General features: G+C 70.2%; 49 protein-coding genes and 2 tRNA genes (1 of these 51 running past the window's edge). 28 read left to right on the top strand and 23 right to left on the bottom strand.

Annotated features, from left to right (window positions below):
- The first annotated feature begins 286 nt into the window (after window positions 1-286).
- The 10 genes from DR046_RS09370 to rpoC all read left to right on the top strand — a co-directional run bounded on the left by DR046_RS09370 (window position 287) and on the right by rpoC (window position 15,278).
- Window positions 287-362 (top strand) — tRNA-Trp (locus DR046_RS09370).
- Between the two features lie 130 nt (window positions 363-492).
- Complete coding sequence (locus DR046_RS09365; protein WP_115382111.1) at window positions 493-2,550, top strand: methyl-accepting chemotaxis protein; 2,058 nt, start codon at window positions 493-495, stop codon at window positions 2,548-2,550.
- 477 nt (window positions 2,551-3,027) lie between these two features.
- Window positions 3,028-3,222, top strand: a complete 195-nt coding sequence (gene secE / locus DR046_RS09360; protein WP_115382110.1) for a preprotein translocase subunit SecE — start codon at window positions 3,028-3,030, stop codon at window positions 3,220-3,222.
- Between the two features lie 163 nt (window positions 3,223-3,385).
- Window positions 3,386-3,919: a transcription termination/antitermination protein NusG gene (gene nusG, locus DR046_RS09355; protein ID WP_115382109.1), complete on the top strand. Its 534-nt coding sequence runs from the start codon at window positions 3,386-3,388 to the stop codon at window positions 3,917-3,919.
- Window positions 3,920-4,043: 124 nt separating this feature from the next.
- On the top strand, window positions 4,044-4,493 hold the full coding sequence (gene rplK / locus DR046_RS09350) for a 50S ribosomal protein L11 (protein ID WP_115382108.1): 450 nt from the start codon (window positions 4,044-4,046) through the stop codon (window positions 4,491-4,493).
- Entirely contained in the window at window positions 4,493-5,203 is a 711-nt protein-coding gene (rplA, locus tag DR046_RS09345) for a 50S ribosomal protein L1 (protein WP_115382107.1), read from the top strand. Before rplK ends, rplA begins: the two co-directional genes overlap by 1 nt.
- 263 nt (window positions 5,204-5,466) lie before the next feature.
- On the top strand, window positions 5,467-5,985 hold the full coding sequence (rplJ, locus tag DR046_RS09340) for a 50S ribosomal protein L10 (RefSeq protein WP_115382106.1): 519 nt from the start codon (window positions 5,467-5,469) through the stop codon (window positions 5,983-5,985).
- 76 nt (window positions 5,986-6,061) lie between these two features.
- A complete protein-coding gene (gene rplL / locus DR046_RS09335) occupies window positions 6,062-6,445 on the top strand; it encodes a 50S ribosomal protein L7/L12 (protein ID WP_115382105.1) in 384 nt (127 codons plus the stop codon).
- Between the two features lie 241 nt (window positions 6,446-6,686).
- The gene (rpoB, locus tag DR046_RS09330; protein ID WP_115382104.1) at window positions 6,687-10,826 is read left to right on the top strand and encodes a DNA-directed RNA polymerase subunit beta; all 4,140 of its coding nucleotides are present in this window, start codon (window positions 6,687-6,689) and stop codon (window positions 10,824-10,826) included.
- A gap of 216 nt (window positions 10,827-11,042) precedes the next feature.
- Window positions 11,043-15,278, top strand: a complete 4,236-nt coding sequence (rpoC, locus tag DR046_RS09320) for a DNA-directed RNA polymerase subunit beta' (protein WP_115382102.1) — start codon at window positions 11,043-11,045, stop codon at window positions 15,276-15,278.
- Between the two features lie 158 nt (window positions 15,279-15,436).
- Here the strand turns inward: rpoC and DR046_RS09315 are convergent, their stop codons facing one another.
- A complete protein-coding gene (locus DR046_RS09315; protein WP_135227279.1) occupies window positions 15,437-15,631 on the bottom strand; it encodes a hypothetical protein in 195 nt (64 codons plus the stop codon).
- Window positions 15,632-15,771: 140 nt separating this feature from the next.
- Here DR046_RS09315 and DR046_RS09310 point away from each other — a divergent pair, with 140 nt between their 5' ends.
- The 3 genes from DR046_RS09310 (at window position 15,772) to selD (ending at window position 19,736) form a co-directional block, all read left to right on the top strand.
- On the top strand, window positions 15,772-16,638 hold the full coding sequence (locus DR046_RS09310) for a glycosyltransferase (RefSeq protein WP_167767024.1): 867 nt from the start codon (window positions 15,772-15,774) through the stop codon (window positions 16,636-16,638).
- On the top strand, window positions 16,635-17,510 hold the full coding sequence (locus tag DR046_RS09305) for a DMT family transporter (protein ID WP_115382099.1): 876 nt from the start codon (window positions 16,635-16,637) through the stop codon (window positions 17,508-17,510). The genes DR046_RS09310 and DR046_RS09305 overlap by 4 nt, the downstream gene beginning before the upstream one ends.
- A gap of 75 nt (window positions 17,511-17,585) precedes the next feature.
- The gene (selD, locus tag DR046_RS09300; protein ID WP_115382098.1) at window positions 17,586-19,736 is read left to right on the top strand and encodes a selenide, water dikinase SelD; all 2,151 of its coding nucleotides are present in this window, start codon (window positions 17,586-17,588) and stop codon (window positions 19,734-19,736) included.
- 117 nt (window positions 19,737-19,853) lie between these two features.
- On the opposite strand, the gene DR046_RS09295 is transcribed toward selD, so the two are convergent.
- A complete protein-coding gene (locus DR046_RS09295) occupies window positions 19,854-20,522 on the bottom strand; it encodes a pyrimidine 5'-nucleotidase (RefSeq protein WP_115382097.1) in 669 nt (222 codons plus the stop codon).
- Window positions 20,523-20,640: 118 nt separating this feature from the next.
- On the opposite strand from DR046_RS09295, the gene DR046_RS09290 reads away from it, so the two are divergent.
- Window positions 20,641-21,273, top strand: coding sequence for a GntR family transcriptional regulator (locus tag DR046_RS09290; protein ID WP_245190884.1), 633 nt, complete (start codon window positions 20,641-20,643; stop codon window positions 21,271-21,273).
- 101 nt (window positions 21,274-21,374) lie between these two features.
- Here DR046_RS09290 and mnmH read toward each other — a convergent pair whose 3' ends face one another.
- From mnmH to DR046_RS09265, 5 genes are all read right to left on the bottom strand, one after another.
- Entirely contained in the window at window positions 21,375-22,418 is a 1,044-nt protein-coding gene (mnmH, locus tag DR046_RS09285; RefSeq protein ID WP_115382123.1) for a tRNA 2-selenouridine(34) synthase MnmH, read from the bottom strand.
- A 31-nt stretch (window positions 22,419-22,449) separates the two neighbouring features.
- A complete protein-coding gene (locus DR046_RS09280) occupies window positions 22,450-23,391 on the bottom strand; it encodes a sensor histidine kinase (RefSeq protein WP_115382095.1) in 942 nt (313 codons plus the stop codon).
- Complete coding sequence (locus tag DR046_RS09275; protein WP_115382094.1) at window positions 23,388-24,065, bottom strand: response regulator transcription factor; 678 nt, start codon at window positions 24,063-24,065, stop codon at window positions 23,388-23,390. The genes DR046_RS09280 and DR046_RS09275 overlap by 4 nt, the downstream gene beginning before the upstream one ends.
- Window positions 24,062-25,390, bottom strand: coding sequence for a DUF4153 domain-containing protein (locus tag DR046_RS09270; protein ID WP_115382093.1), 1,329 nt, complete (start codon window positions 25,388-25,390; stop codon window positions 24,062-24,064). The genes DR046_RS09275 and DR046_RS09270 overlap by 4 nt, the downstream gene beginning before the upstream one ends.
- A 295-nt stretch (window positions 25,391-25,685) precedes the next feature.
- Entirely contained in the window at window positions 25,686-25,961 is a 276-nt protein-coding gene (locus tag DR046_RS09265) for a DUF1289 domain-containing protein (protein ID WP_115382092.1), read from the bottom strand.
- A 149-nt stretch (window positions 25,962-26,110) separates the two neighbouring features.
- On the opposite strand from DR046_RS09265, the gene DR046_RS09260 reads away from it, so the two are divergent.
- Entirely contained in the window at window positions 26,111-27,703 is a 1,593-nt protein-coding gene (locus DR046_RS09260) for an ABC transporter permease (protein WP_115382122.1), read from the top strand.
- Here DR046_RS09260 and aroQ read toward each other — a convergent pair.
- The 4 genes from aroQ to DR046_RS09240 form a co-directional block, all read right to left on the bottom strand.
- Entirely contained in the window at window positions 27,700-28,116 is a 417-nt protein-coding gene (gene aroQ, locus DR046_RS09255; RefSeq protein WP_115382091.1) for a type II 3-dehydroquinate dehydratase, read from the bottom strand. The two genes, DR046_RS09260 and aroQ, sit on opposite strands and share 4 nt — an antisense overlap.
- Window positions 28,117-28,242: 126 nt before the next feature.
- Complete coding sequence (locus DR046_RS09250; RefSeq protein WP_115382090.1) at window positions 28,243-28,731, bottom strand: hypothetical protein; 489 nt, start codon at window positions 28,729-28,731, stop codon at window positions 28,243-28,245.
- Between the two features lie 120 nt (window positions 28,732-28,851).
- On the bottom strand, window positions 28,852-30,258 hold the full coding sequence (glnA, locus tag DR046_RS09245) for a type I glutamate--ammonia ligase (protein ID WP_115382089.1): 1,407 nt from the start codon (window positions 30,256-30,258) through the stop codon (window positions 28,852-28,854).
- A gap of 51 nt (window positions 30,259-30,309) precedes the next feature.
- Window positions 30,310-30,648 carry a P-II family nitrogen regulator gene (locus tag DR046_RS09240; protein WP_115382088.1) on the bottom strand — a complete coding sequence of 113 codons (339 nt, stop codon included), beginning with the start codon at window positions 30,646-30,648 and terminating at the stop codon, window positions 30,310-30,312.
- A 131-nt stretch (window positions 30,649-30,779) separates the two neighbouring features.
- Here DR046_RS09240 and DR046_RS09235 point away from each other — a divergent pair, with 131 nt between their 5' ends.
- On the top strand, window positions 30,780-32,402 hold the full coding sequence (locus tag DR046_RS09235) for an NAD(P)H-hydrate dehydratase (RefSeq protein WP_245190883.1): 1,623 nt from the start codon (window positions 30,780-30,782) through the stop codon (window positions 32,400-32,402).
- A gap of 78 nt (window positions 32,403-32,480) precedes the next feature.
- On the opposite strand, the gene purD is transcribed toward DR046_RS09235, so the two are convergent.
- Window positions 32,481-33,737 (bottom strand): phosphoribosylamine--glycine ligase, encoded by a 1,257-nt coding sequence (gene purD / locus DR046_RS09230; RefSeq protein WP_115382086.1) that lies wholly within the window; start codon window positions 33,735-33,737, stop codon window positions 32,481-32,483.
- Window positions 33,738-33,909: 172 nt separating this feature from the next.
- Between purD and DR046_RS09225 the strand changes: the two genes are divergently transcribed.
- Both DR046_RS09225 and xseA read left to right on the top strand, forming a co-directional pair.
- On the top strand, window positions 33,910-34,545 hold the full coding sequence (locus DR046_RS09225) for a glycine-rich domain-containing protein (protein WP_115382085.1): 636 nt from the start codon (window positions 33,910-33,912) through the stop codon (window positions 34,543-34,545).
- An 86-nt stretch (window positions 34,546-34,631) separates the two neighbouring features.
- Window positions 34,632-36,239 (top strand): exodeoxyribonuclease VII large subunit, encoded by a 1,608-nt coding sequence (xseA, locus tag DR046_RS09220; protein WP_115382084.1) that lies wholly within the window; start codon window positions 34,632-34,634, stop codon window positions 36,237-36,239.
- Window positions 36,240-36,461: 222 nt separating this feature from the next.
- Here xseA and DR046_RS09215 read toward each other — a convergent pair whose 3' ends face one another.
- Both DR046_RS09215 and DR046_RS09210 read right to left on the bottom strand, forming a co-directional pair.
- Entirely contained in the window at window positions 36,462-36,857 is a 396-nt protein-coding gene (locus DR046_RS09215; RefSeq protein WP_115382083.1) for a hypothetical protein, read from the bottom strand.
- Complete coding sequence (locus tag DR046_RS09210) at window positions 36,848-37,936, bottom strand: alkane 1-monooxygenase (protein ID WP_115382082.1); 1,089 nt, start codon at window positions 37,934-37,936, stop codon at window positions 36,848-36,850. The genes DR046_RS09215 and DR046_RS09210 overlap by 10 nt, the downstream gene beginning before the upstream one ends.
- Before the next feature lie 203 nt (window positions 37,937-38,139).
- Here DR046_RS09210 and DR046_RS09205 point away from each other — a divergent pair, with 203 nt between their 5' ends.
- A complete protein-coding gene (locus DR046_RS09205; RefSeq protein ID WP_115382081.1) occupies window positions 38,140-39,840 on the top strand; it encodes an NAD(P)H-dependent oxidoreductase subunit E in 1,701 nt (566 codons plus the stop codon).
- 493 nt (window positions 39,841-40,333) lie between these two features.
- Here the strand turns inward: DR046_RS09205 and DR046_RS09200 are convergent, their stop codons facing one another.
- Window positions 40,334-41,221 carry a lytic transglycosylase domain-containing protein gene (locus DR046_RS09200; RefSeq protein ID WP_167767022.1) on the bottom strand — a complete coding sequence of 296 codons (888 nt, stop codon included), beginning with the start codon at window positions 41,219-41,221 and terminating at the stop codon, window positions 40,334-40,336.
- Window positions 41,222-41,330: 109 nt separating this feature from the next.
- Here DR046_RS09200 and ftsY point away from each other — a divergent pair, with 109 nt between their 5' ends.
- Complete coding sequence (gene ftsY, locus DR046_RS09195; protein ID WP_115382080.1) at window positions 41,331-42,518, top strand: signal recognition particle-docking protein FtsY; 1,188 nt, start codon at window positions 41,331-41,333, stop codon at window positions 42,516-42,518.
- 123 nt (window positions 42,519-42,641) lie between these two features.
- Window positions 42,642-43,073 (top strand): hypothetical protein, encoded by a 432-nt coding sequence (locus tag DR046_RS09190; protein WP_115382079.1) that lies wholly within the window; start codon window positions 42,642-42,644, stop codon window positions 43,071-43,073.
- On the opposite strand, the gene DR046_RS09185 is transcribed toward DR046_RS09190, so the two are convergent.
- Window positions 43,029-43,577: an MgtC/SapB family protein gene (locus DR046_RS09185; RefSeq protein ID WP_115382078.1), complete on the bottom strand. Its 549-nt coding sequence runs from the start codon at window positions 43,575-43,577 to the stop codon at window positions 43,029-43,031. The two genes, DR046_RS09190 and DR046_RS09185, sit on opposite strands and share 45 nt — an antisense overlap.
- Window positions 43,578-43,634: 57 nt before the next feature.
- Between DR046_RS09185 and DR046_RS09180 the strand changes: the two genes are divergently transcribed.
- From DR046_RS09180 to DR046_RS09170, 3 genes are all read left to right on the top strand, one after another.
- Complete coding sequence (locus tag DR046_RS09180) at window positions 43,635-44,528, top strand: EamA family transporter (protein ID WP_115382077.1); 894 nt, start codon at window positions 43,635-43,637, stop codon at window positions 44,526-44,528.
- A 33-nt stretch (window positions 44,529-44,561) separates the two neighbouring features.
- Window positions 44,562-45,164, top strand: coding sequence for an inner membrane-spanning protein YciB (locus tag DR046_RS09175; protein WP_115382076.1), 603 nt, complete (start codon window positions 44,562-44,564; stop codon window positions 45,162-45,164).
- A 143-nt stretch (window positions 45,165-45,307) separates the two neighbouring features.
- The gene (locus DR046_RS09170) at window positions 45,308-45,514 is read left to right on the top strand and encodes a hypothetical protein (protein WP_115382075.1); all 207 of its coding nucleotides are present in this window, start codon (window positions 45,308-45,310) and stop codon (window positions 45,512-45,514) included.
- On the opposite strand, the gene DR046_RS09165 is transcribed toward DR046_RS09170, so the two are convergent.
- Entirely contained in the window at window positions 45,484-47,151 is a 1,668-nt protein-coding gene (locus DR046_RS09165) for a pseudouridine synthase (protein ID WP_115382074.1), read from the bottom strand. The genes DR046_RS09170 and DR046_RS09165 overlap by 31 nt on opposite strands.
- Before the next feature lie 75 nt (window positions 47,152-47,226).
- On the opposite strand from DR046_RS09165, the gene DR046_RS09160 reads away from it, so the two are divergent.
- A complete protein-coding gene (locus DR046_RS09160) occupies window positions 47,227-47,670 on the top strand; it encodes a nucleoside deaminase (protein WP_115382073.1) in 444 nt (147 codons plus the stop codon).
- A 9-nt stretch (window positions 47,671-47,679) separates the two neighbouring features.
- Here the strand turns inward: DR046_RS09160 and DR046_RS09155 are convergent, their stop codons facing one another.
- From DR046_RS09155 to DR046_RS09140, 4 genes are all read right to left on the bottom strand, one after another.
- Window positions 47,680-47,973, bottom strand: coding sequence for a hypothetical protein (locus DR046_RS09155; RefSeq protein ID WP_115382072.1), 294 nt, complete (start codon window positions 47,971-47,973; stop codon window positions 47,680-47,682).
- A 99-nt stretch (window positions 47,974-48,072) separates the two neighbouring features.
- Window positions 48,073-49,047 carry a P1 family peptidase gene (locus DR046_RS09150; protein ID WP_115382071.1) on the bottom strand — a complete coding sequence of 325 codons (975 nt, stop codon included), beginning with the start codon at window positions 49,045-49,047 and terminating at the stop codon, window positions 48,073-48,075.
- Window positions 49,044-49,358, bottom strand: coding sequence for a hypothetical protein (locus DR046_RS09145; RefSeq protein WP_115382070.1), 315 nt, complete (start codon window positions 49,356-49,358; stop codon window positions 49,044-49,046). Before DR046_RS09145 ends, DR046_RS09150 begins: the two co-directional genes overlap by 4 nt.
- Before the next feature lie 79 nt (window positions 49,359-49,437).
- A complete protein-coding gene (locus DR046_RS09140) occupies window positions 49,438-50,178 on the bottom strand; it encodes an SDR family oxidoreductase (RefSeq protein ID WP_115382069.1) in 741 nt (246 codons plus the stop codon).
- Between the two features lie 112 nt (window positions 50,179-50,290).
- On the opposite strand from DR046_RS09140, the gene DR046_RS09135 reads away from it, so the two are divergent.
- Window positions 50,291-50,659, top strand: a complete 369-nt coding sequence (locus DR046_RS09135; RefSeq protein WP_115382068.1) for a nuclear transport factor 2 family protein — start codon at window positions 50,291-50,293, stop codon at window positions 50,657-50,659.
- On the opposite strand, the gene DR046_RS09130 is transcribed toward DR046_RS09135, so the two are convergent.
- Both DR046_RS09130 and DR046_RS09125 read right to left on the bottom strand, forming a co-directional pair.
- The gene (locus tag DR046_RS09130; protein ID WP_167767020.1) at window positions 50,644-51,135 is read right to left on the bottom strand and encodes an acyl-CoA thioesterase; all 492 of its coding nucleotides are present in this window, start codon (window positions 51,133-51,135) and stop codon (window positions 50,644-50,646) included. The genes DR046_RS09135 and DR046_RS09130 overlap by 16 nt on opposite strands.
- Before the next feature lie 45 nt (window positions 51,136-51,180).
- Window positions 51,181-51,254, bottom strand: a tRNA-Gly gene (locus tag DR046_RS09125).
- A gap of 115 nt (window positions 51,255-51,369) precedes the next feature.
- On the opposite strand from DR046_RS09125, the gene DR046_RS09120 reads away from it, so the two are divergent.
- Both DR046_RS09120 and DR046_RS09115 read left to right on the top strand, forming a co-directional pair.
- Window positions 51,370-52,317: a L,D-transpeptidase family protein gene (locus tag DR046_RS09120; RefSeq protein WP_115382066.1), complete on the top strand. Its 948-nt coding sequence runs from the start codon at window positions 51,370-51,372 to the stop codon at window positions 52,315-52,317.
- Window positions 52,314-52,524 carry the beginning of an extensin-like domain-containing protein gene (locus DR046_RS09115; protein WP_115382065.1) on the top strand. Its footprint extends 686 nt past the window's final position, so the window shows 211 of its 897 coding nt (coding positions 1-211); it begins with the start codon at window positions 52,314-52,316; the stop codon falls past the right edge of the window. The genes DR046_RS09120 and DR046_RS09115 overlap by 4 nt, the downstream gene beginning before the upstream one ends.

Raw genomic sequence — 52,524 nt, 5'->3', positions numbered from 1 at the left:
GAGCCTGTCGCAGATCGTCGGATCGGGCAGTCTGCCGCAAGGGCGCCTGCCGCCAGACAGACAGCACAAGGGGCCCCGCGGGGCCCCTTGTCGCGTGAGGCCAAGCCCTTCGCCGGAGGGGGAGGTCTGATGTCCTCAGGCCCCGGAGGGCCGATCGCACCCTTGTGCCGCCGCAAGGCGCCGTCGCGCGTCGTGTACGCCGTCCGACCACATTCGGTTTCCGTCTCCCCGCGATGCGCATCCCGTCTTGTCACGCCGCGCCGGGCGGGCTAGAGCCGCACGCGACAGGGGTATAGCTCAGTTGGTAGAGCAGCGGATTCCAAATCCGCAGGTCGCGGGTTCGAATCCTGCTGCCCCTGCCAATTCCGGACGGACGTGTCCATTCCGTCCTCCGGCCTCTCCCGAAAAGCAGGTCCGTCCATCCCTCGCGGAAAGGATTTGTTCAGGTCTCCGCTCTAAGCGGGACCTCGGACATTCTGCGAGGAGACGATCATGCCGACCGAGAACAACCTTGCCGCGTCAGCGGGTCTTCCGTCGATGCTCGGCGGCCGGGCCCCGATCGGCCGTCTGCTGGCGGTCGGATGGGGCGCCGCCGGTCTGGCGGCGCTGATCGTCGCCTTCGGCGTCCTGCACCTGCTGTCGGCGCAGCGCGACGCGCATCTTCGATCCTGGATCGAGGCGAACAGCCGGGCGGTCGCCGCGGGCCTTGTCGGCGGCCCCGGGACCGACCTCTCCACCCTCGCTTCGGGCGTACTCGACGGTGCGGGTCCGGCGCTCGTCGGGATCCGGATTCGGCCCAGCGGTGGGGAAGCCGTCACGGCGTCGGCGCCCGGCGGTGTCGTCGGCGGGTTCGACGCGGTGCCGGGACTCGCCGGAACCGATCTGCGGCGCGCGGATCTCGTGCGCACGGACGCGGAAATGACCGGACCGGATGGGCGGCGCATCGGGACCATCGAGCTGATCCACGCCCCGGCACAGGCGTCGATCGCGCCGATCTCCTGGCCCCTGACCGTGGGCTTGCTGGCCCTGGCGCCGCTGATGGCCTGGATCGGGACCGCGCTGATCGCCCGGCAGACGCTTGCCGCGCGCCTCCGACCGCTCCGGGATGAGGCGCGCGCGCTTCTAGACCGTTGGGGACGGGACATGGGCGCCGCGGATGGGTTCGCCCTGGCCGCGGGCCTTCTCGGCGAGGCAACGGCACGGGCGGCTAGGGAGGAGGCTGCCGATGCCGAGCGCGGCGCGATGGCGGCCGAGGCCGCACGCCTGCAGGGCGAGGCGACGAGGCTGCAACAGGCGTTCGAGGAAGCACGGGGGTCGCTCGCGGCGGCGGAGCGGGAACCGGCTTCGGTCTTCCCAGCCGCCTTCGCGGCCGAACTGGAGACGGTCATCGACGAGGTTCTCGAGAAGGGCTTCGGCGCCCGCCTCGCCCCGGCGGCGGGCGAGGAGGGGGACGCGCGCGCGACGGTCAACCGCCTGCTCTCGGTTACCGAGCGGGAGATCGGCGACATGATCGTCGTCGCCGATCGGATCGCCAGTGGCGACATGACCGCCCGGCTCGACGGGACCCGACACGGGAGCTTCGCGACCGTGCAGGTCTCCCTCAACCGTGCCGCCGCGGGCATGGAGGAGGCGCTGTCGAGCCTCGTCCGGCACGCGTCGAAGGTCCAGGACGAGACCAGCGACCTGTCGGCCTCGGCCGAGGATCTCTCGAAGCGGACCGAGCGCACCGCCAACTCCCTCGCCGAGACGACGGGCGCGCTGGAGCAGATCACCGGCTCGATCGCGGCCACGGCGCAGCTCGCCAAGGACGCGCTGAGCTCGACCGAGGCGGCGCGCCAGGACGCCAGGCAGAGCGATGTCGTGGTGCAGGAGGCCATCGATTCGATGCGCGAGATCCAGTCCGCGTCGACGGAGATCTCGCGCACCCTGACCGTCATCAACGACATCGCATTCCAGACCAACCTCCTAGCGCTCAACGCTGGGGTCGAGGCGGCCCGCGCGGGCGAGGCGGGGCGCGGTTTCGCCGTCGTCGCCTCGGAGGTCCGGGCTTTGGCGCAAAGGGCATCGGACGCGGCACAGCAGATCGGAACGCTGATCAAGTCGAGCTCCGACCAGATCAATCTCGGTGTCCAGCGCGTGGCCCGGACCGGCGACACGCTGGTCACCCTCGGCGAGCGGGTGCAGAAGATCGGCGACCAGGTCGCGGAGATCTCGCGCGCGGCGGAGGACCAGTCCGGCTCCGTCACCGAAATCAACCGCGCCATGGGCGAGATCGACTCGGCGACGCAGCAAAACACAGCGATGTTCGAGGGAATGTCGACGGCCAACCTGTCGCTCAAGGAGGCGGCGACGCAGATGCTGACCCTGATCGAGCGGTTCGGACGCGCCAACCCTGCGGATCGCCTGGATCAGCCGGTGTCGCCGACACCCCGCCCGCAGGCCGCGGCGCCTTACAATTTCGGCATCCCGACCGCGGATGCCGAAGAGGTGCGTCGATGGGATCTTGCGCTGGATCGCAAGCCATCCGGCCGCGCAGCGATCGGAGCGTGAAGCATCGGCCGGCCCGATGGATGGGCGCCGTTTCGGGGAGCCCGAATCCCGACCGGCGCGGGGGGCCGTTCCTTGGACCGGGATCCCGACAGTTACGGTGCGGGGGCGGGAACCCGATGCTTCCGCGAGGGAGGCAGCGAGGGGGAGCGAAGGGGGGCGGCGTCGCTGATGACCCGAGGAAGCCGTCCCCTGAGACGCCCGATAGGGTGGGATGGGCGGCTTGACGCATCATCGTTCGGGACCGAGCCGCATGGCCCGCCCGCCGCCAACGGGGGAGGTCGGCGTTCCCAAGCGGCCCCGGGCGCCCCGTCCTGGGTCCGGTTCTCTAGAACTCTCCGGGTGACCACGTCCCGACTCGCCTGTCCGCCGGTGGGCTTTCGGCGGGACCCGCGTGTCCGGCAGGAGGGAGGGGGCTCGGGCGCCTTGCGTCCGGGAACCGGAGGGCCTATCTCGGCCGGGCAATACGAGGACAGGTCCGTGGCAAACCCCAATCCGATCCAGTTCGTCCAGCAGACCCGCGCCGAGATCTCCAAGATCACCTGGCCGTCGCGGCGGGAAGTGGCCCTGACCACGGTCATGGTGTTCCTGCTGGCCATCGTCGCGGCGACGTTCTTCTTCTTCGTCGACTTCCTGATCCGCACCGGCCTGACGACGGTTCTCGAGTCGTTCTGAACGCGACCCCCTTGCGCCCGTTCTGTCCCGGCGGTATGGCGGCGCGAGATACGAGGGTGAGGGCGCGTGGCGAGTCGTGGCACGCGCCTCTTTCATCTTCCGAGCCTGGCTTTGCGGCCGGGCGGTGACGGACTGGCAAGACGAAACTGGGCGGGCAAGGCATATGGCGAAGCGGTGGTATTCGGTCAGCGTTCTCTCGAATTTCGAGAAGCGCGTGGCGGAGCAGATCCGCCAGGCCGTCGAGGAGCAGGGCCTCGGCGAGCAGATCGAAGAAGTGCTGGTCCCGACCGAGGAAGTGCTCGAGGTGCGGCGCGGCAAGAAAGTGACGTCCGAGCGGCGCTTCATGCCCGGCTACGTGCTGGTCCGCATGGAGATGTCCGACGAGGGCTATCACCTGATAATGAACATCAACCGCGTCACCGGCTTCCTCGGCCCGCAGGGCCGGCCGATGCCGATGCGCGACGCCGAGGTGAACCAGATCCTCAACCGCGTCCAGGAAGGGGAGGAGGCGCCGCGCAGCCTCATCACCTTCGAGGTGGGCGAGCGGGTGTCGGTCTCCGACGGGCCTTTCGAGGGCTTCGACGGCGAGGTCGAGGAAGTCGACGACGAAGGGCAGTCGCTGAAGGTCAGCGTCTCGATCTTCGGTCGCCCGACGCCGGTGGAACTGAAATTCACGCAGGTCTCCAAGGCCGCGTGACCTGAGGGGCCGCGAGGCCCCCGGACGTGGGAGGCGAGGGTCACGGCCCGGACCGAACCACGGCATGAGCGCGCCGATTGGCGCAATGTAGGGCGGGGTCCCCCGCCGCCGGAAGGAGAAAAGCATGGCGAAGAAACTCGTCGGCAAGATGAAGCTGCAGATCCCTGCAGGCAAGGCCAACCCGTCGCCGCCCGTGGGCCCCGCCCTCGGCCAGCGCGGCATCAACATCATGGAATTCTGCAAGGCGTTCAACGCCAAGACGCAGGAGATGGAAGTCGGCGCCCCGTGCCCCACGGTGATCTCGTATTACCAGGACAAGTCCTTCACCATGGAGATCAAGACGCCGCCCGCGTCCTACTATCTCAAGAAGGCGGCCGGCCTGAAGCCGGTGGGCAAGCGCAACCGCCCGAAGGGCGCCGTCCAGCCGGGCCGCGAGACCATCGCGACGGTGACGGTCAAGCAGGTGCGCGAGATCGCGGAAGCGAAGATGAAGGACCTGTCGGCGACCGATGTCGAGCAGGCCATGAAGATCATCGTGGGCTCGGCGAAGTCCATGGGCATCGAGGTGAAGTGATGGCGAAGCTCGGAAAGCGCGCGAAGGCGGCCCGCGAGGCCTTCGCTGGGAAAGAGAACCTGTCGGTCGACGAGGCCCTGTCCCTCATCAAGTCCAATGCCAAGGTGAAGTTCGACGAGACCGTCGAGATCGCCATGAACCTGGGCGTCGACCCGCGTCATGCCGACCAGATGGTGCGCGGCGTCGTCAGCCTGCCCAACGGCACCGGCAAGACGGTGCGCGTGGCGGTCTTCGCCCGCGGCGCCAAGGCCGACGAGGCCAAGGCGGCGGGCGCGGACATCGTCGGCGCCGAGGACCTGATGGAGACCGTCCAGGGCGGCACGATCGACTTCGACCGCTGCATCGCCACCCCCGACATGATGCCGGTCGTCGGCCGTCTGGGCAAGGTGCTTGGCCCGCGCAACCTGATGCCGAACCCGAAGGTCGGCACGGTGACGATGGACGTGGCCGAGGCGGTGAAGGCCGCGAAGGGCGGTCAGGTGCAGTTCAAGGCCGAGAAGAACGGGGTCGTCCACGCGGGCGTGGGCAAGGTCTCGTTCGACGCCGACAAGCTGCGCGAGAACGTGCTGGCCTTCGTCGACGCCGTGTCCAAGGCCAAGCCGTCGGGCGCCAAGGGGTCATATCTGAAGAAGATCTCGCTCACCTCCACCATGGGGCCGGGCGTCACCGTCAGCGTCGAGAGCGCGACGGGCAACGTGGCGTCGGCCTAGGGCCGACGCGAGAATCCGGGCGCCTTCGGGCGTCCGGGCCGCGGGGCGGCGTCCGTCTGGACGACGCTCCGTTCTGTCCGAGACGGAGGGCAGGGGACCGGTTCGAGGATCGGGGCCCGCTAAGTCCTTCCCGAGATGGGACCCGAAAGATTTCCGGCCGCGCGCCGGGCGATCTGGCAGGGCCCTTCACTGGACCCGATGGGAGGGGCGACCCTCCCGAAACGAGCCGGGAGGGGCAACCCTCCCATACTTGGAGAAGAACCGTGGATAGAGCGCAAAAAGAGAAGGTGGTCGAGGAACTCGGCCAGATCTTCGAAAGCTCTGGCGTCGTGGTGGTCAGCCGCTACGAGGGAATGACGGTCGCCGAGATGCAGGACCTGCGCGCGCGCATGCGCGAAGCGGGCGGGTCCGTTCGTGTCGCCAAGAACAAGCTCGCCAAGATCGCCCTGGAGGGGAAGGCTGCCAGCAGCATTTCCAACTACCTCACGGGCATGACCGTGCTCGCCTATTCCGAGGACCCCGTGGCTGCGGCCAAGGTCATCGACGCGTATGCCAAGGACAACTCCAAGCTGGAGATCCTGGGCGGCGCGATGGGCGAGACGGCTCTGGACGTCGACGGTGTGAAAGCTGTCGCGAAGATGCCCAGCCGCGAGGAGCTCATCGCTTCCATCGTCGGCTGCATCGGCGCGCCCGCCTCGAACATCGCCGGTGCCATTGGCGCGCCTGCTTCGAACATCGCGAGCATCCTGTCGACGATCGAGGAACGGGGCGAAGCCGCCTGATCCTCGATGTCCGTCCCTCGTCGCGACTTGAAACCGCGACATCGGAACACAACTTAAACGAACTGGAAATCTGACAATGGCCGATCTGAAAGCCCTCGCCGAGCAAATCGTGGGTCTGACCCTGCTGGAAGCTCAAGAACTGAAAACCATCCTCAAGGACGAGTACGGCATCGAGCCCGCCGCCGGTGGCGCGGTCATGATGGCCGGCCCGGCCGACGCCGGTGGCGCCGCCGCCGCTGCCGAGGAGCAGACCGAGTTCGACGTCATCCTGAAGGCCGCCGGTGCCTCCAAGATCAACGTCATCAAGGAAGTCCGCGCCATCACGGGCCTCGGTCTGAAGGAAGCGAAAGAGCTGGTCGAAGCCGGCGGCAAGGCCGTCAAGGAAGGCGTCGACAAGGCCGAAGCCGAATCGATCAAGAGCAAGCTGGAAGCGGCCGGCGCCGAGATCGAGCTCAAGTGATCCCGCTCCGTCCTCCGGGACGGGCAAGGATACCGACGATGGGTGGGACCGGCTTTCCGGTCCCACCCTCTCCTGTCCCGGCAAGCCCCTGACCGCAGGGGCTTTCCAGGTCAGGAGGGTGGAACGGCGGGGCCCCCGTGGGACGGGGCCCCAGATGGTTCCTCCTCCAACGACCCTTCGCTGGCCCTGGCGTCCGATGCCCGACGGACGCCACGGCGCGAGATCGAGAGAAAGAACCGACATGGCCCAGACGCAAGCGTCCTCCAAGCGTATTCGCCGCTATTATGGCAAGATCGAGGAGGTTCTGGCGATGCCGAACCTCATCGAGGTCCAGAAATCCTCCTACGACCTGTTCCTGCGCTCCGGCGAGGGCGACACGCCCGCCGAGGGCGAGGGTCTGATGGGGACGTTCCAGTCCGTCTTCCCGATCAAGGACTTCAACGAGACGGCCATCCTGGAGTTCGTCAAGTACGAGCTGGAAGAGCCCAAGTACGACGTCGAGGAATGCCAGCAGCGCGACATGACCTATGCCGCGCCGCTGAAGGTGACGCTGCGCCTGATCGTGTTCGAGGTCGACGAGGATACGGGCGCCAAGTCCGTCAAGGACATCAAGGAGCAGGACGTCTTCATGGGCGACATGCCCCTGATGACGCCCAACGGCACCTTCATCGTCAACGGCACCGAGCGGGTCATCGTCTCCCAGATGCACCGCTCGCCGGGCGTGTTCTTCGATCACGACAAGGGCAAGACGCACAGCTCGGGCAAGCTGCTCTTCGCCTGCCGGATCATCCCCTATCGCGGCTCGTGGCTCGACTTCGAGTTCGACGCCAAGGATCTCGTGTTCTGCCGCATCGACCGCCGCCGCAAGCTGCCGGTGACGACCCTGCTCTATGCGCTGGGCATGGACCAGGAAGGCATCATGAATGCCTATTACGACACCGTGACCTACACGCTGCGCAAGGGCGAGGGCTGGGCCACCAAGTTCTTCCCCGAGCGCCTGTCGGGCACCCGTCCGACGCGGGACGTCGTCGACGCGGACTCGGGCGAGGTCGTGGTCGAGGCGGGCAAGAAGGTCACGCCGCGCCAGGTCAAGAAGCTGCGCGAGGAGTCGAACGTCTCGCATGTGCTGGTGCCGTTCGACGCGATCGTCGGCCGCTACGTCGCGCGCGACATCATCAACGAGGAGACCGGCGCGATCTTTGCCGAGGCGGGCGACGAGCTCACCTGGGAGGTCGACAGGAACGGCGAGGTTTCGGGCGGCATCCTGAAGGAGCTGCTCGATGCCGGCGTCGAGGAGATCCCGGTCCTCGACATCGACAACGTCACCTACGGCCCGTACATGCGCAACACCATGGCGGCGGACAAGAACATGGGCCGGGAGACCGCGCTCATGGACATCTACCGCGTCATGCGCCCGGGCGAGCCGCCCACCGTCGAGGCGGCCCAGACGCTGTTCGACCAGCTCTTCCGCGATCCGGAGCGCTATGACCTCTCGGCCGTGGGCCGGGTGAAGATGAACATGCGCCTCGACCTCGATGCCGAGGACACCGTTCGCACGCTGCGCGACGAGGACATCATGGCCTGCGTCAAGGCCCTGGTGGAACTGCGCGACGGCCGCGGCGAGATCGACGACATCGACCATCTCGGCAACCGCCGGGTCCGCTCGGTCGGTGAGCTGATGGAGAACCAGTATCGCGTGGGCCTTCTGCGGATGGAACGCGCCATCAAGGAGCGGATGTCGTCGGTCGAGATCGACACGGTCATGCCGCAGGACCTCATCAACGCGAAGCCGGCCGCGGCCGCGGTGCGGGAGTTCTTCGGCTCCTCGCAGCTCAGCCAGTTCATGGACCAGACCAACCCGCTGTCGGAGGTGACCCACAAGCGGCGCCTCTCGGCGCTTGGACCGGGCGGCCTGACGCGCGAGCGCGCGGGCTTCGAGGTGCGCGACGTGCACCCGACCCATTACGGCCGGATGTGCCCGATCGAGACGCCGGAAGGGCCGAACATCGGCCTGATCAACTCGCTGGCGACCTATGCCCGCGTGAACAAGTACGGCTTCATCGAGACGCCCTATCGCAAGGTCGAGAACAGCCAGGTGACCGACGAGGTCAGCTACATGTCCGCGACCGAAGAGATGCGGCATGTGGTGGCGCAGGCGAACGCCGTGCTCGACGCGGACAAGAAGTTCGTCAACGAGATGGTGAACACCCGTCAGTCGGGTGAATACACGCTGACGCCGACGGACCAGGTCGACCTGATCGACGTGTCGCCGAAGCAGCTCGTCTCGGTCGCCGCGGCGCTGATCCCGTTCCTGGAGAACGACGACGCCAACCGCGCGCTGATGGGCTCCAACATGCAGCGTCAGGCCGTGCCGCTGCTGCAGGCCGATGCTCCCTATGTCGGCACCGGCATGGAGGAGGTCGTGGCGCGCGATTCCGGCGCCTCGATCATGGCGAAGCGCGGCGGCGTCATCGACCAGGTCGATGCGCAACGTATCGTCGTGCGCGCCACCGAAGACCTGGCGCTGGGCGACGCAGGCGTCGACATCTACCGCCTGCGCAAGTTCCAGCGGTCGAACCAGAACACCTGCATCAACCAGCGTCCGCTGGTGAAGGTGGGCGACACCGTCCGCAAGGGCGAGGTGTTGGCTGACGGTCCGTCGACGGATATGGGGGAACTGGCGCTCGGCAAGAACGTCGTCGTCGCCTTCATGCCGTGGAACGGTTACAACTACGAGGACTCGATCCTCATCTCCGAGCGGATCGCCCGCGACGACGTCTTCACCTCGATCCATATCGAGGAGTTCGAGGTCGCCGCGCGTGACACCAAGCTCGGGCCGGAGGAGATCACGCGCGACATCCCGAATGTCGGCGAGGAAGCGCTGCGCAACCTCGACGAGGCAGGCATCGTCTATATCGGCGCCGACGTGGAGCCGGGCGACATCCTCGTGGGCAAGATCACCCCCAAGGGTGAATCGCCGATGACCCCGGAGGAGAAGCTGCTTCGGGCCATCTTCGGCGAAAAGGCCTCCGACGTGCGCGACACCTCGCTTCGAGTGAAGCCGGGCGACTACGGCACCGTGGTCGAGGTCCGCGTCTTCAACCGCCACGGCGTCGAGAAGGACGAGCGCGCGCTTCAGATCGAGCGCGAGCAGGTCGAGCGTCTGGCCCGCGACCGCGACGACGAGCGCGAGATCCTGGACCGCAACATCTATGCCCGCCTGCGCGGCATGATCGAGGGCAAGAAGGGCGTGAAGGGCCCGCGCGGCTTCAAGCCGGGCACCGTGGTCGACGAGGCGGCGCTGTCGCAGCTGAGCTTCGGCCAGTGGTGGCAGATCGCCATCGAGGACGAAGAGACCGCGCAGCAGGTCGAGGCGCTCAACGAGCAGTACGAGGTGCTGAAGCGCGGCCTGGAGGCTCGTTTCGAGGACAAGGTCGAGAAGGTTCGCCGCGGCGACGACCTGCCGCCGGGCGTGATGAAGATGGTCAAGGTCTTCATCGCGGTGAAGCGCAAGCTTCAGCCGGGCGACAAGATGGCCGGCCGTCACGGCAACAAGGGCGTCATCTCCAAGGTCGTCCCGATGGAGGACATGCCCTTCCTCGCCGACGGCACGCCGGTCGACTTCGTGCTGAACCCGCTGGGCGTGCCCTCGCGCATGAACGTGGGGCAGATCCTCGAGACCCATATGGGCTGGGCCGCCCGCGGCCTGGGGCTGAAGATCGACGAGGCGCTGGACGAGTATCGCCGCTCGGGCGACATGACCCCGGTTCGCGACGCGATGAAGATCGCCTATGGCGAGGAAGCCTATGAGGACTGGCTGGCCGGCATGGACGAGGACAGCTTCCTCGAAGCCGCGTCCAACGTCACCAAGGGCGTGCCGATCGCGACCCCGGTCTTCGACGGCGCGAAGGAGCCGGACGTGAACGACGCGCTGATGCGCGCCGGTTTCTCGACCTCGGGCCAGTCGGACCTGTTCGACGGGCGCACCGGCGAGAAGTTCTCGCGCCAGGTGACCGTGGGCGTGAAGTACCTGCTGAAGCTGCATCACCTGGTGGATGACAAGATCCACGCGCGTTCGACGGGGCCGTACTCGCTGGTCACCCAGCAGCCCCTCGGCGGCAAGGCGCAGTTCGGCGGCCAGCGTTTCGGCGAGATGGAGGTCTGGGCACTGGAAGCCTATGGCGCGGCCTACACCCTGCAGGAGATGCTGACGGTGAAGTCCGACGACGTGGCGGGCCGGACCAAGGTCTACGAGTCGATCGTCAAGGGCGAGGACAACTTCGAGGCGGGCGTTCCCGAGAGCTTCAACGTGCTCGTCAAGGAAGTCCGCGGCCTCGGCCTGAACATGGAACTCCTGGATGCGGAGGAAGACAGCGAGTGACGATGACGGACCTTGAGGCTTGGCCCCTGATCTTCGCGGTAATCGCGGCGATCTTCGGGGTCGGCCTTATCGTCCTGGCTCTTCGGCCCGAGAGCGAGACAGCGCGATGGTGCGACGACGTCGAGAGACCGCGCATGCTCGTCTGGGGTCTAGCCATCCTAGCACTTGCTGCCGACGCAGCCTTCTTTGAAATCTTACCCGTGTGGGGAAAATAGAATGAACCAGGAACTCACCAACAACCCGTTCAACCCCGTCGCCCCCCAGAAGGTGTTCGACGAGATCAAGGTGTCTCTGGCCTCGCCCGAGCGGATCCTCTCGTGGTCCTATGGCGAGATCAAGAAGCCCGAGACGATCAACTACCGCACGTTCAAGCCCGAGCGTGACGGCCTGTTCTGCGCGCGCATCTTCGGTCCGATCAAGGACTACGAGTGCCTCTGCGGCAAGTACAAGCGGATGAAGTATCGCGGCGTCGTCTGCGAGAAGTGCGGCGTCGAGGTGACGCTGCAGAAGGTCCGGCGCGAGCGCATGGGCCATATCGAGCTGGCCTCGCCCGTCGCCCATATCTGGTTCCTCAAGTCGCTGCCCTCCCGCATCGGCCTGATGCTGGACATGACGCTGCGCGACCTTGAGCGCATCCTCTACTTCGAGAACTACGTCGTCATCGAGCCGGGCCTGACCGACCTCAGCTACGGACAACTCATGTCCGAAGAGGAGTTCATGGACGCGCAGGACGCCTATGGCGCCGACGCGTTCCAGGCGAATATCGGCGCCGAGGCCATCCGCGAGATGCTGGCTGCCATCGACCTCGAGGCCGAGGCCGCGCAGCTGCGCGAGGATCTCAAGGAGGCCACGGGCGAGTTGAAGCCCAAGAAGATCATCAAGCGCCTGAAGATCGTCGAGAACTTCATCGAGTCGGGCAACCGGCCCGAATGGATGATCCTGACCGTCATCCCGGTCATCCCGCCCGAGCTGCGCCCGCTGGTCCCGCTGGACGGTGGCCGCTTCGCGACCTCGGACCTCAACGACCTGTATCGCCGGGTCATCAACCGCAACAACCGCCTCAAGCGGCTCATCGAGCTGCGCGCGCCCGACATCATCGTGCGCAACGAAAAGCGGATGCTGCAGGAATCGGTCGACGCGCTGTTCGACAACGGCCGCCGCGGCCGCGTCATCACCGGCGCCAACAAGCGCCCGCTGAAGTCGCTGTCGGACATGCTGAAGGGCAAGCAGGGCCGGTTCCGCCAGAACCTGCTCGGCAAGCGCGTGGACTTCTCGGGCCGCTCGGTCATTGTGACCGGGCCCGAACTGAAGCTGCACCAGTGCGGCCTGCCGAAGAAGATGGCGCTCGAGCTCTTCAAGCCGTTCATCTACTCGCGGCTGGAGGCGAAGGGGCTCTCGTCCACCGTCAAGCAGGCCAAGAAGCTGGTCGAGAAGGAGCGTCCCGAGGTCTGGGACATCCTCGACGAGGTTATCCGTGAGCACCCGGTCCTGCTGAACCGTGCGCCCACGCTGCACCGCCTCGGCATCCAGGCTTTCGAGCCGGTGCTAATCGAAGGCAAGGCGATCCAGCTTCACCCGCTGGTCTGCTCGGCCTTCAACGCCGACTTCGACGGCGACCAGATGGCCGTGCACGTCCCGCTGTCGCTGGAAGCGCAGCTGGAAGCGCGCGTCCTGATGATGTCGACCAACAACGTGCTGTCGCCCGCCAACGGCGCGCCGATCATCGTGCCGTCGCAGGACATGGTCCTGGGGCTCTACTACGTCTCGATGGAGCGGTCGGGCATGAAGGGCGAGGGCATGGTCTTCTCGTCCATCGACGAGGTGAACCACGCCCTGGAATCGGGCGAGGTGCACCTGCACTCCAAGATCAAGGCGCGCGTGCCCCAGATCGACGAGATGGGGCAGGAGGTCGAGGTTCTGTTCGATACCACGCCGGGCCGCGTCCGGCTGGGCTCGATGCTCCCCGCCAACGCCAAGGCGCCCTTCGACCTGGTCAACCGCCTGCTGCGCAAGAAGGACGTCCAGCACGTCATCGACACCGTCTACCGCTACTGCGGCCAGAAGGAGTCGGTCATCTTCTGCGATCAGATCATGACGCTCGGCTTCCGCGAAGCCTTCCGCGCGGGCATCTCCTTCGGCAAGGACGACATGGTCGTTCCCGAGACGAAGTGGCCCATCGTCGAAGCCACCCGCGAGCAGGTGAAGGACTTCGAGCAGCAGTACATGGACGGCCTGATCACCCAGGGCGAGAAGTACAACAAGGTCGTGGACGCCTGGTCGAAGTGCAACGACAAAGTCACCGAGGCCATGATGTCGACGATCTCCTCGACCGGCGTCGATGAGAACGGCGCCGAGAACGAGCCGAACTCCGTCTACATGATGGCCCATTCCGGTGCCCGCGGCTCGGTCACGCAGATGAAGCAGCTGGGCGGGATGCGCGGCCTGATGGCGAAGCCGAACGGCGACATCATCGAGACGCCGATCATCTCGAACTTCAAGGAAGGTCTGACCGTGCTGGAGTACTTCAACTCCACCCACGGCGCGCGCAAGGGCCTGTCGGACACGGCGCTCAAGACGGCGAACTCGGGCTACCTGACCCGCCGTCTGGTGGACGTGGCGCAGGACTGCATCGTGCGGATCGAGGATTGCGGCACCGATCGTGCCGTGACCGCCTCGGCGGCCGTCAACGATGGCGAGATCGTTGCCTCTCTGGCCGAGCGCGTGCTGGGCCGGGTCGCGGCCGACGACGTGACCGCGCCGGGCTCCGACGAGGTCATCGTCTCTGCCGGGGACCTCATCGACGAGCGCAAGGCCGACGCCATCGAGGCGGCCGGCGTCGCGACGATGCGCATCCGCAGCCCGCTGACCTGCGAGGCCGAGGAGGGGGTCTGCGCCTCCTGCTACGGTCGCGACCTCGCGCGCGGCACCAAGGTGAACCTGGGCGAGGCCGTGGGCATCATCGCGGCCCAGTCCATCGGCGAGCCGGGAACCCAGCTGACGATGCGGACCTTCCACATCGGCGGCGTGGCCCAGGGTGGGCAGCAGTCCTTCATGGAAGCGTCGGCGGCGGGCACCATCGCCTATCGCCACGCCAACACGCTGACCAACGAGGCGGGCACCGTCATCGTCATGGGGCGCAACATGCAGGTCGTGATCCTCGACTCGCAGGGGGACGAGCTGACCAGCCACAAGCTGGGCTACGGCACCACGCTGCACGTCAAGGAAGGCGACGAGGTCAAGCGCGGCGACAAGCTGTTCGAGTGGGACCCCTTCACCCTGCCGATCATCGCCGAGGCCGACGGCCGCGCGAAGTTCGTCGATCTCTACGCGGGCATCTCGGTGCGCGACGAGACCGACGACGCGACCGGCATGACCCAGAAGATCGTCTCGGACTGGCGCTCGGCCCCCAAGGGGAACGAGCTCAAGCCGCAGGTCATCATCGCGGGCGAGGACGGAGAGCCGGTGCGCAACGAGCAGGGCAACCCGATCACCTACGAGATGTCGGTGGACGCGATCCTCTCGGTCGAGGACGGGCAGCAGCTCAAGGCCGGCGACGTGGTCGCGCGGATCCCGCGGGAAGGCACCAAGACCAAGGACATCACGGGCGGCCTGCCGCGCGTGGCGGAGCTGTTCGAGGCGCGCCGTCCCAAGGATCACGCGATCATCGCGGAAGCGGACGGCGTAGTGAAGTTCGGCAAGGACTACAAGAACAAGCGCCGGATCACCGTGGTGCCGACCGACGACTCGCTGGAGCCGATCGACTACATGGTGCCCAAGGGCAAGCACATCCCGGTGGCCGAGGGCGATTTCGTCCAGCGCGGCGACTACATCATGGATGGCAACCCCGCGCCGCACGACATCCTGCGCATCCTCGGGATCGAGGCCCTGGCCGAGTATCTCATCGACGAGGTGCAGGACGTGTATCGACTGCAAGGCGTGAAGATCAACGACAAGCATATCGAGGTGATCGTCCGCCAGATGCTTCAGAAGCTGGAGGTGCTCGATTCGGGCGACACGACGCTGCTGAAGGGCGAGCATATCGACAAGATCGAGCTCGACGAGGCCAATGCGAAGGCCGAGAAGCGCGGGGATCGCCCGGCCAAGGCCGAGCCGATCCTGCTCGGCATCACCAAGGCGTCGTTGCAGACCCGGTCCTTCATCTCGGCCGCCTCCTTCCAGGAGACGACCCGGGTCCTCACCGAGGCGTCGGTGCAGGGCAAGAAGGACAAGCTCGTCGGTCTCAAGGAGAACGTCATCGTCGGCCGCCTCATCCCGGCGGGCACCGGTGGCGCCACTCAGGAGATGCGCGCCATCGCGGCGACCCGCGACAGCAAGGTGATCGAGGAGGCCCGGATAGAGGCCGAGAAGGCTGCGGCCCTCGCCGCGCCGGAGCGCTCCGAGAGCGCCGACGACATCTTCCGCAAGACGCCGGAAGAGCAGCCGGGCGAATGATCCCCGCCCGCTGAGACAAAGACCCCCGCCGGAGCGATCCGGCGGGGGTTTTTCGTGGCGCATCGGGATGGGGGCGCTTTGCCGTCCGCACCCGCCCTCACGAAAAAGGCCCGGCCTCCTGTCGGAGGGCCGGGCCGCAACCTTGAAGGTGCCGGGTATCAGGCCCCGAGGGCCTCTTCCTCGACGCGTGCCGCTGCCGGTCTGCGCGCCGTCAGGCGAAGCGCCATCAGAGCGGCGATGGCGATGACGCCCAAGGACGCGCCTAGCCAGCCGACCAGCAGCGCGAGGCCGATGCCCCAACCCGAGATCAGCGCCGAAGCGAACATCACGACGCCGAAGGCCAGTCCGATCACCACAAATCCCATTGACCCGTCTCCCGCCTGGTCATTCTGTTTCACCGATCTTGCCACCCCATTGCGGCCAGATTCGTGCGAAATCGGGCAGCAATATGTTCATTGCTTGCTCCCTTGATGTCGGCATGCGACCGAGGGACATGAACGACACAGTCAACCGGATCGTCGGCGTCTTGCGGTTCTCCTACCCGGCGAAGGAGGGCTTTGCCGTCAGCAGGTTGGACGAATCCGCGCTGGAGGCTCATCTCTACGACGAAGCGCGGCTGGCGCTGCGCTTCAGCTATCTCGAAACGATCACGCTGCCCTCGCTCGCCGGGCAGACGGACATGGATTTCCGTCTGGTGATCCTTGCCGGCACATCGCTGCCGATGCGCCACCGCAAGCGCCTGCGCGACCTGGAGGAGGCGTCGCCCTGGCTGCAGGTCGTCTTCCTCGACCGGATGGGCGGGCTGGGCGCGGCCAAGCGCGCCTTCCGGAGGGGTACGGCGGAGGGCGCGACCCATGTCACCGGCTTCCGCATCGATGACGACGACGCCGTCTCCGTCGACTACATTGCCCGGACCCGCGACATCTCCGACCGGCTGATCGCCGCCGGCCTCGCCGAGGAGCCGACCGCGCTCGCCTTCTCGCGCGGGGTCTACTGGGACCTGCACGACCCCGCGCAGCCCTTCCACGAGTTTCGGGAGCCGCAGCCGCTGGGCCTCGCCTGCGCGATGATCACCACCGCCGATCTGCCGATCTGCGTCTACCGCTACAACCACCGGCGCCTCGGCTGCTACGTCCCGACCTTCACCGTGCCGGGCGAGGCGCCGATGTTCCTGCGCACGCTGCACGGCCACAACGACAGCGGCCGCACCATCCCGCGCCACGCGGTCGAGATGCCGACCCGCCGGGGCCGCCGCCTTCTGGCGGAGCGGTTCGGCCTCGACCCCGACGCCGCGCTGGCACTGATGCCCGAGGCACCGGGGCCGGGCCGGGGCGGGACCGCCAAGGGGGCGCTGACGTGACTGACAACACGCGCGGGGCGCTGTTCATGATGGGGTCGATGGCGACCTTCACGCTTAACGACGCCTGCATGAAATGGCTGGCGCAGGGCCTGCCGACCTTCCAGGTCGTGACCCTCCGGGGGATCGCGGCGACCACGCTCCTGCTGCTGCTCGCCCGCGCCACCGGCGCCCTGGCGCAGCCGATCCCCAGGGGCGACCGTGGCCGCGTCGCCCTGCGCGTCGCCGCCGAGGCCGCGGCCTTTCTGCCCTTCATCATCGCGCTGACCCACATGCCGCTGGCCAACATCACGGCCATCCTCCAGGTCCTGCCGCTGACCATCGCTGCGGCGGGGGCGCTGTTCCTCGGCGAGACCGTCGGGCCGCGCCGCTGGACCGCCATCGCGCTGGGCCTTGTCGGCGTGCTGCTGATCGTCCGGCCGGGGACCGACGGCTTCAACGAATGGTCGCTGCTGGCGATCACGACCGTCGTCATCATCACCGGGCGGGAGCTTCTGACCCGCAAGCTGAGCCCCGGCGTGCCCAGCCTGAAGGTCGCGACCTTCACCGCCGCGGCGGTGACGGCGCTCGGCGCCCTGCTCTCGGCCCGCACCCCCTGGGAGATGCCGGCGACGGGGCAGGGGGCGGTGATCGCGCTGGCGGCCCTGTTCGTCCTTTCGGCCTATGTGATGTCGATCCTCGCCATGCGCTCCGGAGAGATGTCGGCCGTCGCCCCCTTCCGCTACAGCGCGATGCTCTGGGGGCTGCTGCTGGGCGTGACGATCTTCGGCGAGCGCCCGGATGTCTGGACCCTGACCGGCGCGGCGCTGATCCTCGCGGCAGGGATGTTCACGCTCTGGCGCGAGGGGCGGGTGCCGAAGCCGGTGCCGCACTAGCCTCACGTCCGCGTGGGCGTCTCTCGCCACCGGCCCCGCCCATGCTAGAGAGCGCGGAAACCGACCGGAGCGCTCATGTCCCCCGACATCCCCCTGACCCGAGACCTGCTTCTGATCGGCGGCGGCCATACCCATGCGCTGGTGCTGCGGCGCTGGGGGATGGACCCGCTGCCGGGCGTGCGGGTGACGGTGGTCAACCCGGGGCCGACGGCGCCCTATTCGGGGATGCTGCCGGGCCATGTCGCCGGGCACTACAGCCGGGACGATCTCGACATCGACCTCGTGCGCCTCGCCCGCTTCGCCGGGGCGGCGGTGATCGACGGGGCGGTGACCGCCATCGACCCGGAGGAGCGGACCGTCTCGATCCCCGGCCGCGCTCCGTTGGCTTACGATGTGGCGTCGATCGATGTCGGGGTGCATGCCGAGATGCCGGACCTGCCGGGCTTTGCCGAGCATGCCGTGGGCGCCAAGCCGCTCGGTCGCTTCGCCTCGGCCTGGGAGGCTTTCCTCGACGAGGCCGCCGAGGGCCACCGCCCGCCGCAGGTGGCCATCCTTGGCGCTGGCGTGGCCGGAGCGGAGCTGTCGCTCGCCATGGCCCACGCGCTGCGCGGGGCGGGGCTCGTGCCCGAGGTGACGGTGATCGAGGCCGGGCCGGGCCTGTCGGGCGTGGGGCCGGAGGCGCGCCGCCGCCTGCGCGCGGCGATGAAGGCCTACGGCGTGGCCTTGCGCACCGAAGCCCGCGCCATCGCCATCGCCGCGGACCACGTCGCGCTGGAGGAAGGGGAAACGATCCCCGCCGCCTTCGTCACCGGCGCCACCGGTGCCCGGCCCCATGCCTGGCTCGCCGGATCGCCATTGCCGACCGAGGACGGCTTCGTCCGCGTCGACAGCCGGCTGCGGGTCGAGGGGCGGGACGATCTCTTCGCGGTCGGCGACTGCGCCCATCTCACCCACGCGCCGCGCCCCAAGGCCGGGGTCTATGCCGTGCGGCAGGCGCCCGTTCTCCACGACAACCTGCGGGCGGCGCTGATCGGGATGGGTGGGCTGAAGCCCTACGCGCCGCAGAAGGGCTATCTGAAGCTCATCTCGCTGGGCGAGAAGAAGGCGGTGGCCGAAAAGGCCGGGGTCACGCTGTCGGGCGCCTGGCTCTGGCGGCTGAAGGACCGGATCGACCGCAGGTTCATGACGAAGCTGACCGACCTGCCCGTCATGCGCCGGCCCGACCTGCCGCGAGAGGTGGCGCGCGGGGTGCGCGACCTGGGCAAGCCGCTCTGCTCGGGCTGCGGGTCGAAGGTGACGGCGGATGCGCTGGGGCAGGCGCTGGCCCGCCTGCCCGCGCCCGCGCGCGACGACGTGCGATCGGGGCCGGGGGACGATGCCGCCGTGCTGGTACATGGGCAGGGGGCGCAGGTGCTGACGACCGACCATCTGCGCGCGGTCTGCGCCGACGCGGAACTCTTCGCCCGGATCGCCACCGTCCACGCGCTGGGCGACGTCTGGGCGATGGGCGCCGCCCCACAGGCGGCGCTGGCCAGCGTCGTGCTGCCGCGCATGTCCGAGGCGCTGCAGGCGCGCACGCTGGACCTCATGCTCGGCGCGGTGGCGGAGGTGCTGGCGGCCGAGGGCTGCGACTTGGTCGGCGGCCATTCGACCATGGGCGCCGAGACGATGCTGGGCCTGACCCTGACCGGGCTGACCGACGCCCCGGTGACGCAGGGCGGCGCGCGTCCGGGCGACGCGCTGATCCTGACGCGGCCGCTCGGGACCGGGACGCTGCTGGTGGCAGAGATGGCGGGCCGTGCGCGCGGGGCGGATGTCCTCGACATGCTGCACGCGATGGCGCGCCCGCAGGGCGACGCGGCGCGGCTGCTGCGGGGCGCCCATGCGATGACCGACGTGACCGGGTTCGGGCTTGCCGGGCACCTGACGCGGGTGCTGGGCGGGCGGGGCGCCCGACTCGACCTCGGCGCGATCCCGGCCTATGCGGGCGCGCGGGAGGCGCTGGCCGAGGGGCACCGCTCCACCATCCATGAGGCCAATGCCCGTGCCGCGCCCGTCGCGGGCGAGGAGGTCGCGCTGCTGCATGACCCGCAGACGTCGGGCGGCCTGCTCGCCGCGGTCCCGGCGGAGACGGCCGAAGAACTCGTGACGCGCCTCCGTGCGCTCGGCCATCGCGCGTCGCGGATCGGCACGGTCACGGAGGTCCCGGGGGTCGTCGCGGTCTGACCGGCTCCGGCCGACCCGGGGTGGCTTCTATCGGCCGGACAATACCCCGACCCCAAGGGGCTCCATCCTCTCGGGACCCTTTCGGGACTCCCTGCCTCGATGAACCCGTCCGACGCGTCAGGCGGCAGGCGCAGCCGGATCGGCCGCAAGGATCCCGCGAAGAAATCCGGTCAGGTCGGCGGCATGGTGCTGGATGTGGTCGCCCGGGACGGGCGCGGGCGCGATATGGATCGTCCTCAGCCCCAGTTCGCAGGGCACCTCCAGGTTGCGGGCCACGTCCTCGAACATCGCGCTACGGCGTGGCTCCAGCCCGTCGCGGTCAAAGACGGCCTGATAGGCGGCGCGGTGCGGCTTCGGGATGTAGCCTGCGTCCTCTATCCCGTGCACCGCGTCCCACAGGTCCGACAGCCCCCGCGCCGCCAGCACGGCGCGGGCATAGGGTGCGGTGCCGTTGGTGAAGATCACCCGCCGCCCAGGCAGCGCGGCCAGCGCGGCGCGCAGGTCGGGATCGGGCGACAGGACCGAGAAGTCGATGTCGTGGACATCGGCCAGGAAAGGGTCCGGGTCCATGTCGTGCTCGCGCATCAGCCCGGCGAGCGTCGTGCCGTGATCGTGCCACCAGCGGGCGCGCAGCCGGTCGGCCTCGGCTGCGGAGACGCCGAGATAGGTCTCGATCCAGCGCGTCATCCGCGCCTCGATCTGCGGAAAGAGCGGCATCGAGGGCGGATAGAGCGTCTCGTCCAGGTCGAAGACCCAGGTTGTGACATGGTCGAAGTCGGGATGCATGCCCCCGGGATTAGGCGCCCGCGCGGCGCCTGTCGAGGGGCCCCATGCCGCAGGACATGCCGTCTCGACAAAGCCGGCGGAGCGGCTAACCTGCCGCGATGCACTTGGGAGGGACGGCGTGCAGACTGGCCAGAAGGATGCCTATACACTCATCATCGACGCGATCGACCTCGGCGTCTACCGCCCCGGCGACCGCCTGGTCGAAAGCGAACTGGCCGACCGCTTCGGCGTCAGCCGCACACCCGTGCGCGAGGCGTTGCAGCGGCTGGAGACGCAGGCCCTCCTGACCCGCGACGGGCGGTCGCTGATCGTCGCCTCGCTGAGCCACGACCAGCTGGCCGAGCTCTATGCCGTGCGGACCGAATTGGAGGCGCTGGCCGCCCGGCTTGCCGCGCAGCACGCCGCGCGGGAGGAGATCACCGTCCTCGGCGCCATGGTGCAGGAGGACCGGGCGCTTCTTGGCGACGCGCAGGCGCTGGCCCGCGCGAACCGGCGGTTTCATTCCCAGATCCACCGGGCCTCCCACAACCGCTACCTGCTGCAGCAGCTCGGCATGGTCCACCGCACGATGGCGCTGATGGCGAAGACCTCTCTGGCCGCCGAGGGCCGCGGCGAGACCGCTCTGGCCGAGCATCAGGCGATCGTGGACGCCATCGCCGCGCGGGACGGAGAGCGGGCGGCCGACGCATTGCGCCTGCATCTCAGCACCGCCTTCGAAGTGCGCCTGCGGGAGGAGGCGCGAGGGTTGTAGGGCCTGGTCCGCTCTCGCTGTTAGGTTCGGCATGGCGTCATCGTCGGGTCGGGCCTGGCCGTGACCTCACGCGGGCTGTGACACGTCCGTCCCGGGCGCTCTCAGCCCTTCGCTTCTCCCAAAGCCATCACCCGCTCCGCCGCGCGGGCGATCTCCGCCTCCGTAAGCTCCGGCACCGCGACCGTCCCCAGCTCCACCCGTTCCGCCCCGCCCGGACGGCGATAGCGCGGGTCGTAATGCGCCTCGATCAGTCCCTCGGCGAGCGTCTCGTAGCGGCCCTCGTGGGCGAGCCGGTGCCAGGCGGCGATGCGGTCGCCGGGATGGTAGGGCTTCAGCGACTCGATGCGCCGCTCAAGAAGCGCGGCGTCCGCGGTCAGGTCCGGATAGGTCGTCGTCAGGAACCGCGCCCGCGCGGAAAGCGGCACCTCGATCCGCACTACCGGCGCTGTGCCCATCGCCTGCCAGAGCGCGGGCGGCAGTTTCACGCGCCCGATCGAGCTGCTCTCGGCCTCGACGAAGACGGGCCGCGCGGGGTCCAGCCCGGTCACCACCTGCGCCAGATGCGACTCGAACATCTTCTGCGCCGGCTGCCCCCCGTCCCAGCCGCCGAAGTTCGAACCGCGATGGCGGGCCAGCCCCTCGAGGTCGATGACCTGCGCGCCGTCCCGTGCCATGCGTTGCAGAAGCTGGGTCTTTCCCGTCCCGGTCCCGCCATCGACCAGCACCAGCCGATGCGGAAGCGGCGTGTCGTAAAGCAGCCGCGAGACGAGACGGCGATAGCTGCGATAGCCGCCCTCGACCACCTCCACCCGCCAGCCGATCTGCGACAGGATCGACGCGAAGCTGCCCGAGCGCTGGCCCCCGCGCCAGCAATAGACCAGCGGCCGCCATCCGCCCTCCTTGTCGGCCAGCGGCCCCTCGATATGCACCGCCGCGTTGCGCGCGACCAGCGCGGCGCCGATCTTGCGGGCGAGGAACCGGTCCTGCCGGACGTAGATCGTGCCGACCCTCGCCCGCTCTGCGTCCGACAGGACGGGCAGGTTGATCGCGCCGGGCATGTGGTCCTCGGCGAATTCGGAGGGTGCGCGCACGTCGATGACCGTGTCGAAGGGCAGCGGCGGAAGGGAGGTCAGGGTGTAGGCCATGACCGGCAGGGACCAGCTATCGGCGGTGCCGTCAATCGCCTTGGTCCGGACGGGGCGCATCGAGACGCAGCGAAAGCCCCGGCCCGGGGGCCGGGCGGATGGCCCAGCAATGCGCTTCGAGCAGGGCGCGGACGATGGCGAGACCCATGCCGGTCCCGCCCTCGACGCGCTTCGTGGTGAAGAACGGGTCGAAGAGCCGGGGCGCGTTGCCGTCGGTCACGCCGGGGCCGTCGTCGGAGACCGTCAGCCCATGCGCATCGGCGGCCAGGATCGCGCGCGTGGCGCCCGCCTCGGCGGCGTTGGCGAGCAGGTGGCCGAGCACCGGCCGCAAACCCGACGCGGCGAGGGGCAGGGGCAATCCCTCGCCGCTCGCCTCCAGCGTCAGGGGGGCATGGGCCGCGCGCAGTTCCGGCAGGAGTTCGGCGAGGCGGGTCCAGCCGCGATGCCCCGGCTCCCGCGCGGCGGCGACGGAGCGGAGCGCAGCAAGCTGCGCCTCGATCTGCCCGGTCGCGCCCGCGATCTGCCGAAGCAGGGCGGGATCCGGCCCGTCCTCCAGAAGCTCGACGGCGGCGCGGATGGCGGTGACGGGGGTCTTCAGCTCGTGGGTGACGTGGTCGGTATAGGTGCGGATCGAGGCCTCCCGCCGGCGCAGCGCCTCGGCCATGCCGGTCACGTCGCCCGCAAGCGCGCGCAGTTCGCGCGTGCCGTAATGGGCGGGCGCCTCGCCGCCGCCGGACCGGGCGGCGCGGGCATAGGCGGCCAGCGCCTCGACCGGGCGAAGGATCAGGCGCACCAGAAGCCAGCCGAGGATGGCGGTGGCGAGCGCGATGATGCCGCCCAGCGCCGCGGCGGCGGGACGGAAGCCGATCTCCGGTCCCAGATAGCGCAGCGCCACGAGCCCCAGAAAGGACAGCGCCAGCGTCCCCGCCAGCGCACCCATCACCACGAACCACAGCGAGGGCCGCCATTTCATGCGGTGCAGGGGCCCAGCCGCAGGCCCACGCCATGCACCGTCTCGACCGCGTCGGCGCAGCCCGCCGCCGCCAGCTTGGCGCGGATGTTGCGCAGGTGGCTGTCGAGGGTCCGGTCCGAGACCGGTGAGCCCGGGCCGAAAACGGCATCGACCAGCGCCGGGCGCGGTTGCACCCGGTCGGGCCGGGAGGCGAGCCGCGTCAGGATCGCCATTTCGGTCGCCGTCAGCGCCACCGGCCGTCCCGCCACGGTGCACCCGTGCCGCTCGGGGTCCAGTTCCAGCGCACCGTGGATCAGCGTCTTCGGCGCGCGCGGCCGGGCGCGCTTGAGGATGGCGGCGACGCGGGCGACCAGCTCGCGCGGGCTGAACGGCTTGGTGACGTAGTCGTCGGCGCCGAGCTCCAGCCCGACGATGCGGTCGACCTCGTCGTCGCGGGCGGTCAGGAACAGGACCGGCACCTCGTCGTCGCGCCCGCGCAGGCGGCGGCAGACCTCCAGCCCGTCCAGCTCCGGCAGGCCGATATCGAGCACGATCAGGTCGGGCCGTTCGCGGGCCGCCCGGTCCAGCGCCTGCTGCCCGTCGGCGGCGGTCAGCGTCTCGTGCCCCGCGCGCCCCAGGGCGACGCGCACGACCTCGCGCAGGCGGGGGTCGTCGTCGACGATCAGGATCTTCATGCGTCCTCCATCGCGTGCAATCTGGACCGGACGCGCCAGGCGCGGAAGCCCCAGTCGCGCCAGCCCTCGATCGCGGGGCCGGTCAGCTTGCAGCCCGCCGGGTTGCCCGCCTCGGCCAGCGCGGCATGGGCGGTGGGCGCCAAGGCGCAGAGCGTGGCGCGGTCGACCTCGCCCCCGCGTGCAGCATTGCCGGCGGCGACGATGGCCGAGAAGTTCACGAGGCAGGCGCCCCAGAGCACCGCCGCCGCCAGAAGCGCGCCGCGCCGGACCAGCCAATCCGTCGAGCGCTCGCGCCAGACCTGCCAGAGCGCCAGCCCCAGCCCCGCCGCGACCGTCCCCATCCAGACCGCCGCGTGCAGCCGCAGGAGCGTGTAGCCATAGGCCTCGACATAGGCCGTGAGGCGCAGGCCCGAGGACGCCGTGAGCATCAGGTTCTGCAGAAGCCAGAGGACCAGCAGGGCCTTCAGCGCCCTCGACGCGCCGAGATGCGGCCGCGCGATCAGCGAAAACGCGATGGCCAACAGGGCCGTGGCGAGCAGGGGATAGGCGCCGCGATGGGCGTAGGTGGCCCAGCTCATCCCCTCGGGCAGGCCCGCCCCGCCCCAGAGCAGCACCGCGTCCGATACCGTCTGCACGGCGAGGACCGCGTTGAACGCGACCAGCGCGCGGGCGACGGAGGCGGCGTTGACGCCGGGCAGGGAGCCGGCGGGCCGGGCGGCAGGCGCAGCGGGCACCCAGACGAGCAACGGCCAGAGCACCAGGGCGAGCCCCGACCAGAAGACGGCCCGCCACACGAGCCGCTCTGCGTCGGGGAGGATGGAGAGGCGGGCGAGCCAGCCGTCCAGCACCGGGTTGGCCTCGGCCATCAGCGCGACGAGGACCAGCGCGCCGCCGACGGGCAGGCTCCAGCCCGCGAGGGCGCCGCCGAGGCCCGGCATCGCGCCGCCCTGGCGCAGCAGCGTCAGTGCCCGCCAGCCGTCTCGCGGGGCGGCGACGGGCATCCAGGCCAGCGGGCGGAGCCAGTCCCCGGGGCGGCCCCGGGCCCAGGCGATGGCGGCAAGGCCGAAACCCACGCAGAGGAGGGCCGAGAGCGGTTGCAGGAGCTCCACCACCGGAACGGCCCCCGCTGCGAGCAGCAGCGCCGGGCCGAGGCGCGGGCCGGGCGACAGCCACAGCGCCGCCCCGCCCGCAGCCAGCACGAAGAGCGCGAGCGACAGGCCGAGGGCGCGGTCGAAGAAGAGCCAGTCGGCCAGGATCAGGAGCGCGGCGAGCAGCGCCGCCGCCTCGACGGCGCGGGCGGGGAGAGGGTGGGCAAGTCGGGTCATTGGGGCCTCCGGCTGGAATCTCCGGAGCGGTCTGCCGCGTCCGTCGCGGCGTGGCCGTGCATCGTCCGTGCAGGAGACGTGCAGGGTGGCAAGGCGGCCATCCTGCGTGGGGCGACCGAGCCGGGGCATGCGAGCCGGAGCGGCACCCCGCTCGCTTCCGGGCGTCGCTCATCGCCATAATGGTCTTCGCCGTGCTCGACCCGATGGACGGCAGGTGCGGCCAGGGGAAAACCGTTCAGTGGGTCGCCAGGTCAAGCCCGGCGATGACGGCAAACATAGGGGACCGAGACCCCTCTCAGCCGGCCTTGCGGACGGCCTCCGGCACCGGGACGCCCTTTTTCAGGCAGCGCTTCAGATAGGCGGGGCGCCAATGGGTGTAGCGGCCCATCTGCTCCTGCTGCGCCGCGACCAGAGCCACGAAGGCCTCGCCCTCGGCATTGCCGGACTTGGACGCGCGCTTGGCCATCTTCTTCTGGACCTTGGTCATCGAGCAGCCGATGCAATGCGCCCCCGCCGGGCCGGTCCGCTTGAATTTGCACACGCCGATGCAGGGAGAGGGTGTCTTCGCCATGATCCTGAGATAAACGCTCGGATGTTCGAAGGGAAGGGCCGGCGCGTCGCAGAGCCGCGATCGGCCGGAAGGAGACCGCCTTGACCGACCTGACCCATGCCGCGTCCCAGCGCCGTGACAGGGCGCCGCGACGGCTTGCCTGGCCCGCGATGCTGGTGGCGGCGGGCTGCCTGCTGCCGATGGCGGCGGTCGTGGTCGCGGCCGTCCTGGGCGAGCTCGACACCGTCCGGCAACTCGGCTCCACGGTGCTGCCGCGCTATGCGGGCGCGACGCTGGCGCTGGCGGTCATGGTCGGCTTCGGCGCCGCGCTCATCGGCGCGGGCGCGGCCTGGCTGGTGGTGGCCTGCGACTTTCCCGGCCGCCGCTGGCTGGAGCCCGTGCTGGTCATCCCGCTGGCCTTCCCGGGCTACGTGCTGGCCTATGCCTATACCCATGTGCTGGACTTTCCCGGCCCGGTGCAGACGGCGCTGCGCGACCTGACCGGCTGGGGGCCGCGCGACTACTGGTTCCCGGAGATCAGGTCGCTGGGCGGCGCGGCCTTCGTGCTGACGCTGACGCTCTATCCTTATGTCTACCTGCTGGCGCGGGCCGCGTTCCAGCTGACGGGGCGCGGTCCGTTCGAGGTCGCGCGCAGCCTCGGCCACAGGCCCTGGTCGGCTTGGGCGCGGGTGGCGCTGCCGATGGCGCGTCCCGCGATCTTCGCGGGCGTGCTGCTGGTCGCGATGGAGGTCATCGCGGATTACGGCACCGTCGCCTTCTTCGGCGTGCAGACCTTCTCGACCGGGATCTACACCGCCTGGTTCACGCTGGCCGACCGCGCGGCGGCGGCGCAACTCGCCCTCGGCCTGCTCGCCTTCGCGCTGCTGCTCGCCCTGCTGGAGCGGGCGACGCGGGCCGGCGCGCGATACGCCGCGCGTGGGCGGCACGACGCCGCCCGCGTGCCGCTGACCGGCTGGCGCGCGGCGGCCGCCTCTCTCGCCTGCGGCGTGCCGGTGGTCTTCGGCGCGGCGCTGCCGGCTGTGGCGCTCTTCGCGATGGCGCTGGGGTCCGAGCAGGACATCACCTCGCCGCGCTACCTGGCCTTTGCCACGAACACGATCACGCTGGCGGCCATCGCCTCGGTCCTGACCGTGCTCGCCGCCATCGTGCTGGGCACCTATGCGCGGACCGTGCCCGGGCGCGCCTCCGAGACGACGCTGGCGCTGGGGCGGCTGGGCTACGCGGTGCCGGGGGGCGTCATCGCCGTCGGGCTGCTGGTGCCCTTCGGCGCCTTCGACAACGCCGTCGACGCCTTCATGGAGTCGCGGTTCGGCATCGACACCGGGCTTCTGGTCACCGGCTCCATCTGGCTGCTGGTCGGCGCCTACATGGTGCGGTTCCTCGCCGCGGCGGTCGGCGCCTATGAAGGGGGGCTGGCCACGGTGACGCATAATGTCGACGCGGCGGCGCGGGTGCTGGGCGCCGGGCTCTGGGGCACGGTGCGGCGGGTGCATCTGCCGGTGCTGCGCCCGGCGGTGGCGACGGCGGCGCTGATCGTCTTCGTCGACGTCGCCAAGGAGCTTCCGGCGACGCTGATCCTGCGGCCCTTCAACTTCGATACGCTGGCCGTGCAGGCCCACCGCCTCGCCTCGGACGAGCGGCTGTCGGGCGCGGCCGTCCCGTCGCTGGCGCTGGCGGCGCTGGGACTGATCCCGGTGGTGATCCTGATGCGGCGGATGGGGCGGGCGGGCGACAGGTCCTAGCCTGCGAGCCACCGGATCGCGGCGCGGTAGCCCTCGGTGCCGAGCCCGGCGATCACCGCCTCGGCCCGCGCGCTGACATGGGAGTGGTGGCGGAAGGCCTCGCGCCGGTGGATGTTGGAGATATGCACCTCCACCACTCGCCCCTCGTAGGCCGAGAGCGCGTCGAGGATCGCGATCGAGGTGTGGGAATAGGCGCCCGGGTTGATGACGATGGCGTCGAAGCGGCCCCGCGCCTCCTGAATCCAGTCGACGAGCTGGCCCTCGTGGTTCGACTGGCGGAAGGTCAGCTCCGCCAGCCCCAGCGCGCGGCAGGACGACTCCACGTCGGCCAGGGTCTCGGCCCCGTAGATATGCGGCTCCCGCTGGCCGAGCAGGTTCAGGTTCGGTCCGTTGAGGACGAGGATCTCTGTCATGGCGCGCCTCCCTGTCCCGGCTCTAGTCTGCTTGCGCTCCGCACGGAAGCGCGAAGCGGAGCCGGTTCGGACATGGTGCGACGGCGGTCGGGACGGGGCGGACGGGCAGCGACGACAGGGCGGAGTTCAGCGCGTCAGGGTGCTGACCGCCTCCAGCGACAGGGTGCAGTTTTCGGCGTCGATTGGTACGCCCTCCATGTCGGTCGCGTCGTCGCCCATCATCTGTTCCAGATCGAAGATCATCGCGGCCTCGATCCGGTCGGGCGCCACCGCTTCCATGCGCATGCCGACCGCGGGCCGGCCCTCGGACAATTCCGGATCGGCCATGACCGCTTCCCAGGTGTTGTCGTCAAGCTGGGTCCAGGTCACGCTCTGATGGGCCGGCCCGCCGCTCATCTCTCGCGGGTCGAACCGTCCGCCCCAGGCCATCTCCTCCGACTGGGTCACGAGCAGGGAGGCGATCAGCGGCGCGAGCATCGGGCGCAGCCCCTCCGAGCAGTCCTCGCCGATCTCGCTCGACACGGTCCGCGTCGTCCAGAGCCCGTCCAGCGGCACGATCGGCTCGGCCAGGGCGGGCAGGGCGATGAAGGAGGCGAGCAGGGCAGTCAGGCGCATGGTCGTTTCCCCGTGATCGGTCACGGGCTTTCTGTCAGGTGCGACGCCATACGAAAAGGGGGGCGTCCTGACGGACGCCCCCCGGGTTCGGCAGTGTGGGCATCGTCATGCCCGCCGCCTTCAGCAGCTGTAGTAGAGCTGGTACTCGACCGGGTGCGGGGTGTGCTCGTACTTGTAGACCTCGTCCCACTTGAGCGCCATGTAGCCCTCGATCTGGTCGCGGGTGAAGACATCGCCGGCCAGCAGGAAGTCGTGGTCCTTCTCCAGCTCGTCCAGGGCCTCGCGCAGGGAGCCGCAGACGGTCGGGATCGAGGCCAGCTCCTCGGCGGGCAGGTCGTAGAGGTCCTTGTCCGAGGGCTCGCCCGGGTGGATCTTGTTCTGGATGCCGTCGATGCCGGCCATCAGCAGCGCTGCGAAGGCGAGGTAGGGGTTGGCCGACGGATCCGGGAAGCGGGCCTCGACGCGCTTGGCCTTGGGCGACTCGGTCCACGGAATCCGGACGCAGCCCGAGCGGTTGCGCGCGGAATAGGCGCGCAGGACGGGGGCCTCGAAGCCCGGGATCAGACGCTTGTAGGAGTTCGTCCCGGGGTTGGTGAAGGCGTTCAGCGCCTTGGCGTGCTTGAGGATGCCGCCGATGAAGTAGAGCGCTTCCATCGACAGGTCGGCATACTGGTCGCCCGCGAAGAGCGGCTTGCCGTCCTTCCAGATCGACATGTTGACGTGCATCCCCGAGCCGTTGTCGCCCGCGATGGGCTTCGGCATGAACGTGGCCGACTTGCCGTAGGCATGGGCCACGTTGTGGATCACGTACTTGTACTTCTGGATCTCGTCGGCCTGCTTGGTGAGGCTGTCGAAGATCAGGCCCAGCTCGTGCTGGCAGGAGGCCACCTCGTGATGGTGCTTGTCGACCTTCATGCCGATGCGCTTCATGGTCGACAGCATCTCGGAGCGCAGGTCCTGCGCCGCGTCGGTCGGGTTGACCGGGAAGTAGCCGCCCTTGACGCCGGGCCGGTGGCCCATGTTGCCCATCTCGTACTCGGTGCCCGAGTTCCAGGCGGCGTCGGCCGCGTCGACCTCGAAGGCGACCTTGTTCATCGTGTTCGAGAAGCGGACGTCGTCGAAGAGGAAGAACTCCGCCTCGGGGCCGAAGAAGGCGGTGTCGCCGATGCCGGTCGACTTCAGGTAGGCCTCGGCCAGCTGCGCGGTGCCGCGCGGGTCGCGATTATAGGCTTCGCCGGTGTCGGGCTCGACCACGGTGCAATGCACGCAGAGGGTCTTCTCGGCGTAGAACGGGTCGATATAGGCGCTTTCAGTGTCGGGCATGAGCTTCATGTCCGAGGCCTCGATCCCCTTCCAGCCCGCGATCGAGGAGCCGTCGAACATGAACCCTTCGTCGAGGAAGTCGGCGTCGACCTGGTCCGCCATCACCGTGACATGCTGCAGCTTGCCGCGCGGGTCGGTGAAGCGGATGTCGACATATTCGACGTCCTCGTCCTTGATCGTCTTGAGGACTGCGTCCTTGCTCATGGGGTTCCCTCTCGTTGTCGTGTCTTGGGTGGTGATTACGGGCCGGCGGCGTCAGATCGCGTCGTCGCCGGATTCTCCGGTGCGGATGCGGATGGCCTGCTCGACGGGCGTGACGAAGATCTTGCCGTCTCCGATCTTGTCGGTCTTGGCGGCCTGCACGATGGCGTCGATGGCCGGCTCGACCATGTCCTCGGTCAGGACGACCTCGACCTTCACCTTCGGCAGGAAGTCGACCACGTACTCGGCGCCGCGGTAGAGTTCGGTATGGCCCTTCTGCCGCCCGAAGCCCTTGACCTCGGTGACCGAGAGGCCCTGGATGCCGATTTCCTGGAGAGCTTCCTTCACCTCGTCCAGCTTGAACGGCTTGATGATCGCCTCGATCTTCTTCAACGGATGTTCCTCCCGCCCCGGTGTCCGAGGGAGGTCAAACAGGTGTCGCGGCGAGGGTCCATGCCGGGGTCGGCGGGGCCATTTCTCCCGGTCCGGGAATCTGGTGGGGCGCCTACGAAATGACCGGCGTGATGAAATTATGTGCAGATGGTGAATACATGCCCGAGGACATCCTGACCGCCGCCCAGATGCGCGCCCTGGAGCGCGCCGCCATCGAGTCCGGGGCGGTCACCGGGCTGGAGTTGATGGAGCGCGCGGGCGCTGGGGCGGTCGAGGCGATCCTGGCGGAGTGGCCGGAGTTGGGGGCAGGGTCGCGCGCCGTGGTGCTCTGCGGGCCGGGCAACAACGGGGGCGACGGGTTCGTCGTCGCGCGGCTGCTGAAGGAGCGCGGGTGGGAGGTGGTCTGCTTCTTCTCCGGCGATGCAGCGAAGCTGCCCCCGGATGCGCGGGTGAATCACGAGCGTTGGCTGAGGCATGGCCTGGTTTCCCCCCTGACCGAGGAAGCGGTCGGAGAGATGCGGGATGAACGGCTGCATCCCGGTTGGGAGGTGCCCCGGACGAATGTCGTCGTCGATGCGCTGTTCGGAACGGGGCTGACCCGCCCGGTCGCCTCGGATCTCGGCGATGCGGTCGCGTTGCTTCTTGCCGACCTTCGCGACGGGGACGACGCGCCCGCGACCCGTCGCCCCCGCATTGTCTGTCTGGACGTGCCGAGCGGTCTCTGCGCCGAAAGCGGGCGGCTGCTGGAGCCGCCCGGCCTGCCGCGCGTCCGGGCCGATCTGACCGTCACCTTCGGAACGATGAAACCGGGTCATCTGCTGGCCGACGGCCCGGAGCTTTGCGGCAAGCTTTCGATCGTCGACCTCGGCTTGCCTGCGCCCTCGCATCGCGCCGCCCATCGGGTCGCCCGTCCGGGGGTCCAGAAGCGGTCGGGCCACAAGTTCGATCATGGCCACGCCCTCGTCCTCGCCGGCGGCGTCGGGCGCGGAGGGGCCGGACGCATGGCTGCGCGGGCCGCGCTGCGGATCGGGGCGGGGCTCGTCACCGTCGCGCCGCCGCCCGCCGCGCTGATCGAGAACGCCTCGCGCATGGACGCGATCATGCTGCGGGCGGTGCGGGACGGTGAGGCGCTGGCCGCGTTGCTGGAGGACGCCCGCCTCAACGCGCTCTGCCTCGGGCCGGGACTCGGCACCGGCGCGCGGGAGGCCGGGCTGGTCGCGGTCGCCCTCGCGGCGAAGCGGGCGACCGTGCTCGACGGCGACGCGCTGACGCTGATCGCGGGAGACGCTGGGCTGGCCGGAGCGCTTCACGACCGCTGCGTCCTCACCCCCCACATGGGCGAGTTCGCCCGCCTCGCCCCCGACCTCGCCGACAGGCTCAAGGCTCCCGCCGAGGCCGGCCCCGCCTATTCCAAGCTCGACGCCGCGCGCGACCTCGCCGCGCGACTGGGCGGCACGGTGCTGCTCAAGGGCCCCGATACCGTCATCGCCGGGACGTCGGGCCGCGCCGCGATACACACCGCCGCCTACGGGCGCGAGGCGCCGTGGCTCGCGACGGCCGGGGCCGGAGATGTGCTGGCGGGGATCGTCACGGGGCTGCTGGCGCGCGGCTTCGACCTGTCAAAGGCCTGCGAGGCCGCGGTCTGGCTGCATGTCGAGGCGGCCCGCGCCTTCGGGCCGGGGCTGATCGCCGAGGACCTGCCCGAGATGCTGCCGCGCGTCCTGCGCGACCTCGACGCGGGGTCCGCTTCGTGAAGGGTTGTGACTGACGCGCGCCGCTCATCTCTCTGCGAATACCAAGGCGGAGCGCCGCAAGCGGGGGCCTCTTGCCCTCTAGCGCCCCAGCGCCCGCCAGCCGATGTCGCGGCGCATGATCCCGTCCGGCCAGTCCACCGCATCGGCCATCGCATAGGCCGCGTCCCGCGCCTCGGCCAGGGTCGCGCCGCGTGCCGTCAGGCCCAGCACCCGGCCGCCCGTGGCGACGACCCGGCCGTCGCGCAGGGCCGTGCCCGCATGGAACGCCATCCGGCGGCTGTCGCGGGGCAGGGCGTCCAGCCCGCCGATCTCGCCGCCCTTGGCGTAGGGACCGGGATAGCCCCGTGCGGCCATCACCACGCAGACCGCGTGGTCATCGGCCCAGTTGACGCGCGCCTCCGCAAGACGCCCCTCGGCGCAGGCCAGCATCAGGTCCAGCGCCTGCCCGCCGAGCCGCATCATCAGGCACTGGCACTCCGGGTCGCCGAAGCGGACGTTGTATTCCACCAGGGCGGGCGCGCCGTCCTCGATCATCAGCCCGACGAAGAGCACGCCGCGGAAGGGCGTGCCGCGCCGGACCATCTCGGCCATGGTCGGGCGCACGATCTCGTCCAGGGCACGCCGCTCGACCTCTGCGGTCATCACCGGCGCCGGGGAATAGGCGCCCATCCCGCCGGTGTTGGGGCCGGTATCGCCCTCGCCGATGCGCTTGTGGTCCTGCGCGCTGCCCAGCGGCAGGACGGTCTCTCCGTCGACGAGGCAGAAGAACGAGGCCTCCTCGCCCGCAAGGAAGGCCTCGATGACGACCTCGGCGCCCGGTTCGGCGAAGAGCGCGCGCAGCGCCGCCTTCGCCTCGTCCCGCGTCTCGGCCACGGTCACGCCCTTGCCGGCGGCCAGCCCGTCGGCCTTGACGACGACGGGCAGGGGATGGTCCGCCACATGCGCCAGCGCGGGCGCCAGCGCGTCGAAGCGGGCATAGGCGGCGGTCGGCGCGCCGACGGCGGCGCAGATCTCCTTGGTGAAGGCCTTCGACGCCTCCAGCCGGGCCGCCGCCGCCGAGGGCCCGAACACGGCGATCCCGGCCTCGGTCAGCGCGTCGGCCACGCCCGCGGCCAGCGGCGCTTCGGGACCGACGATGACGATGTCGACGCTCTCCTCGCAGGCCCAGTCGGCCAGGGCGGCGCCGTCGAGGATGTCGAGCTCGGCGCATTCCGCGATCTCGGCGATGCCCGCATTCCCGGGGGCGACGATCAGCCGGTCGCATTTCGGGTTCTGCAGAACGGCCCAGGCAAGCGCATGCTCCCGCCCGCCGGAGCCAAGGATGAGGATGTTCATGCGGCGCCTCCCTGATGGCGCGCGGTCTAGGGGCGCGGGACGCGGCAGGCAAGCCGGGCAGATCGCGAGCCGCCCGGAAACGATGCGCGCCGATCGTCGCCAGCCCGCGTCATCGAACCGTCACATGGCTCGGGCACCCTGGGGCCATGAGAAACGACGCGAGATACACCGCTTGAGGAACAGACCCCTCTGGGACGCCATCCGGGCGCATCCCCTCCCCGCCGGCGCGGCGGGCGCCTCCTTCGCCGAACAACTCGCCAGGGAGCACAGGATCAGCCTGACCACCGCTTTCCGGGGCATCGAGGAGTACCGGCGCTTCATCTACCTTGCGGCCCTGGATGAGGGCCGCTCCGTGCCTTCCCGGGCGGTCGACGCCGTCTGGCATCTGCACCTCACCCACACCCGAGACTACTGGACCCGCTTCGTCCCCGGGGCGCTGGGCGGACGGCCCGTCCATCACCAGCCGGGCACCCCCGCCGGCCATGGCGGCGACTACGCCGACACGATCCGGCGCTACGAGCGGGAGTTCGGAGAGGCCCCGCCGAAGGGCATCTGGTCCCATCGAAGCGGGTGGGGCGGCGTCGCGGCGATGGCCTTCGGAGCGGTCTGGATGATGGCGCTCGTCTCCATCGGCCAGGCCGAGGGCCTGCTGCTCCTCAGCCTGTTCGGCCTCGTCTCCGGGGGCTGCATCTTCATCCTGGGGCTGTCGCAGGCGGTGCCGGCGCTCGGCTTCGAATTCGGCATCGACATCTGGTCGGACAGCGAGGGCGGCGACTGCGGCGATTGCGGCGGCGGCTGCGGCGACTGAGAGGACGGACCGGGACGCTGGCCCGCTGGCCCGATCGTGTCCTAGTGCGCTGGCGCCCGCGGGTCACGGACTCTAGGGTGTGGGTCATGGACGACCTGATCGACGAGGGCCCGCGCGGCAATGTGGGCGAATATACCGTGTCCGAGATCTCGGGCGCGGTGAAGCAGGCATTGGAGGACCGGTTCGGCCGCATCCGGGTGAAGGGCGAGATCGGGCGCATCTTCAAGGCGCGCTCCGGCCATCTCTACTACGACGTCAAGGACGACCGGAACGTGCTGGCCTGCACGACCTGGCGCGGCCAGATCGCCGGCCTCTCCGTCCAGCCGGAGGAGGGGATGGAGGTCGTCGTGACCGGCAAGCTGTCGGGCTTCGGCGCGCAGTCCAAATACAATCTGAACGTCGACGCGATGGAGGTGGCCGGGCGCGGCGCGCTGCTCGCCATGCTGGAGAAGCGGCGCGCGCAGCTCGCCGCCGAAGGGTTGTTCGAGCCGTCGCGCAAGCGGCCCCTGCCGTTCCTGCCCGACGTGATCGGTGTCGTGACCTCGCCGCAGGGGGCGGTTATCCGCGACATCCTGCACCGGCTGGGCGACCGCTTCCCGCGCGACGTGCTGATCTGGCCGGTCGCGGTGCAGGGCCGCGCCTCTGCGGGTGAGGTGGCGAACGCCATCCGGGGCTTCGACGCGCTGCGGCCCGGCGCGCCGATCCCGCGGCCCGACCTTCTGATCGTCGCGCGGGGTGGCGGGTCCATCGAGGATCTGTGGGGCTTCAACGAGGAGGTTGTGGTGCGCGCCGCCGCCGCCTGCACGATCCCGCTAATCTCGGCCGTGGGCCACGAGACGGACACGACGCTGATCGACCACGCCGCCGACCGCCGCGCGCCGACCCCCACGGCGGCGGCCGAGATGGCGGTGCCGGTCCGGGCGGACCTGATCGCGGCGGTCACTGCGCTGGGTGCGCGGCAGGCGCGCGCGGCGGCGATGGCGGTGCGGTCGCGGGAGCAGCGGCTGCGCGACCTGGCGCGTGGGCTTCCGCGGGCCGAGACGCTGCTGGAGCGGCCGCGCAGCCGCATCGAGACGCTTGGCCATCGTCTGCCCGCGGCGCTTCAGGCGCAGGTGAGCCGCGCGCGCCTGCGGCTCGGCGCGCTGGCCGGGCGGGTCGTGCCCGGGGACCGGCTGTCGCGCGAGAGGGCGCGGCTCGACGGGCTCGCCCGGCGGCTGGAACAGGGCTTGCGGGATCGCCAGCGCGAGGCGGCGTCGGGTCTCGCCGCGCAGTCGGCCGGGCTGGAGCGGCTGGCGCGCCGGGGCTTCGTCCAGCCGCGGCGCGATCTGGAAAGGGTGGCGCGCCGCCTGACCCCGGCGCCGCTGGCGCGACGGCGGGGACGGGACGCGGACCGCCTGGCGGGCCTCCTCCGGCGGCTCTCGGTCGCGGCGCGGGGCGAGCACGCCGCGCGCGTGGCGCGGCTGGAAGCCTTGGACCGGCTGCGGGAGTCGCTGGGCTACGAGCGCACGCTGGAGCGTGGATTCGCCGTCGTCTGGGACGGCAACCGCGTCGTGACCTCCGCCGAGGCCGCGCAGGCGGCGCGGCAGGTGCAGCTTCAATTCGCGGGCGGGCCGCGGGTCGACGCGGTCACCGGGGGCCCGGCGGCGAAGCGGCGGAAGGCAGAGCCCGAGGAGGATCAGGGCACGCTGTTCTGAGACGGCTCCTGTAAGGGCTCTCCCAAGCCGCGGCCGTTGCGTGACGCGGCGACCGGCCCCGCCGGAAGGCGGCATTTGGCAGGGCTGCCGCCCGGGCTCGCGTTGCGGCGAGATGAGGCGCGTGCCGGGAAGGTCTTCGGACCTCGGCGGCTAAGGAGCGCCGGGTTCAGATCGCTACGCCGCGGCCCGCCGAACTGCGCCCGGGCTTCTGTCCGGCTCCCCTCAGACTCCCAGGTCCGGCAGCGGGCAGTCGAGCGACTCCGTCCCGATATCCGACGTCACCAGATCCTGCGTCGGGTCGTCGCCCACGACCCGGGCGTGAAGATCGCCATCCGGCATCTCCAGGAAGTGCCAGCATTGCGGCTCTGGGCTGCTGTCGTAGACGAAGCAGATCTCGTCCCGGACGTTGGCGAACCAGATGCCGCGCTGGCACTCGCCGCCCTCGAAGGCCCAGATCACCCTGCGGTCGGGGAAATACTGCTCGGAGCCGAAGGGTTCGCCGAAGCGGTCGAAATGGAAGGTCTTGCCGTGGACCATCTGCTCGAACTCCTCGGGCGAGACGGCACGTTCCGCGAAGGCCGGGGCGGCGAGCAGGGACAGGGCGAGGATCAGGCGCATGTCGGATCTCCTTGCCGGGCACGCTGACGCCGCGCGCGCCGCCTGTCCAGTGGCTTCGCGGGCGCATCCTCCTGACGCAGCGCGCGCACCCGCGGGTCCATCATCTTGCGCCAGTAGGCAGGCCAGAGCGCCAGAGTCACCATCACCGGCAGCGAATAGGGCAGCATCGGCTGGTCGTCCGACAGCCGCAGCGCCTCGAAGCCGCGGGACGGGTTGGCGTGGTGGTCGCTGTGGCGCGGGGCGTGCAGCGTCAGCAGGTTGGTCATGACGTGGGGCGTGTTCCAGGAATGGCGGGCCGTCACCGGCTCGTACTTGTCGCCGATCTTCCTGCGCCGCATCCCGTAATGCAGGACGTAGTCGGTCATCAGAAGCTGGCTGTGGACGAGCACGCAGATCGCGTAGTAGGCGCCCAGCCCCGCGAGGCCCAGAGTCGCGTAGGAGGCGACGAGGCACGCCCCTCCGCCGCCGACATAGACCCAGTACGGGTTGCGCCAGTGCCAGGGGTGGCGCCCGGCGGTGCGCTGGCGCCGCTTCTCCGCCGCGAGCCCCTTCCAGAACGAATGGTGCCCCGCCCGGAAGACGAAGCGCCACCAGGATTCGCCCAGCCGGGCGGTGTTCGGGTCGTTCGGGGTGGCCACATGGACGTGGTGCAGCAGCGGGTGCGACGAGGTGTGGTGCCCGAACAGCAGCGTGACGTAGATCCACTTGCCCAGAATGCGCCGGATGCGGCCGCGAGCATGGATCATCTCATGCGCGTTGGAGTTCATGATCTGGCCGAAGAACAGTCCAGAGGCCACGAGGTACGCCAGCCAGTTCAGGATCGGCCCGCCCTGCGCCAGCGCCCAGACGGCGAGGCCGAGCAGCGGGAAATGGATCAGGGCCAGCCCGACGGTCAGCGCCTTGGCCTGCCATTCTGTCGGGCCCGGCGTCTCGCGCTGCATGAAGTGGTCCATCGCGGCCACGACCCAGCCCATCCACAGGAAGGAGGCGAAATCCCACCAGCCGTCGGCCAGGGCTCCGGCGACGAGGAGGGCCACCGAGAGGCCGAGCGCGGCGACGAAGCCGAGGATGGGGGGCATGGGGGCAACTCCGACACTGGTGATTCGCGCCGACGACCCTAGACCCGAAAACTGAACAAAAGAGGGCAGGCAGGTCGTCGCAGGCCGGCTGAGACCCCTTGCCGCACCGGATCGCGGCGCGCAAACGGGCGAAAGGGTGTCGCCTTCGCGCCTGCCCCTTTGCGCGGGGGCATGCGAGGGTGCCCCGTGACAGGAGGAACGACATGCTCGACGGGACCGACAAGAAGGGCGTCTGGAAGTCCGGCAAGGGCCGGGGCCGGGCCACGCCGAAGGGCCGCCAATACGACGACCTCGCGCTGGAAGAGTTGCGCGCGCTGCTCGGCGACCGGCCCCGCCGACGCGACCTGCTGATCGAGTTCCTGCACCTGATCCAGGACGCCCATGGCCATCTTTCCGCCCGCCACCTGCGCGCCCTGGCCGAGGAGATGCGCCTCAGCATGGCCGAGGTCTGGGAGGTGGCGACGTTCTATGCGCATTTCGATCCGCTCCGCGAGGACGACCCGGTTCCGCCCGACCTGACGATCCGCGTCTGCGACAGCCTCTCCTGCGAACTGGCGGGCTCCGAGGCGCTGATCGCCGCGCTGGAGGCGGGGACCGATCCGGCGAAGGTCCGCGTCCTGCGTGCGCCCTGCATGGGCCGTTGCGACACGGCGCCGGTCTGTGAGGTCGGGCATCGCCATGTCGACCGCGCCACGCCTGACCTCGTGTCCGAGGTCGTCGCCTCGGGCGACACCCATCCGCGCATGCCCGACTACGAGGGACTCGACGCCTATCGCGCGGGCGGCGGCTACGCGGTGCTGGCGAGGCTGCGCACCAGCGGAGACTGGGAGGCGGCGCAGGCGCAGGTGGCCGCCTCGGGGTTGCGGGGCCTGGGCGGCGCGGGCTTCCCATCGGGGCGCAAATGGGGCTTCGTACGGGCCAATCCGGGTCCGCGGCTGATGGCCGTCAACGGCGACGAGGGCGAGCCGGGGACCTTCAAGGACCGCTACTACCTCGAGCGGGTGCCGCACCTGTTCCTCGAAGGCATGCTGATCGCCGCCTGGGCCGTCGAGGCGGAGCGCGTCTACCTCTACATGCGCGACGAATATCCCGCCGTGCTGGAGATCCTGCGCCGAGAGATCGCCGCGCTGGAGGCGGCGGGCCTGATCGCCCCCGGCTTCGTCGAACTGCGCCGCGGCGCGGGCGCCTATATCTGCGGCGAGGAATCGGCGATGATCGAGTCGATCGAGGGCAAGCGCGGGCTGCCGCGCCACCGGCCGCCTTACGTCGCTCAGGTCGGGCTGTTCGGGCGCCCGACCCTCGTCCACAATGTCGAGACCTGCCATTGGATCGCCCGCGTCCTGCGCGAGGGGCCGGAGGTCCTGTCATCGGTGGAGCACAACGGCCGCAAGGGGTTGCGCAGCTACTCCGTGTCCGGCCGGGTGGCCGCGCCGGGGGTCTACCTGCTGCCCGCGGGCTCCACGATCACTGAGATCATCGCCGCCGCCGGGGGCATGGCGCCGGGCCATGCGTTCAAGGCCTACCAGCCGGGCGGGCCGTCCTCGGGGCTGCTGCCCGCGTCGCTGGACGACGTACCGCTCGACTTCGACACGCTGCAGCCGCATGGCAGCTTCATCGGCTCTGCCGCGGTGGTCGTGCTGTCGGATCGCGACAGCGCGCGGGACGCCGCGCTCAACATGCTGCGCTTCTTCGAGAGCGAGAGCTGCGGGCAATGCACGCCCTGCCGGGTCGGTTGCGAGAAGGCGGTGAAGCTGATGCAGGCCCCGGCCTGGGACGTGAGCCTGCTGGAGGAAATCTGCCAGGCGATGGCCGATGCCTCGATCTGCGGTCTGGGGCAGGCGGCGCCGAGCCCGATCCGCCTGGTGGCGAAGCATTTCCCGGAGGAGCTGACCTCGAAAGGGTAGACCCGTCGCGGAGCCGTGGCGGCCATCGAACCCGCCGCCGCAGATCTCCGACCTTCAGGCTCAGCCAAGCTCTGCCTGCTGGAAGCCGGGAAGGCACGTCCAGCAGTTCGCCGGGTCAGGCCCGCCGGAACGGGCGGAAGCGAAGACGGCAGAGACCAGGTCAGACACGTCCGAAGTCATTGGCCATAAAGTAGGGCGACGACCGAGCCGCCATCCTTGCCCGGCGCGGCCGCCCCCTTTGGGGGCCGACCCGCCCTGTGCCGCCGGGTGATGGGGCCCCGACGGCCGGGCGGGCCGGTCGTTGACGCCCGGCCCCGGTGCAAAGGACCTCGACGCCCTGCCACCTGACCGCAAAATGGTTAGCGAAAGGTTAACGCGGCGGACGACAAGGTTGATCGGGAAAGATCCCGCCGGGCTTCGCCCTCTCGGGATCTTTCAGATCCGTCCTGATTTGAGGACATCCTCCGACGCTTCGACGGCATAAGCCGCGGCGTCAGTTCCTGAACGCGCGGCAGGGGCATCCCGCGCGCGAGACGGCACGGCACACCTGTTCCGCCTCGGCGCGCGTGTCGGCACCGACCCGCAACATCAGGTAGATGCGGTCGCCGGGACCCCTGCGGCGCACAGGCACGTAGTCCAGCCGCTCCTCGGGCGCCGCGCTGCGGCAGGCGGGGCGCAGGCGGGTCCAGGCGGCGTGGGCAGCGCTGCGGGTGGTGCCGAAGGCGACCTGCGCGCCCCAGGGCGCGATTTGCGGCGGCGGAGGGGCGAGCGGCGTGACCCGCCGCTCGGCCGCCATCGCGATGCAGGCCTCGCGGAAGGGCATCTCGCCGTCGAGCGCATAGTCCACGTCCTCGGGCGGGCCGTCGCGCCAGGCCTCGGCGGAATGACCGGTGACGATGAGGACGTAGTCCCGCGTCTCGCGCGCCAGCCCGCCGGTCCCGGCGAGCCAGCCCTCGGCCCGCCGCTCGCCGCCGTTGTAGCCGATCGCCGCAAGCCCGAGGCTGCCGTAGCGCCGCGCCATCTCTCCCAGATACTCGGCGGAGCGGGCGACGGCCTCGGCCGGGTTGAACGGGTTCTTCAGCCTGCGCAGCCGCGCCGTGCTGTCGATGAACTGCGCGATGCCGCGGGCGCGCATCGGGCTGACGGCGTTCGAGTCGAACCGGCTCTCCTGCCAGAGAAGGCGGGCGAGGAAGCCGGGGGGCAGGTCATGCATCCTGGCCTCGGCCTCGATCTGAGTGCAGAGGTCCTGCGCGAAATGTTCCTCGGCGGTGCGGATGCAGTGCCGCGGCGCGTCGATGCCGTCGGAGCAGAAGCGCTCCGGAACGTCCTCGGCGGCGGCGGGCAGGGCGAGGGCGGTCAGAAAGAGAAGCATGCGCCACATGGCCGGACGGTCGGACGGGTCCACGCCGCTGTCAAGCCGCCCCCGCGCCGCGCCCGGCCTTTCCCCCGGCGCGGCGGGGCATTAGGTCACGGGGGAAAGGGGAAGCGCCATGTCGTTCTTCAAGAAGCTAAAGGACCGGCTGACGCGGTCCTCCTCGAAGCTGGAGCAGGGGCTCGACGCCATCGTCGAGGAGGGTGCGGAGACCTCCGCCGCGCCGGACCCGGCCCCCGCGCCGGACCCGGCCCCTGCGCCCGAACCCGCCCCGGTGCCGCCCCCGATGCCGGCGGTCGAACCCTCTCCCCCGCCGCGCATGCCCGCCGCGCCGCCCGCGCCGAAGACGGTCCCGCAGGAGGAGCGCGCGCCGGATCCCCGCCCGACCCCGCCGCCCGAGCCCGCGGCAGAGGCCGCGCGGCCCGGCCTGCTGGACCGCCTCATGGGCCGCAAGCCCGCCGTGGACGTCCCGCGCCGGGTGCTGGACGACGAGATGCTGGAGCAGCTCGAGGAGCTGCTGATCGCCTCGGACATGGGCGTGGACACCGCCCTGCGCGTCACCGCGAACCTGGCCGAGGGCCGCATGGGTCGCCGCCTGTCGGTGCCCGAGATCAAGAGCCTTCTCGCCTCCGAGATCGCCCGGATCATGGAGCCTGTCGCCCGCCCCATGCCGCTGACCGCGCAGCGCCCGCAGGTCGTGCTGGTGGTGGGCGTCAACGGCTCGGGCAAGACGACGACGATCGGCAAGCTCGCCTCGCAGTTCCGCGCGGCCGGGAAGTCGGTCGTCATCGCCGCGGGCGACACCTTCCGCGCCGCCGCGGTCGAGCAGCTTCAGGTCTGGGGCGAGCGGGCGGGCGTGCCGGTGATGACCGCGCCCGAAGGTTCCGACCCCGCCTCGCTTGCCTTCGACGCCATGACCCGCGCCGAGCGGGAGGGGGCGGACCTTCTGCTGATCGATACGGCCGGACGACTGCAGAACCGCTCCGACCTGATGGAGGAGCTGGCCAAGATCGTCCGCGTCATCCGCAAGAAGGACCCGACCGCGCCCCACAACACGCTGCTGGTGCTGGACGCCACGACCGGGCAGAACGCTCTGAACCAGGTGGAGGTCTTCCGGAAATTGTCGGACGTGTCGGGACTGGTGATGACCAAGCTGGACGGGACCGCCAAGGGTGGCGTGCTGGTGGCCCTGGCCGACCGCTTCGGGTTGCCGATCCATGCGATCGGGGTGGGCGAGCAGATCGACGACCTCGACGCCTTCGACCCCGAGGAGTTCGCCGCCGCGCTGGTGGGCGCCGATGGCTGAGCGAGGCTTCGTGGCGAGGGGGGCAGGCGGGCGCTGCCCGCCGCCGGTTTCGCCGACTCCCCCCGGGAAATTCCCGGAGGGAAGAAGCAGTTGGCCGATAGTCCTGATGATCGAGGGCCCGCGGTGATTGAGGATCTGCTGCGTCTGGGGGACGACCTGTTCCCGGTGGACGAGGCCGAGCGGGATGGGTTCCTGCGCGCCTCCGGCGCCTTGCCGCGCGACGCCTGCCCCGAGGGTTTCGCCGGACATTCCGCAATCTGGGCGCGGGACCGCGACCTGCTGGTGGGCCAGGCGGCGCTGGTCGTGCTGCGCGACGACCTGCTGCGCGCCCGGCTCAGCCCGCGCGGGCGGCCCGACCTCCCGGCGGCGATGATCGACGCGCTGGCCGTGCGGGCGGAATACCGCGAGACCGGCCTGGAGGAGCGGATGGTCCGGGCGCTGGTGCGCGGCTGGGCGGGGGAGGAGGAGGCGCTGGTCTATGTCGGCGCGGCCCATGCGCCGGTTTTGGCGTCAACCCTCGCGGCGACCGCCCCGGTCTTCGAGCTCCTCGCTTGAAGGTGGTATCTCGTCGCTCCGGCTATGGGTCCCCATGCGCTGCTCGATCCAGCGCAGGCAGACGATGACGACGACCACCAGGACCGTCGCCATCGCGGCGAGCGGGATCTGCCCCGCGCCGCAGGCGAGCCCGATGGCGCCCGCCAGCCACATCGACGCTCCGGTGGTGATGTTGCGGACCCTCCCTCCGGCAGTGAAGATGATTCCAGCGGCAAGGAACGCGACCCCCGCCGTCACCGCCTCGATCAGGCGCAGGGGGTCGACGCGCTTGTCCACGTCGGAGCCGAAGTCGACCGCGCCGAGCTGCTGTCCGACGACGATGAACAGGCAGGCCGCGAGCGAGACCAGCATATGCGTCCGCAGACCGGCGGGCTTGCCGCCGATCTCGCGCTCGAAGCCGACGATGCCGCCGAGCACCATCGCGGTAACGAGCCGTGTGCCGGAGATGACGGGCGAGACCTGCGGGAAGGTGCCGTTGAGTTCGTCGAGGATGGTCTGAAGCATGTTGCACGGTTTGCGGCGTTCTGGTCACAACGCGTCTTCCGCGGCGGGGTTCCCGTCTTGATCGACTGGGTCGCGGCCGTCGAGGGCACCGAGGCCGGCCACAGGCTGGCGATGACCCTGGCGCTGTCGGCCGCCCTGCTGCATGCCGTCTTCGGGGCGTTGCAGAAGGGGCGCTACGATCCGTGGACCTCGCGGACGGTGATCGATTCCGGCATCTTCGTGCTGTCGACGCCGATCGCGCTCTTCGCCGTGCCCTGGCCGCCGCTGGAGCTGTGGTGGGTGATGGCGGGCATGGTCGTCATCCACTTCGTCTACAAGGTGCTGATGGCGATGACCTATGTCCGGGGCGCCTATACGGTCGTCTACCCCGTGGTACGGGGGACGGGGCCGCTGTTCACGGTGCTGGGGGCGGGGGCGATCTTCGGCGAGCACTTCACCCGATTCCAGTGGCTGGGCGTCGGGCTGCTGGTCGCGGGGCTGTTCGGCCTGTCGATCTACAACATGGCCAAGGTGACGGTCGCGCGCGAGACGCTGGTGCCGGCGCTGGGGCTCGCCGTGCTGACCGGGCTGTCGGTTGCGGTCTACACGACCTGGGACGCCTACGGCATCCGGGCGGTCGAGAACCCCTTCACCTTCCTCGCGTGGTTCTTCTTTCTGACCTCCATCGACTTCCCGGTGATCGCCTGGGCGCGGGGCAGGTGGCGCCGGCCCGACCGGGGGATGGTCCGGCTGGGCCTGTTGGGCGCCCTGATCGCCTTCGGCTCCTTCGGCTGCGTGATGATGGCGACGCGGCTCGACGACGTGGGCGAGGCGGCGGTCCTGCGGGAGACTTCGACGGTCTTCGCCGCCCTGATCGGCTGGCTGTGGCTGAAGGAGAGCGTGGGGCCGCGGCGGATCTTGCTCATGTCCCTCATCGCGCTGGGCGCGGTGGTGGTGGAAATGGGCGGCTAGGGTCGCTATCTCCGCCCGGTGAGGAGACCGCCGATGTCAGACCGAACCGTCGCCCCCTGGCTCAAGTCCACGCTGGAACTGGGCCCCGTGCTGGGTTTTTTCGTCGCCTATCTGTGGCTCAAGGACGAGACATTCACCGTGGGCGGCGTCGCCTACGATGGCTTCATCGCGGTCACGGCGATCTTCATCCCGGTCATCCTCGCCTCCATGGCGGTGCTCTGGCGGCTGACGGGGAAGCTGTCGCCGATGCAGGTGCTGACCGCCGTGCTGGTGATCGTGTTCGGAGGCCTGACCGTCTGGCTCAACGACGAGCGGTTCCTGAAGGTCAAGCCGACGATCATCAACCTGATCCTCGGCGGCATCCTCTTCGCCGGGCTCTGGCGCGGCAAGTCGCTGCTGTCGATGGTCCTGTCGGAGGCGATCCCGATGGACCGGGCGGGCTGGATGATCCTGACGCGGCGGATGGCCTGGTTTTTCGTCGCCTCGGCCGCGGCAAACGAGCTGGTCTGGCGCACGCAGACGACCGAGTTCTGGGTGACCTTCGAGACCTTCGCGCTGCCCGGCGCGATGTTCGCCTTCTTCATCTCGCAGGCGGGGCTGATGAAGCGCCACGCGCTCGAGGACGACGCGACCTGAGGTCGGCGCTCCTCCTGCTACTGGCGCTGGCGGCGCCCGCGGCGGCGGAGGTCTGTCCGGTCCCGGAGGCGCCCCCGCCTGTCGTGGTGGAGGATGTGAAGGACCTGCCCGTGCATTACTGGTCCCACGAGACGTGATTCCGGATGGCGCTGGGCGACCACAACCCGCAGGGCCCGGCTGATATGATCCCGATCCTGACGGACACCGAGCGCTTCGCCGGGCTGCTTGCCGCCAACACGGCGCGGACCTGTAGGATGATCCGCGAGAAGATCGCGGAATGGTCGATACCGGAGGGGGAAGTAGGGGGAGTATCCTCCTCCTATCCCTTGGGCTTCGTCGGCTTGGTGTAGGGCTTGCCGCCCGCAGGCTTCGGCTTGGAGATGCCGCGGCCGCGCTGGCCGCCCTTGCGAAGCGAGACCGAGGTGTCGGCCCGCATCGCGGCCTTCCGTTCCGTCTTGGTCAGGCGCGGCGCCTCCGGGTCGCGGGTCCGCGCGCCGGGGGCGCTGCCCTCGGCCGTCGGTCCTTCGCTCCGGCGCGGCTTGTCTCCGAAAGGCTTGCCGCCTTCCGTGCGGCGCGGTCTGTCCCCGAAGGGCTTGCCGCTCTCGGACCGACGCGGCTTGTCCCCGAAGGGCTTGCCGCCTTCGCTCCTACGCGGCCTGTCTCCGACGGCCTTGTCCCCCTCGGCGCGGCGCGGTTTGTCCCCGAAGGGCTTCCCGCCCTCGGATCGCCTCGGCCGGTCCCCGAAGGGCTTCCCCTCTCGGCGCGACGCATTCTCGCCCTCGCGCCGAGGCCGCTCGCCCCTCGGCTTGTCGCCCCAAGGCTTGTCGCCCTCGGCGCGGCGCGGCTTGTCGCCGAAACGCTTGCCCTCGCGGTCGGGCCGGTCGTCGTCGCGCCTCGGCCGGTCTCCACGGGGTTTGTCGCCGAAGGGCTTTCCCTCGCGGCGCGGGCCGTCGCCCGCACGCGCCGGACGGTCTCCGCGCGGCTTGCCCTCGCCCCGGCGGGGCCGGTCGGCATCGTCCCGCCGACCGTGGCCGAGCGCCTCGCCGTCGTTGCGCGTGAATGGCGGCTTGGACGTGCGCGGCTTGTCCGGGCGGGCGCCCGCCTTGTCCGCGCGCGGAGCGGGGCCGGTCTTGCCCTTCGGGCCCCGGGGGGCCTTGCCGCCCGGCTTGCCGCGTCCGTGATCCATCAGCCTGTCTCCCTCGTGGCGCGGGGGCCTCGGGGCCTCCTCGCGCTTCGCCTCGGCGAATTCCCCGTCGAAGAGCTGGCCCAGCTGGTCGCGAAGCACCCGCGGCCTGACCTCCTCGACCTCTCCGGGCGCCAGCTTGCCCAGCTGGAACGGCCCATAGCTGACCCGGATCAGCCGGTTCACAACCAGCCCCACCGCCTCGGCGGCACGGCGCACCTCGCGGTTGCGGCCCTCGCGCAGGCCGACGGTCAGCCAGGCATTCGCGCCCTGCTGCCGGTCGAGCGCGACCTGCATCTCGCCGAAGCGCTCGCCGTCGACCTCGATCCCGTCGCGCAGGCGTTGCAGCGCGGCCTCGTCCGGCGTGCCGTTCACCCGCACCCGGTAGCGGCGCAGCCAGCCCGTCTCGGGCAGTTCCAGCCGCCGCTTCAGATCGCCGTCATTCGTCAGCAGCAACAGCCCCTCGGAGGTCAGGTCGAGCCGCCCGACGGACAGCACCCGGCCCAGCCGCTCGCGCAGGGCGTCGAAGACCGTCTTCCGGTCCTTTTCGTCGCGTTCGGTCGTCACCAGCCCGGCAGGCTTGTGGTAGAGCCAGAGCCGCGCGCCCTCGGCCTGCGGAAGGGGGGCGCCGTCCACCGTCACGCGGTCGCGGGGGCCGATGTTCAGGGCCGGGCTGTCGACCGGCTTGCCGTTCACCTGGACGCGCCCTTCCTCGATCATGCGCTCGGCATCGCGGCGCGAGGCGAGCCCGGCGCGGGCGATGACCTTGGCCAGTCTCTGGCCGTCTGGGCTGTCGGTTGTCATGGCGCGCTCCTATCCGAGGCGCGCGGCGGCGCCAAGCGGCTTGCGGGGCCGGGGCCGGCGGGGCAGGGAGGGCTCATGTTCCGCAGCTTCATGCCCCTCGCGCTGGAGGCCGCCCGCGCCGCCGGCCTGCGCGGCGAGGTGCCGGTCGGCGCCGTCGTCTCGCGCGGGGCCGACGTCGTGGCGGTCGAGGGCAACCGCATGCGGGAACTTGGCGACCCGACCGGGCATGCCGAGATGCTGGCGATCCGCGCCGCCTGCGCGGCGCTGGGCCTGGACCGGCTGACGGGCTGCGCGCTCTGGGTCACGCTGGAGCCCTGCGCGATGTGCGCGGGCGCTATCGCCCATGCCCGGCTCGACCGGCTGCATTTCGGCGCCGCCGATCCGAAGTCCGGCGGCGTGCTGCACGGGGCGCGGGTCTTCGCGCATCCACAGGCGCATCACCGGCCCGAGCTGCATGACGGCATCGACGCCGAGGCGTCGGCCGCCCTGCTGCGGGAGTTCTTTGCGGGCCGTCGATAGCATGGCGCGTCAGTCGCGCGGGACGCAGGTGCCGTTGGTGCTGACGACCGCGCCCTGCGGGCATTTGGCATCGGAGGAGGGCGGCACCGCCGCGCCGTCCACCGTGTCGACGTCGCCCGGGTCGAGGATGCCGTCGCTTTCCACCTCCTCGTAGAGGACGGTGACGTCGTCCTGGCTCTCGGCGTCCTGGTTAAAGTGCTGCACCGCCTCGGCGGTGGGGGAGTCCGGCGCGACGGCCTGGGTCAGCGCGGGACCGGTGCCGAAGCACAGAAGGGCGGTCATCAGGGGCAGAAGCGGTTTCATGTCGGGTCTCCGGATCTGGGGGTGCCCGACGGCGCGGGCGATCACCGGAGCAACGCCACCGGCGGCCGGGAGGGACCGCCGCTGCGGCCGGATGCCGCGTCAGCCGAAGCGCTCGGACCAGGAGGGCAGGAGGCCGCCGGGCGCCGCCGCGCGCACGCCCCACGCCACGGCGCGGGCGAGGCAGCAGGCCGCCGCGTGGCCCAGCCGCAGCCCGTCCCAGACCGGGTCCGGCAGGGGCCTGGCGCCGGTCGCAGCGGCGAAGATCAGGTCGCCGTCCATCGGCGTGTGGCTGGGCTGGATGGCGCGGGCCAGCCCGTCCTGCGCCGCCGTCGCCAGCCGCGTGGCCTGGGCCTGGGTCAGCAGCGCATCCGTCGCCACGATGGCGATGGTCGTCGCCTCGCGCGGGCCGGCGGTGCCGAAGGGCTCCCAGTCGGGGGGCATCCGGCCCGGCGCGTCGCCCAGCGACTCGCCCAGCGCCCAGGGTGCGGCGAAGAAGCGGCCTTCGTCGTCGCAGACCCGGCCCAGCGCGTTGACCGCGACCAGCGCACCGACGGTCACGCCATTGTCGAGGACGCAGGAGGCGGTGCCCAGCCCGCCCTTCAGCCCCATCACCGTCGCCCCGGTTCCGGCGCCATGACTGCCGCAGGCAACATCCTGCGAGGCCGCCGCATAGGCGGCCCGGCCGAGCGCGGCATAGGGGTTCGCCTCCCATGCCTTGTCGCCGCCGTTGAGCAGGTCGAACAGGATCGCGCCCGGCACGATCGGCACCCGCTGGTCGCCCACAGCAAAGCCGCGCCCCGCGGCGCGCAGCGCGTCGGCCACGCCCGAGGCCGCGTCCAGCCCGAAGGCCGAGCCGCCCGAGAGCACCAGCGCGTCCACCTCCTGCACGGTCTTGTCGGGGGCCAGAAGGTCCGTCTCCCGCGTGCCCGGCGCTCCGCCCATCACGTTGACACCAGCCACGAAGGGCGCGTCGCCCAGCAGCACCGTCGCCCCCGAGACCAGCCGCGGGTCCGAGGCGGAGCCGACGCGCAGGCCCGCGACATCCGTGATCGCATTGCGCGGCCCCGGTCTCATGCCCGCGTCACCTGGCCGACATAGCGCCCGATCCGGCGCATCCGGGCATCCGCTTCGAACCGACCGCTCACCAGCGCCCCCGGCAGCACCAGAACCAGCGTCTCGTCCCCCGCCTCGGCGGCCAGCCACCCGGCGGTGTCGGCGTCGAAATAGCCGCGCAGACGGGCGGCGTGGGGCGGCCGGATCACCTCGACATGGTCGAGATCGGGCGAGAGCCCCGACCGCTGCGCCGCGTCGAGCAGATGCGCGAAGGCCAGCTGCTGGCTGGCGAAGCGGCCCGCGAGGACCTCGATCTCGGCCTCCAGCCTCATGGCCGGGGGCATCCGCGGTCGACCGCGGATCGGTCGCGGGTCGACCCGCGGCCGCCCGCCCGGCCCTGCAGCGCGCGCCTCATATGCAGCGCCCGCCATCGACCTCCAGCCCGACACCGGTGATCATCGAGGCGTCGTCGGAACACAGGAAGCAGGCCGCCGCGCCCAGGTCCCGCGGCGTCGAGAATCGGCCCAGCGGGATCGTGGCGAGGAACTTCGCCCGCATCTCCGGCGTGTCCTCGCCCATGAAACTGGCCAATAGCGGCGTCTCGCCCGCCACCGGGTTGAGGCAGTTGACCCGCACACCCATGGGCGCAAGCTCCACCGCCATGGCCTTGGTCGCCGTGATCATCCAGCCCTTCGAGGCGTTGTACCAGTTGAGCCGGGGCCGGGGCGACACGCCCGCCGTCGAGGCCACGTTCAGGATCGCACCGCGCCCGGCTTCCTTCATCACCGGCACGACATGGCGGGCCGAGTGATAGACCGACTTGGCGTTGACGGCGAGGACGCGGTCGAACTCCTCCTCCGGCACGTCCTCCATCGGCATGGGCAGGTGGGTGATGCCGGCATTGTTCACGAGGATGTCGATGCGGCCCCATTCCTCCAGCGCCCGATGGGTGACGGCCGCCCAGTCCAGGTCCTTCGACACGTCCATCCGGGCCGCGATGCCGCCCACGGCGCTCGCCACCTCGCCCGCGCCGTCCGCGTTCAGGTCGGCGACCAGCACCTTCGCGCCTTCGCCCGCGAAGCGTTCCACGATTCCGCGGCCGAAGCCCGAAGCCCCCCCGGTCACGATGGCCGTCTTGTCCGTCAGTCGCATGTCCGTCCTCCTGCGCGGCAGATTGCCCGTCCCGCGCAGGGGCCGCCAGCCCGATCTTTCCGGCGCGGCCCGTGCTAGGGTGCGAGTCGCAGGAAGCCCCGGGAGGTTGGACATGGACCTGAAGCAGATCGCGGCGGAACTGGTCGCCGGATGCCGCGAGGGGCGGGAGAGGGAGAATCTCGACCGGCTCTACGCGCCCGACGCGGTCAGCGTCGAAGCCGTCGACTTCGGCAACGGGCGCGAGGTGCGCGGGCTCGACGGCATCAAGGCCAAGCATGACTGGTGGGAGAGCAGCTTCGAGGTGGTGGAGGCCGAGGTCTCGGACCCTTACCCGCACGGCGACGACCGCTTCGCCGTGACCTTCGACGTGACCACGCGCAGCAAGGAAACCGGGAACGAGACCCGCATGCGCGAGGTCGCCGTCTACCACGTCGCCGCCGGCAGGATCGTCCGGGAGGAGTTCTTCTACGGCGCGGGCTGAGCCTGATCTTCCGCCCCGTCGGCGCGGAAGACGGAAAGGCAGGCCTCGGGCAGGGGCTTCTTCGTCGTGAAGTCGGCCTCCATCAGGCAGATCACCGCGTCGGAAGTGGCGCAGAGCATGCCGTCGCGCCAGACGCCGTATTCCATCGTGAAGGAGGTCCGCCGGTAGGCCCGCACCCGGCCCGCGACGACGTAGACGTCCTCCAGATGCAGGGGCGCCCTGTAATCGACCGATACACCCTTGAGGACGAAGACGGGCCGTGCCCCCGGACTTTCGTAGTCGCCGACCCGGAAGTGGCGGAAATAGCCGATGCGGAAGGTCTCGAACCAGGTGAGATAGACGGCATTGTTGACATGATCGAGCACGTCGAGCTCGCGGAACCGCACGCGGTCCGCCTGGCCCAGACGGAAGGGCTCCGGCACGCCGGCGCGGCGCAGATCTTCCCCGGTCAGGGGGGTCAGCAGGGGGAGGGACATGGAGGCTCCGAACCTGAACGTCGCCTCGCAAGGCATTGGAAGTGTTGGAGCGGGTAACGGGAATCGAACCCGTAACTTAAGCTTGGGAAGCTCGCGTGATACCTTTTCACCATACCCGCGCAGGCACTCGGCCCGAGCCCACGAGATACGATCCCCCGGCGCGATCCGCAAGGGGCTGCGAACCCGATGGGGGCACAGGGCGTTGAGCGGCGAAAGACCAATCGGAGACCTGCCATGCGCCTCGCCCTCTTGCCCCTCGCCCTGCTCGCCGCGCCCGCCATGGCGCTCAGTCCCGAAGAGATCACGGGCGCGACCTATGACGGGGGCACCGTGCCGGAAGGCCAGTCCGGCCTGACCTTCAAGCTGCAGGTCCTTCTCGACCGGGCGGACATCTCGCCCGGGATCATCGACGGCTACAAGGGCGGCATGAGCGAAAGCGCGCTGCGCGCCTTCGAGTCGCGCGAGGGGTTCGAGGTGGATGGCCTGCTCGACCCCGAGGTCTGGTCCGCGCTGGGCGGCGGCGAAGCCGACCCGGTGCTCCGGGACTACGAGATCACCGAGGAGGATGCGTCCGGCCTCACGGAAGAAATTCCCGACGACGTGCGCGAGAAGGCCGAGATGGACCGGCTCGGCTATCTGCGGGTGAGCGAGAAGCTGGCCGAGCGCTTCCACATGGACGAGGACGTCCTGATCGGGCTGAACCCGGGCAGCGGGTTCTCCGCAGGCGAGACGATCACCGTCGCCGTCCCGGGCGACCGGCTCGACGCCGATGTCGCGCGGATCGAGATCCGCAAGGGAGATCGCCGGGCCGTCGCGCTGGACGGCGAGGGGAACATGCTGACCAGCTACCCGGTCGCCATCGGCTCCGAGGAGACCCCGTCTCCTTCGGGCGAGATGGAGGTGGCCGCCATCGCCATGGACCCGACCTACAGCTACCTGCCGGACGAGAACTTCGTGGCCGATGGCGTCGAGGAGAAGCTGACCCTGCCGCCCGGCCCGAACGGTCCGGTCGGATCGGTCTGGATCGACCTGTCGAAGCCGACCTACGGCCTGCACGGCACGGACACGCCCGCCAAGCTGTTCGAGAACCGAAGCCACGGCTGCGTCCGCTTCACCAACTGGGACATCGAGGAACTGGCCCACATGGTCGGGCAGGGTGTCCCGGTGGAGTTCGTGGAATGATCCGCACGACGTTGATTCTGCTCGCGGGCTTGGCCGGCGCCGCCGAAGCGCAGGAGGCGCCGGAAACGAGCGCGGTGCCCGAGAAGCGGCCCGCCGATCTGAGGGTCGATGCGGAAGGCCCGACCGAGGCGCAGGCGGAGATGGCCGAGTCGCAGATCGAGGAGACGCAGGAAGAAGCACCGGAGGACGGCGAAGAAGCACCGGAGG

The sequence above is a fragment of the Jannaschia formosa genome (assembly GCF_003340555.1).
Classification (GTDB): domain Bacteria; phylum Pseudomonadota; class Alphaproteobacteria; order Rhodobacterales; family Rhodobacteraceae; genus Jannaschia; species Jannaschia formosa.
Note: the sequence above shows the minus strand (reverse complement) of the source record. Positions and strands in the feature narration are given on the sequence as shown.

Coding starts and splice junctions, on each gene's coding strand:
- DR046_RS09135 (WP_115382068.1), top strand. CDS start 50,291: ATGGACCTGAAGCAGATCGCGGCGGAACTGGTCGCCGGATGCCGCGAG.
- DR046_RS09365 (WP_115382111.1), top strand. CDS start 493: ATGCCGACCGAGAACAACCTTGCCGCGTCAGCGGGTCTTCCGTCGATG.
- selD (WP_115382098.1), top strand. CDS start 17,586: ATGTCCCCCGACATCCCCCTGACCCGAGACCTGCTTCTGATCGGCGGC.
- DR046_RS09150 (WP_115382071.1), bottom strand. CDS start 49,047: ATGAGACCGGGGCCGCGCAATGCGATCACGGATGTCGCGGGCCTGCGC.
- DR046_RS09250 (WP_115382090.1), bottom strand. CDS start 28,731: ATGCGCCTGACTGCCCTGCTCGCCTCCTTCATCGCCCTGCCCGCCCTG.
- DR046_RS09130 (WP_167767020.1), bottom strand. CDS start 51,135: ATGTCCCTCCCCCTGCTGACCCCCCTGACCGGGGAAGATCTGCGCCGC.
- DR046_RS09165 (WP_115382074.1), bottom strand. CDS start 47,151: ATGACAACCGACAGCCCAGACGGCCAGAGACTGGCCAAGGTCATCGCC.
- DR046_RS09140 (WP_115382069.1), bottom strand. CDS start 50,178: ATGCGACTGACGGACAAGACGGCCATCGTGACCGGGGGGGCTTCGGGC.
- rplA (WP_115382107.1), top strand. CDS start 4,493: ATGGCGAAGCTCGGAAAGCGCGCGAAGGCGGCCCGCGAGGCCTTCGCT.
- glnA (WP_115382089.1), bottom strand. CDS start 30,258: ATGAGCAAGGACGCAGTCCTCAAGACGATCAAGGACGAGGACGTCGAA.
- DR046_RS09260 (WP_115382122.1), top strand. CDS start 26,111: ATGCTGGTGGCGGCGGGCTGCCTGCTGCCGATGGCGGCGGTCGTGGTC.
- DR046_RS09270 (WP_115382093.1), bottom strand. CDS start 25,390: ATGACCCGACTTGCCCACCCTCTCCCCGCCCGCGCCGTCGAGGCGGCG.
- DR046_RS09275 (WP_115382094.1), bottom strand. CDS start 24,065: ATGAAGATCCTGATCGTCGACGACGACCCCCGCCTGCGCGAGGTCGTG.
- ftsY (WP_115382080.1), top strand. CDS start 41,331: ATGTCGTTCTTCAAGAAGCTAAAGGACCGGCTGACGCGGTCCTCCTCG.
- DR046_RS09215 (WP_115382083.1), bottom strand. CDS start 36,857: ATGCGCCTGATCCTCGCCCTGTCCCTGCTCGCCGCCCCGGCCTTCGCG.
- xseA (WP_115382084.1), top strand. CDS start 34,632: ATGGACGACCTGATCGACGAGGGCCCGCGCGGCAATGTGGGCGAATAT.
- DR046_RS09175 (WP_115382076.1), top strand. CDS start 44,562: ATGTCAGACCGAACCGTCGCCCCCTGGCTCAAGTCCACGCTGGAACTG.
- DR046_RS09160 (WP_115382073.1), top strand. CDS start 47,227: ATGTTCCGCAGCTTCATGCCCCTCGCGCTGGAGGCCGCCCGCGCCGCC.
- DR046_RS09155 (WP_115382072.1), bottom strand. CDS start 47,973: ATGAAACCGCTTCTGCCCCTGATGACCGCCCTTCTGTGCTTCGGCACC.
- DR046_RS09185 (WP_115382078.1), bottom strand. CDS start 43,577: ATGCTTCAGACCATCCTCGACGAACTCAACGGCACCTTCCCGCAGGTC.
- DR046_RS09295 (WP_115382097.1), bottom strand. CDS start 20,522: ATGCATCCCGACTTCGACCATGTCACAACCTGGGTCTTCGACCTGGAC.
- aroQ (WP_115382091.1), bottom strand. CDS start 28,116: ATGACAGAGATCCTCGTCCTCAACGGACCGAACCTGAACCTGCTCGGC.
- nusG (WP_115382109.1), top strand. CDS start 3,386: ATGGCGAAGCGGTGGTATTCGGTCAGCGTTCTCTCGAATTTCGAGAAG.
- mnmH (WP_115382123.1), bottom strand. CDS start 22,418: ATGGCCTACACCCTGACCTCCCTTCCGCCGCTGCCCTTCGACACGGTC.
- DR046_RS09170 (WP_115382075.1), top strand. CDS start 45,308: ATGGCGCTGGGCGACCACAACCCGCAGGGCCCGGCTGATATGATCCCG.
- DR046_RS09235 (WP_245190883.1), top strand. CDS start 30,780: ATGAAATTATGTGCAGATGGTGAATACATGCCCGAGGACATCCTGACC.
- DR046_RS09265 (WP_115382092.1), bottom strand. CDS start 25,961: ATGGCGAAGACACCCTCTCCCTGCATCGGCGTGTGCAAATTCAAGCGG.
- purD (WP_115382086.1), bottom strand. CDS start 33,737: ATGAACATCCTCATCCTTGGCTCCGGCGGGCGGGAGCATGCGCTTGCC.
- DR046_RS09120 (WP_115382066.1), top strand. CDS start 51,370: ATGCGCCTCGCCCTCTTGCCCCTCGCCCTGCTCGCCGCGCCCGCCATG.
- DR046_RS09145 (WP_115382070.1), bottom strand. CDS start 49,358: ATGAGGCTGGAGGCCGAGATCGAGGTCCTCGCGGGCCGCTTCGCCAGC.
- DR046_RS09210 (WP_115382082.1), bottom strand. CDS start 37,936: ATGCCCCCCATCCTCGGCTTCGTCGCCGCGCTCGGCCTCTCGGTGGCC.
- rplK (WP_115382108.1), top strand. CDS start 4,044: ATGGCGAAGAAACTCGTCGGCAAGATGAAGCTGCAGATCCCTGCAGGC.
- DR046_RS09200 (WP_167767022.1), bottom strand. CDS start 41,221: ATGTGGCGCATGCTTCTCTTTCTGACCGCCCTCGCCCTGCCCGCCGCC.
- rpoC (WP_115382102.1), top strand. CDS start 11,043: ATGAACCAGGAACTCACCAACAACCCGTTCAACCCCGTCGCCCCCCAG.
- rplL (WP_115382105.1), top strand. CDS start 6,062: ATGGCCGATCTGAAAGCCCTCGCCGAGCAAATCGTGGGTCTGACCCTG.
- DR046_RS09310 (WP_167767024.1), top strand. CDS start 15,772: ATGAACGACACAGTCAACCGGATCGTCGGCGTCTTGCGGTTCTCCTAC.
- rpoB (WP_115382104.1), top strand. CDS start 6,687: ATGGCCCAGACGCAAGCGTCCTCCAAGCGTATTCGCCGCTATTATGGC.
- DR046_RS09280 (WP_115382095.1), bottom strand. CDS start 23,391: ATGAAATGGCGGCCCTCGCTGTGGTTCGTGGTGATGGGTGCGCTGGCG.
- DR046_RS09205 (WP_115382081.1), top strand. CDS start 38,140: ATGCTCGACGGGACCGACAAGAAGGGCGTCTGGAAGTCCGGCAAGGGC.